This is a genomic window from Citrobacter sp. Cm046 (assembly GCF_030333065.1).
GTDB lineage: Bacteria > Pseudomonadota > Gammaproteobacteria > Enterobacterales > Enterobacteriaceae > Citrobacter > Citrobacter murliniae.
On sequence record NZ_JAOWGP010000040.1, the window covers coordinates 115,343 to 173,013 of the forward strand.

The following is a 57,671-nucleotide window of genomic DNA, read 5'->3' on the forward strand; positions in this document are numbered from 1 at the left end:
ACAACAGTGCGAAAAAGCAAAAGATAAATGCACGCATTGCCAGCACCGTCAGGAAAAATTTCCAGTTACATTTTCAGTGCAATACGACTTTACTCAAAAAAAGCTGGAAATCGTGCGGAGAAGTAACCTAAAATAGACGTCCAGAAGTTAATCCATCTATACCGATTAACACTCAGACTGCCAGTGTCGGTAATATGCAGACTCATGGTAGAATCTTCTGCACATGACTATTCCACGCAACAGTTTGAGCTAACCAAATTCTCCTTAGGTGAAATTAAATATGGCAAAACACCTTTTTACATCCGAGTCCGTATCAGAAGGACATCCTGACAAAATCGCTGACCAAATTTCTGATGCTGTTCTGGATGCAATCCTCGAACAGGATCCGAAAGCACGCGTTGCCTGCGAAACCTACGTCAAAACCGGCATGGTTTTAGTTGGCGGTGAGATCACTACCAGCGCATGGGTAGATATCGAAGAGATCACCCGTAACACCGTTCGCGAAATTGGCTACGTGCATTCCGACATGGGCTTTGATGCTAACTCTTGCGCTGTCCTGAGTGCTATCGGTAAACAGTCCCCGGATATCAATCAGGGTGTTGATCGTGCCGATCCGCTGGAGCAAGGCGCGGGTGACCAGGGTCTGATGTTTGGTTATGCAACCAATGAAACCGACGTGCTGATGCCAGCTCCCATCACCTATGCTCACCGTCTGGTTCAGCGTCAGGCTGAAGTACGTAAAAACGGCACGTTATCCTGGCTGCGCCCGGATGCAAAAAGCCAGGTCACTTTCCAGTATGACGATGGCAAAATTGTCGGTATTGATGCAGTAGTTCTGTCTACTCAGCACTCAGAAGACATCGATCAAAAATCACTGCAAGAAGCGGTGATGGAAGAGATCATCAAGCCAGTACTGCCGACCGAGTGGCTGACTGCTTCGACCAAATTCTTCATCAACCCAACCGGTCGTTTTGTTATCGGCGGCCCGATGGGCGACTGCGGTCTGACAGGTCGTAAAATCATCGTTGATACCTACGGCGGCATGGCTCGTCACGGCGGCGGTGCATTCTCTGGTAAAGATCCTTCTAAAGTTGACCGTTCCGCAGCCTACGCTGCCCGCTATGTAGCGAAAAACATCGTTGCCGCAGGTCTGGCTGACCGTTGTGAGATTCAGGTTTCCTACGCTATCGGCGTAGCTGAACCAACCTCTATCATGGTGGAAACTTTCGGTACTGAAAAAGTACCTTCTGAACAGTTGACCCTGCTGGTTCGTGAGTTCTTCGACCTGCGTCCGTACGGCCTGATTCAGATGCTGGATCTGCTGCACCCGATCTACAAAGAAACCGCCGCTTACGGTCACTTTGGTCGCGAACATTTCCCATGGGAAAAAACTGACAAAGCGCAACTGCTGCGTGATGCTGCCGGTCTGAAGTAATTCACCGCCAACAGACAGCAAATTAGGACCAGCCTGAAGGCTGGTCTTTTTTTTGCCTTCGCCTCGCCCACAACTCAGCCCACTGGCAATGCGTTTTACACGTGACTTTCACTACAAATGAAAGCGATTACATTCAGTTAATATCAACCCACACTGAATTCACATTGCCTTATTTCTATAGTTTCAATACTGTTACATATTTTTTCAGCATCGTCTTAATTCCAGGCAATCACTCACCAAACACCATTATTAAAAATCTTTATTTTCAATAGGATAATACATAATCAATATGAATGTTAGTGTAAGCGATTACACTAATGTGATGAAAATCGCATTTTTTCACTCCGTACTCACCTACCCTTAACATCAACAAAACTAGCTACCCAACCGGAGGGCATCATGCCTGACAATAAAAAACAGGGGCGTTCCAACAAAGCCATGACATTTTTTGTCTGCTTTCTTGCAGCCCTGGCAGGATTACTTTTTGGCCTGGATATCGGTGTTATTGCCGGTGCTTTACCTTTCATTACCGACGAGTTTCAAATTTCCGCACACACTCAGGAATGGGTGGTGAGTTCCATGATGTTTGGTGCAGCCGTAGGGGCTGTCGGCAGTGGCTGGCTCTCCTTCAAGCTGGGACGTAAAAAAAGCCTGATGATCGGCGCCATCCTGTTTGTCGCAGGGTCGCTGTTCTCCGCAGCCGCACCGAATGTTGAAGTGCTGCTCCTCTCCCGCGTACTGCTGGGCCTGGCGGTTGGCGTCGCGTCCTACACCGCACCGTTGTACCTGTCCGAAATTGCGCCGGAAAAGATCCGTGGCAGCATGATCTCCATGTATCAGTTGATGATCACCATCGGGATCCTCGGCGCCTATCTGTCCGATACCGCATTTAGCTATAGCGGTGCATGGCGCTGGATGCTGGGCGTAATTATCATCCCTGCTCTGCTGCTACTGGTTGGCGTGTTCTTCCTGCCGGACAGTCCACGCTGGTTCGCCGCCAAACGTCGCTTTGTTGATGCCGAACGGGTGCTGTTGCGCCTGCGAGATACCAGCGCAGAAGCCAAGCGCGAGCTGGATGAAATTCGTGAAAGCCTGCAGGTGAAACAGAGTGGCTGGGCTCTGTTTAAAGAGAACAGCAACTTCCGTCGCGCGGTATTCCTCGGCGTGCTGTTACAGGTGATGCAGCAATTCACCGGGATGAACGTCATCATGTACTACGCGCCAAAAATCTTTGAACTGGCGGGTTACACCAACACCACTGAGCAGATGTGGGGCACCGTTATCGTTGGCCTGACCAACGTACTGGCTACCTTTATTGCCATTGGCCTGGTTGATCGCTGGGGCCGTAAGCCAACGTTGATCCTCGGCTTTATCGTCATGGCCGTTGGTATGGGCGTGCTGGGTACCATGATGCATGTGGGTATTCATTCTGCTGCTGCCCAGTACTTCGCAGTGTTGATGTTACTAATGTTTATCGTTGGCTTCGCAATGAGTGCCGGTCCGCTGATTTGGGTACTGTGTTCTGAAATTCAGCCGCTGAAAGGCCGCGATTTCGGGATTACCTGTTCTACTGCAACCAACTGGATTGCCAACATGATTGTCGGCGCAACCTTCCTGACGATGCTGAACTCGCTGGGAAGCGCCAATACCTTCTGGGTCTACGGTGGTCTGAACGTCCTGTTCATCTTCCTGACCTTGTGGCTGATTCCGGAAACCAAAAACGTTTCTCTGGAACACATTGAACGTAACCTGATGAAAGGCCGTAAACTGCGCGAAATCGGCGCACACGACTAATCATCTGAGGCTTCCTCCCCCACCGGGGGAAGCCTCCCTCTTGCAGTCCTTTTCCTGTCCCATTATCCTCTGGCGTTATGAAAACCTCCCGTCTACCCATCGCTATCCAGCAAGCCGTAATGCGCAGCCTGCGGGAAAAACTCGCCCAGGCAAACCAAAAGCTGGAACGTAATTACCCGGAACCAAAGCTGGTTTATCAACAACGTGGCACCGCAGCGGGTACGGCGTGGCTGCAAAACTATGAAATCCGCCTCAACCCGGTACTGTTGATGGAAAACGTCGAGGCGTTCGTTGAAGAGGTCGTTCCTCATGAACTGGCGCATTTGCTGGTCTGGAAATACTTTGGCCGCGTACCGCCACACGGTAAAGAGTGGAAATGGATGATGGAGAATGTGCTGGGCGTACCGGCCAGACGCACGCATCAGTTCGAACTTCAGTCAGTACGACGCAATACCTATACCTACCACTGTAAGTGCCAGGAGCACCAGCTCACTGTCCGTCGCCACAATCGCGTTGTTCGCGGTGAAGCGACTTATCGCTGCGTCCACTGCGGTGAACCGTTGGTTGCCGAATAATCCTGCGAATTATCAGGAACTTTTCTGATCCTGCTGATTGCATACAGGAACAACTTTCGCTACGTTGCGCGCTCGATTTGACACGGAGTTCGTGATGTACCGTAATCTCTCTTTTGCCGTGGCGTTGCTGGCCACAGCGCTATCTGGTCCGGTTTTAGCCGAAGGCATCAACAGTTTTTCACAAGCGAAAACGGCAGGAGTAAAAGTTAACGCCGATGCGCCTGGCGATTTCTACTGCGGATGTAAAATTAACTGGCAGGGAAAAAAAGGGGTCGTTGACCTGGCCTCCTGCGGCTATAAAGTGCGAAAAAATGAAAATCGTGCCAGCCGTATTGAATGGGAACATGTCGTGCCAGCCTGGCAATTTGGTCATCAGCGCCAGTGCTGGCAAGACGGCGGACGTAAAAACTGTGCCAAAGATCCGGTCTATCGCAAAATGGAAAGCGATATGCATAACCTGCAACCGGCGGTGGGTGAAGTGAATGGCGATCGAGCTAACTTCATGTACAGCCAGTGGAACGGCGGTGAAGGTCAGTACGGACAGTGCGCCATGAAGGTCGACTTTAAAGAAAAAGTGGCCGAGCCGCCTGCACGCGCTCGTGGTGCCATTGCTCGTACCTATTTTTATATGCGCGACCAGTACAATCTGACGCTTTCCCGCCAGCAAACCCAGCTTTTTAATGCCTGGAATAAGCAATATCCGGTGACGGACTGGGAGTGTGAACGCGACGAACGCATCGCTAAGGTACAGGGTAACCATAACCCATACGTGCAACGCGCTTGCCAGGCGCAAAAGAGCTAACCTACACTAGCGTCAATATTTTTAACCCATGCCCTGACCTTTAAGTTGCTCAGGGCCATGACGCGGATGGTTAACTATGCGCATTCCTCGCATTTATCACCCTGAACCACTCTCTTCCGGCAGCCAAATTTCATTGTGTGAAGATGCCGCCAACCATATCGGCCGCGTGCTGCGTATGGGCGCAGGCCAGGCGCTACAACTGTTTGACGGTAGCAATCAAGTATTTGACGCCGAAATCACCCATGCCAGCAAGAAAAGCGTGGATGTGAAAGTACTTAGCGCTGAGCACGACGATCGTGAATCACCGCTGCATATCCATCTTGGACAAGTTATGTCTCGCGGCGAAAAGATGGAATTTACTATCCAGAAATCGATTGAACTGGGTGTAAGCCTCATTACGCCACTTTTTTCTGAGCGCTGCGGCGTTAAACTGGATAGTGAACGCCTGAACAAGAAGCTCCAGCAGTGGCAGAAAATAGCTATTGCTGCCTGTGAACAGTGCGGTCGTAACCGGGTACCTGAAATTCGCCCGGCGATGGATTTGGAAGCCTGGTGCGCCGAACAGGATGAGGGATTGAAGCTTAACCTTCATCCTCGCGCCAGCGCCAGCATCAACACTCTGCCGCTACCCGTAGAGCGCATCCGGTTGCTGATTGGCCCGGAAGGTGGGTTGTCGGCAGATGAAATTGCCATGACCGCACGTTATCAGTTTACTGATATCCTGTTAGGACCTCGCGTTCTGCGTACTGAGACAACTGCGCTCACCGCCATTACCGCGCTACAGGTGCGTTTTGGTGATCTGGGCTAAGACCGCCCTATTAGGCGTAATTGTCGCAGCTAGTTTGAACATGGACAGCGCACAGCGCACAGCAACCGGAGCGTACACGCAGTACGTGAGGATTGCGAGCACTGCCCAGGTTTAAACTGGCAAGAAAAATAGCCTAAGAGGTTGGGCTTTTAACGGAGAAGAACAATGATCAAGCTCGGCATCGTGATGGATCCCATCGCAAGCATCAACATCAAGAAAGATTCCAGCTTCGCTATGCTGCTGGAAGCACAACGCCGTGGTTACGAACTTCACTATATGGAGATGGCCGATCTTTATCTGATTAACGGTGAAGCCCGCGCCCGTACGCGTACCCTGAGCGTAGAGCAGAACTACGACAAATGGTATGAGTTCAACAGCGAGCAGGATCTGCCGCTGGCAGACCTGGACGTCATTCTGATGCGCAAGGATCCGCCGTTTGATACCGAGTTTATCTACGCGACCTATATTCTGGAACGCGCAGAAGAGAAAGGGACACTGATCGTTAACAAACCGCAGAGTCTGCGCGATTGTAATGAAAAGCTGTTCACCGCCTGGTTTGCCGACCTGACCCCGGAAACGTTGGTCACACGCAACAAAGCACAACTGAAAGCCTTCTGGCAGAAACACAGCGATATCATTCTTAAACCGCTGGACGGCATGGGCGGAGCGTCTATCTTCCGCGTGAAGGAAGGCGATCCGAACCTGGGCGTAATTGCTGAAACGCTGACCGAGCACGGCACCCGCTACTGTATGGCACAGAACTACCTGCCGGCGATTAAAGACGGTGACAAACGCGTGCTGGTGGTTGATGGCGAACCCGTTCCGTATTGCCTCGCACGTATTCCACAAGGTGGAGAAACCCGAGGCAATCTGGCCGCCGGTGGTCGTGGCGAACCTCGTCCGTTAACCGACAGCGACTGGGAAATTGCGCGTCGCATTGGTCCCACCCTGAAAGCCAAAGGCTTGATTTTTGTGGGTCTGGATATCATTGGCGATCGCCTGACGGAAATTAACGTCACCAGCCCGACCTGTATTCGTGAGATTGAAGCAGAATTCCCGGTATCCATTACCGGTATGTTGATGGATGCTATCGAGGCACGTCTGCAGAAATAAAGCGTTTAATGCCGGATGACGACGCTAAAGCGTCTTATCCGGCCTACGTTTTTCGCCTCCTACAAACCGGAAAAGCGCTACTTTCCGGCAAAAGACGCCTTACATGAGTGACAATTAAGGGCTTTCCCCACATACTGCACACTGTTGCTTTTTTGAACCAGGAAACAGAACCTCTGACAATGAATTTACAGCATCACTTTCTTATTGCCATGCCTGCTCTCCAGGATCCGATTTTCCGCCGTTCCGTGGTGTACATTTGTGAGCATAATGAAAACGGCGCGATGGGGATTATTATCAATAAACCCCTGGAAAATTTACAGATTGAAGGGATACTGGAAAAACTGAAGATTACACCAGAGGCGCGTGACCCGGCTATTCGTCTGGATAAAGCCGTGATGCTTGGCGGCCCACTGGCAGAAGATCGTGGGTTTATTCTGCATACCCCGCCTTCGCGCTTCGCATCCAGTATTCTTATTTCAGATAACACCATCATCACGACTTCCCGCGATGTGTTAGAAACCTTAGGTACACAGGAACAACCCTCCGAAGTACTGGTCGCGCTAGGTTATTCGTCCTGGGAAAAAGGTCAGCTGGAGCAAGAATTGCTGGATAACGCCTGGCTCACAGCCCCCGCCGATCTCAACATTTTATTTAAAACACCGATTGCTGATCGCTGGCGCGATGCAGCGAAACTTATCGGGATAGATATTCTGACCATGCCTGGCGTGGCAGGGCATGCATAATGAGCGAAACATTACTCTCCTTTGATTTTGGTACCAAAAGTATTGGCGTGGCTATTGGTCAGCGCATTACCGGTACAGCCAGACCGCTGCCCGCCATCAAAGCGCAGGATGGCACACCGGACTGGAGTTTGATTGAGCGCCTGCTTAAAGAGTGGCAGCCGGATGAGGTCATTGTCGGCCTGCCGCTGAATATGGATGGCACTGAGCAACCCCTTACCGCACGCGCACGCAAGTTCGCCAACCGAATTCACGGTCGTTTTGGCGTAACTGTGACACTTCACGATGAACGCCTCAGCACAGTGGAGGCGCGCTCCGGTCTGTTTGAGCAGGGTGGATACCGTGCGTTGAATAAAGGCAAAGTGGACTCCGCCTCTGCCGTCGTTATTCTCGAAAGTTATTTCGAGCAGGGTTACTAAAAGGTCATCGTTTCATTTTGCTCCAGCATAAACCCTCAGCCCATTACAGCCTGCCCTGCGCCTGACGCTGCTGCAGGCTCTGAGCGAAAGTCTGCATACCTGCCAGTTGCCCGGTTTGTATAACACCGGGGAGCTGGTGGTTTTTCCCCTCGCGGATCAGATTGCCGACAGCCGGAGTATTTACCAGCAACTCAAATAACGCCACTCGCCCTCCCTGCTTATCTTCTTCCAGCTTTTGCGAGAGCACCGCCCGTAAGCTACCCGCCAGTTGATTACGAACCGGATCTTTCTCCTGCGCGGGAAAAGTATCCACCAGCCGCTCCACCGCCTGCGCCGCACCACGCGTATGTAGCGTTGCCAGCACCAGATGCCCGGTTTCTGCGGCGGTTAACGCCAGGCGGATGGTTTCGCTGTCGCGTAGTTCTCCCAATAAAATAACGTCGGGATCTTCACGCAACGCAGCTCTTAATCCTGCGGCAAAAGAGCTGCAATGCGCCCCCATCTCGCGCTGTTGGATCAAACAGCGCTTGCTGGTATAGCGATATTCAATAGGATCCTCCAGCGTCAGAATATGTCCTTCAACGTTCAGATTAAGGTACTCCACCATCGCCGCCAGTGTTGTAGACTTCCCGCTCCCCGTGGCTCCCGTCACCAAAATCAGCCCATTTTCACTATGTAGCAGTTCAGATATAAGGTCAGGTGTCTGCAATGACTCCAGGTTCGGACAGGCGACCGGCAGCAACCTCAGAGCCAGCGAAGTCCCTTGTTGGTGGGCAAATGCACTGGCGCGCAGACGACGAGAGTCCGCCAGCACAATGGCAAAATCAATCTGTCCACTTTCCCGCCACTGTACCTGTTGTTGATCGCTGAGCCAGCCCATCAGCAGTTGTTCCACATCTGGCGCAGTAAACGGCGCAATTTCTATCCTCCCCCGTATGCGCCAGCGCGCAGGCCATGCATTGCACAGGTGTAGATCCGACACGTTATGCTTTACACTAAGGGCCACTATTTCTTCCATATTCATATGAACATCCTCGGAAAATGAACGATATCGCGCATAACCTGGCACATGTCCGGGACAAAATCTTAGCCGCCGCGACGCGTTGCGGGCGGTCTTCAGAAGAAGTTACGTTGCTTGCAGTAAGTAAAACCAAACCTGCGAGCGCCATCGAAGAAGCCATTGCCGCAGGGCAGCGTGCCTTTGGCGAAAACTATGTTCAGGAAGGTGTGGACAAGATCCGCTACTTCAAAGAAAGCGGCGTAGAGGGTCTGCAATGGCACTTTATCGGCCCGTTGCAGTCCAACAAAAGTCGTCTGGTGGCTGAGCATTTTGACTGGTGCCATACGATAGATCGTCTGCGTATCGCTACCCGTCTAAGTGAACAGCGCCCGACAGACTTACCACCGCTGAATGTTCTGATTCAGATTAATATCAGCGATGAGAACAGTAAGTCAGGCATTCAACTTGCTGAACTTGATACCCTGGCCGCTGAGATCGCCGCACTGCCACGCATTACCCTGCGTGGTCTGATGGCGATCCCGGCGCCAGAGTCAGATTATGTAAGGCAGTTTGAAGTTGCACAGCAAATGGCTGTAGCATTTGCCGGGCTGAAAACGCGCTACCCAAATATCGACACGCTCTCACTGGGAATGTCTGATGATATGGATGCTGCCATCGCGGCGGGTAGCACGATGGTACGCATTGGCACTGCTATTTTTGGTGCTCGTGATTACACAAAAAATTAAGGAAAACTAAGGAACACCATGAATACGTTGACCTTCCTGCTCTCAACGGTAATTGAGCTGTATACCATGGCGCTGCTATTGCGCGTATGGATGCAGTGGTCCCGCTGTGATTTTTACAACCCGTTCTCGCAGTTCATTGTGAAAATCACGCAGCCCATTATTGGGCCGTTACGCCGCATTATCCCTCCGATGGGACCAATCGACAGCGCCTCGTTAGTAATCGCGTTAATTCTCAGTTTTATCAAGGCAATAGTGCTATTCAAAGTGGTCACATTCCAGCCGATTATCTGGATCGCCGCCGTACTTATTGTTCTGAAAACCATTGGGCTGCTGATTTTCTGGGTGCTGTTGGTCATGGCCATCATGAGCTGGGTCAGTCAGGGTCGTAGCCCCGTGGAGTACGTGCTGATTCAACTGGCGGACCCACTGTTGCGTCCTATCCGTCGCATACTGCCAGGCATGGGCGGAATCGACTTTTCCCCGATGATCCTGGTACTGCTGCTCTATGTCATCAACATGGGGATAGCAGAGGTATTACAGGCGACAGGTAATATGCTGCTGCCGGGGCTGTGGATGGCGCTATGAGTGCCGTAACACCCTGCGATGACGGTCTGGTTTTACGGCTCTATATTCAGCCTAAAGCCAGCCGGGACAGTATTGTGGGTTTACATGGCGACGAAGTAAAAGTCGCCATTACCGCCCCGCCGGTCGATGGCCAGGCAAACAGTCATCTGGTTAAATTTCTCGGTAAACAATTCCGCGTGGCGAAAAGCCAGGTTGTTATTGAGAAGGGCGAGCTTGGCCGTCACAAACAGGTTAAAATCATTCATCCGCAACAAATCCCGCCAGAAATTGCGGCACTAACTGATTAGGTATCCCATGCAAAAAGTTGTCCTCGCAACCGGCAATGCCGGTAAAGTGCGTGAGCTCGCCTCTCTCCTGAGCGATTTCGGGCTTGATGTTGTCGCCCAAACAGATCTGGGCGTTGACTCCGCTGAAGAGACCGGCCTGACTTTTATTGAAAACGCCATTCTGAAGGCGCGTCATGCTGCGCAAATCACCGGACTGCCGGCAATTGCCGATGACTCGGGTCTGGCTGTCAACGCTCTGGGCGGCGCACCAGGCATCTATTCCGCTCGCTATTCAGGAGAAGATGCTACCGACCAACAGAATCTGGAAAAGCTGCTGCACACCCTGCGGGATATCCCTGAAGAGAAACGTCAGGCACAGTTCCATTGCGTGCTGGTGTATATGCGCCATGCGGACGATCCAACGCCAATTGTTTGTCACGGAACCTGGCCGGGCGTGATTACCCGCGAGCCTATCGGAAACGGCGGTTTTGGCTACGACCCGATCTTCTTTGTACCGTCTGAAGGTAAAACCGCGGCAGAACTGACTCGTGAAGAGAAAAGTGCCATCTCCCACCGCGGACAAGCGCTGAAGCTGCTGCTGGATGCCCTGCGTAATGGTTAAGCTTCCACCACTGAGTCTTTATATTCACATCCCGTGGTGTGTGCAGAAATGCCCCTACTGCGATTTCAATTCGCATGCGCTGAAGGGTGAAGTTCCCCATGATGACTATGTTCAGCATCTGCTGAGCGATCTGGATGCCGACGTTGCGTACGCACAAGGTCGTGAAGTAAAGACGATTTTTATTGGTGGTGGCACGCCAAGCCTGCTCTCAGGGCCGGCAATGCAAACGCTGCTGGATGGTGTGCGCGCACGCCTGAATCTGGCGGCTGATGCAGAAATCACGATGGAGGCGAATCCCGGTACAGTAGAAGCCGATCGCTTCGTCGATTATCAACACGCCGGGGTGAACCGTATCTCCATAGGTGTGCAGAGTTTCAGCGCAACTAAACTTGAGCGCCTGGGACGTATACACGGGCCGGAAGAAGCCAAACGCGCCGCCAATCTGGCGAACGGTCTGGGGCTTCGCAGCTTTAATCTTGATCTGATGCACGGCTTGCCGGATCAGACCCTGGAAGAGGCCCTGGGCGATTTGCAGCAGGCGATCGCGCTCAACCCGCCTCATCTATCATGGTATCAGCTCACCATTGAACCCAATACTCTCTTTGGCTCACGCCCTCCGGTATTACCGGACGATGACGCGCTGTGGGATATTTTTGAGCAGGGCCATCGGTTGCTGACCGCCGCCGGGTATCAGCAGTATGAGACATCAGCCTATGCTAAGCCGGGTTATCAGTGTCAGCACAATCTGAACTACTGGCGTTTTGGCGACTATCTTGGTATTGGCTGCGGAGCTCACGGCAAAGTCACTTTTCCAGATGGACGCATCCTGCGCACCACCAAAACGCGACACCCGCGCGGATATATGCAGGGGCGCTACCAGGAAAGCCAGCGTGATGTGGCGCAGACCGACAAACCATTCGAGTTCTTTATGAACCGTTTTCGTTTACTTGAAGCCGCGCCGCGTGCTGAATTTACCCAATATACCGGGCTTACCGAAGACGTTATTCGTAAAGAGATTGATGAGGCTATCACGCAGGGGTATCTGACAGAGAACGAAGAGTTCTGGCAGATTACCCGACACGGTAAGCTGTTTTTAAACTCTCTGCTGGAATTGTTTTTAGCGGAATAACACTGAAAATAGCCAGGCCTGATGGCGCTGCGCTTATCAGGCCTGGGGGCTTAGAGACGATAAGCGCAGCTATCTTTATAGATTAATACTGATTAAACATCGTCTGGATCTGTTGCGGATCTTTGGTTTGCGTCAACGCCAGTTGCAACAGCACACGTGCTTTTTGCGGGTTCAGCGAACCTGAAGCGACAAATCCGTATTTCGCATCATCGATTTCAGCATCCTGCGTGGTGGCACCTGTCGGTACACGGGAAGAACGCACAACCACGGTACCTTTATGCGCGGCAGTCGCCAGGGTATCGAAAATCGTTTTATACAGGTTACCGTTACCTACACCCGCACTGACGATCCCTGCATAACCTGCGTCTACCAGCGCTTTTGCCGGCAGATCAGAAGCATTAGCGTAGTTGTAGATAATCCCCACTTTCGGCAGTTCTGTCAGCTTAGACACATCGAACGGCGTAGAAGTAGTGTGCTTACGGGCAGGCGTACGCTGGTAGTCAATTTTGCCGTTATGGATGTATCCCAGCGGGCCGTAGTTAACGGATTTGAAGGTAGCAACATCAGTGGTATTGGTTTTGGTCACATCACGACCATCCAGTACGGTGTCGTTCATCACCACCAGCACGCCACGGTTTGCAGAGGCTTTATCTGCCGCCGTTACCACCGCGTTATACAGGTTAAACGGACCATCGGCGCTCATTGAAGTAGATGGACGCATTGCACCTACCAGTACCACCGGTTTGTTGCATTTGACTGTCAGGTCGAGGAAATATGCGGTTTCTTCCATGGTGTCCGTACCATGCGTGACTACGAAACCGTCGGTTTTATCACATTCGGCATTGATCTTCTTCGCCAGCGTTAACCAGACTTCGTCGTTCATATCCTGGGAACCGATATTCACAACCTGCTCGCCTTTGACCACAGCGATATCTTTCAGTTGCGGCACCGCATCTACCAGATTTTCTACACCGACTTTGCCTGCCGTGTAGTTGGATTTTGTTGCGGAATCACCACCGCCAGCAATCGTTCCGCCAGTGGCTAAAATGGTGATGTTAGGTAATGCCAGCGCCGCGCCGCTGAATCCCATAACCAGTGCAGCAAGTGCCGTTTTCCTGAAAAACTCCATGTTATTTCTCCAGTTACTTGAATTTGCCGCATTATGTCTATCTCACAGATGAATAATGTGACATTGTCCAATTAACCAGATTTATATTTCCATGAAATTGTCGTTCTTAGAGGTGGATATCAAAATAACAGGAAAATACAAAATAAAACGGCACAGAATGTTTCTGTACCGTTAAAGAGAAGTGAATGTTATTTCAGACCGTTAACTAATGCCTTACGGTCATCTTCCAGCGTTACGACGCGCGCGCAAACATCTTTGCCAAACTGCTGGAAATCTTGTTCCTGATTCTTCCATTCGTTCTGGATTGACGTTTGCAAGCCGCCGAGGCTACCGAGCACGCCCTGCAACGGGTTACCGCCGCCTTTGAGCACGGCTTTCGCTCCCATTTCGTTAATGCTGTCTTGCAAAATGCCGCCCATCGCCTGGTTCACCAGCTGTTGCCCGTCAGCGCGGACCTGATCTATCGCCTTATAATGGAAGGTCAGACCGTCGGAGCGATGCTCGATTATCCGGTTCATCTGCTCTTTCAACTGAGCATCAAGCTTGGTTAAACGACCGCGCATATTACTGCTTTCGCCCACTTCTTTGGCGATGATTTTATCCAGTGCCACGCGACCTTTCTCAACGCGCGCTCTGGCACCTTCGTCAATCCACGGCAGACTGCTACGCAACGCCGCCTGATAATCTTTCGCCTGCTCACGCTGCGCAGCGCTCAGGGTGTATTGTTTACCGTTGAAGGTGACATTGCCGGTCGGCGTAATAACCAGATCGCCGTTTTCACCTTTCACCTGCACCGTTTGCGGACTTAAAATCACATCGTCTCGTGGAGTGACGCTGCACTTGTAATCAGCATGTGCGGCCATCGCCGTGAACGTTAGGAGTGCCGCCAGCAGCGTTTTGCGCATCATATCTATCCCTCAATACAAATCGGGCCGGCATTTGCCGACCCTTTGCTACTTAGTCCCACCAAACATCGAAAAGTTCGCTGGTACGCACGTCTTCAAGTTTATGCTCTTCCAGCCACTTACGGACAATCGCCTGATGTTCTTCAGTACATTTGCCAATTTCCTGCAGGCAGATCAGACCTTCCCAGGCCAGATAGCCGCTGCCGTCAAAGGCCAGTTTGTTCGGCTCGATAACTTCATTGATAAGGTCATCAACGATTTTATCAACCTGCTCTTCAGATGTGCCTTCCGGGAAACGCCATGCAACCGAAAATCCTAATTCCTGGAATTCGTCGATATGCATTTTTTTACGCAGACGACGGCTACGGTTCTTTGCCATTATTTCACCCTCTCGAACATTAAGTCCCATACGCCATGGCCAAGACGATGACCACGTTGTTCAAATTTGGTTACCGGGCGCGATTCCGGGCGCGGTACATAATCGTTACTCTCTGACTGGTTTTTATATCCGTCAATGGAGGACATCACTTCAAGCATGTGTTCCGCATAGGCTTCCCAGTCGGTAGCCATGTGGAAAACGCCGCCCAGTTTCAGCTTGCTTTTAACAAGCTCAGCAAATGGTACCTGAACGATACGGCGTTTATTATGACGTGCTTTATGCCACGGGTCAGGGAAAAAGAGCTGAACCATTGATAAAGAATTGTCAGGAATCATTTTGTGCAGTACTTCAACGGCATCATGGCACATCACGCGCAGGTTCTCGACACCCTCTTCATGAGCGGAAGCCAGACACGCGCCGACGCCCGGAGAGTGCACTTCAATGCCGAGGAAATTCTGTTCCGGACGAGCTTTAGCCATAGCCACCAGCGAAGCGCCCATACCAAAACCAATCTCAAGTGTCACTGGCGCTTCACGGCCAAACAGCGCGGCAAAATCCACAGGCTCTTCGCTAAACTCAACGCCCATCACCGGCCAGTAGTTTTCCAGCGCGTGTTCCTGCCCTTTGGTCAGTCGCCCCTGGCGACGAACAAAACTACGAATCCGGCGCAGAGGGCGGCCGTTTTCATCAAATTCCGGTGAAATGACGTCGTTCTTCATAAAAGTTTAGTCTGCTGTGTTTGAGTTCTGAAAACGGGCATTATCCAAAGTTAGTTGCCGGATGCAAGTAAAGGAAGAAAGTGAGCAGCGGAAAGTTCCGGTTTACACCCCGTTGCCGCTGTGCTGCAATCTTGCCCCCAGTCATTATGAAACGGTAACCATGCAAGCGTCTCAATTTTCAGCTCAGGTGTTGGGCTGGTACGACAAATACGGACGGAAAACGCTGCCCTGGCAAATTGACAAGACGCCTTACAAAGTATGGCTCTCTGAGGTCATGCTGCAACAAACGCAGGTTGCGACAGTTATTCCTTATTTTGATCGCTTTATGGCGCGCTTCCCGACGGTTACTGACTTAGCACAGGCACCGCTGGATGAGGTCCTTCATTTATGGACCGGTCTGGGTTATTACGCCCGTGCTCGTAATCTCCATAAAGCCGCTCAGCAGGTAGTGACGCTACACGGCGGAACGTTTCCGCAAACCTTTGATGAAGTAGCAGCCCTGCCAGGCGTCGGGCGTTCTACCGCTGGCGCGATCCTTTCGCTTTCTCTGGGTCAGCATTTTCCGATTCTCGACGGCAACGTTAAACGCGTGCTGGCTCGATGTTATGCTGTCAGCGGTTGGCCAGGTAAAAAAGAGGTCGAGAAAAAGCTCTGGGATTTGAGCGAACAGGTTACGCCAGCTAAAGGCGTTGAGCGGTTTAATCAGGCAATGATGGATTTAGGAGCGATGGTCTGTACGCGTTCGAAGCCCAAATGTTCCCTGTGCCCGCTAGAAAATGGCTGTGTGGCTAGTGCCAACACAAGCTGGTCACTTTACCCCGGTAAAAAACCCAGACAGACATTACCAGAACGTACAGGCTATTTTTTACTGGTGCAGCATAATGATCAGGTATTGCTTGCGCAGCGCCCACCAAGCGGTTTATGGGGCGGATTGTACTGTTTTCCGCAGTTTGAAGATGAAGATGGGCTACGTCAGTGGCTGGCGCAACGGCACATTAACGCAGATAATCTGACTCAACTTAATGCGTTTCGCCACACCTTTAGCCATTTCCATTTAGATATTGTGCCTATGTGGCTTCCCGTGTCTTCATTCACCTCATGCATGGATGAAGGCAATGCGCTCTGGTATAACTTAGCGCAACCGCCGTCGGTAGGACTGGCGGCTCCCGTGGAGCGTTTGTTACAGCAATTACGTACCGGTACGCATGTTTAACGTGTCGGTTAATAGAGAGGATTTTTTATGAGCAGAACGATTTTTTGTACTTTCCTGCAACGCGGTGCAGAAGGTCAGGATTTTCAGCTGTACCCAGGCGATCTGGGAAAACGCATTTACAACGAGATTTCGAAAGAAGCGTGGGCACAGTGGCAGCATAAGCAAACCATGCTGATTAACGAAAAGAAACTGAATATGATGAACGTCGAACACCGTAAGCTGCTGGAACAGGAAATGATTAACTTCCTGTTTGAAGGTAAGGACGTGCATATTGAAGGCTATACGCCGGAAGATAAAAAATAAGCATCTCTTGCTGACAATCTCGTAGGCCGGATAAGGTGCTCACACCACCCTCCGGCAAAACGATACAACAACAAACACAACACGCACTCCCGGAATGATGAAAAAATTTCTCGCGCTTGCCGTTATTGCGCCGTTGCTCATCTCCTGTTCCAGTTCGACCAAAAAAGGCGATACCTATAACGAAGCCTGGGTCAAGGATACCAACGGTTTTGATATTCTGATGGGGCAATTTGCTCATAACATTGAGAATTTGTGGGGATTCAAGGAAGTACTGATTGCGGGTCCGAAAGACTACGTAAAGTATACCGATCAGTATCAAACCCGCAGCCACATCAACTTTGATGACGGTACGATAACCGTTGAGACCATCGCCGGGACAGATCCCGCCGGACACCTGCGTCGGGCGATCATCAAGACATTGCTAATGGGCGATGATCCCGGATCTATCGATCTCTATTCCGATGTCGATGATATCAAGATTTCCAAAGAGCCGTTCCTGTATGGGCAGGTGGTTGATAATACCGGTCAGCCCATTCGCTGGGAGGGGCGTGCAACAAACTTCGCGAATTACCTGCTACAAACGCGACTTAAGAGCCGCAGCAACGGCCTGCGCATCATCTATAGCGTGACGATCAATCTGGTGCCAAACCACCTTGATAAGCGAGCACATAAATATATCGGCATGGTACGGCAGGCATCGCGGAAGTACGGTGTCGACGAATCGCTGATTCTGGCAATCATGCAGACCGAATCGTCCTTTAACCCGTATGCTGTCAGCCATGCCGATGCGTTGGGGTTAATGCAGGTGGTACAACACAGCGCCGGGAAAGATGTATTCCGCTCTCAGGGGCGTTCGGGTACGCCAAGCCGCAGCTTCCTGTTTGATCCGGCCAGTAACATCGACACAGGTACAGCCTATCTGGCGATGCTCAACAATGTCTATTTGGGCGGTATTGATAATCCGACCTCGCGCCGCTATGCGGTGATCACCGCCTATAACGGCGGGGCGGGTAGCGTGCTGCGCGTTTTCTCCAGCGATAAGATTCAGGCCGCAAATATTATCAACAGCATGTCCCCGGGGGATGTTTATCAAACCCTGACCACGCGACATCCATCCGCAGAATCACGTCGTTATCTTTACAAGGTTAATTCCGCACAGAAAACCTATCGTCGACGTTAACATCGTCCTCTCCTGACACCTCCGCTAACGGATGTCAGGAGAGCAAAAGTGTTAACTCCGTCACTCTTTTACCTTGCAATTAGAAATTGTTTGCAAATATTTGTCACAGCTAACAAAAAAAGAGTGTCTCTCATTGATAGAATCACATCATATTGCAACGGCAAATGTGCCTTTTAAAACATTCATCCGCATTACGGTGTGAGGAAATTAACATGAATCTTAAGCTGCAGCTGAAAGTCCTCTCCTTTCTGCAGTTCTGCCTGTGGGGTAGTTGGCTCACGACCCTCGGCTCTTATATGTTTGTCACCCTTAAATTCGATGGTGCATCCATTGGCGCAGTGTATAGCTCCCTGGGGATTGCCGCCGTATTTATGCCAACGCTGTTAGGGATCGTGGCTGACAAATGGATCAGTGCAAAATGGGTTTATGCACTTTGCCACCTGGTCGGCGCAGGAACACTGTTCGCCGCCGCCGAGGTCACCACGCCAGGGGCTATGTTCTTTGTAATCTTGCTTAACTCACTGGCCTATATGCCAACGTTAGGGCTAATCAACACTATCTCTTACTATCGCCTGCAATCTGCCGGGATGGATATTGTCACCGACTTCCCGCCAATTCGTATCTGGGGCACCATCGGCTTTATTCTGGCCATGTGGGCGGTAAGCTTCTCTGGCTTTGAACTGAGTCATATGCAGCTTTACATCGGCGCGACATTATCCGTGGTACTGGTACTGTTTACCCTGACGCTGCCGCATATTCCGGTTGCCAATCAGCAAAAAAACCAGAGCTGGACGTCAATGCTCGGCCTGGATGCATTCGCGTTGTTTAAAAACAAGCGTATGGCTATTTTCTTCATCTTCTCAATGATGCTGGGTGCAGAGCTGCAAATTACCAATATGTTCGGCAATACCTTCCTGCACAGCTTCGATAACAACCCACTGTTCTCCGGTAGCTTTATCGTTGAACACGCCTCGGTGATGATGTCGATTTCGCAGATTTCTGAAACCCTGTTTATCCTGACCATCCCGTTCTTCTTAAGCCGTTACGGTATCAAGAACGTCATGCTTATCAGTATCGTCGCGTGGATGCTACGCTTCGGTCTGTTTGCTTACGGCGATCCGACTCCGTTCGGTACCGTGCTGCTGGTTCTGTCGATGATTGTTTACGGTTGTGCTTTCGACTTCTTCAACATCTCGGGTTCCGTATTTGTGGAAAAAGAAGTGCGACCTGAAATTCGCGCCAGCGCACAGGGTATGTTCCTGATGATGACCAACGGCTTCGGCTGTATTCTGGGCGGTCTGGTGAGCGGTAAAGTGGTTGAGTACTATACACTGAATGGTATTACTGACTGGCAGACCGTGTGGCTGATCTTCGCAGGTTATTCACTGGTTCTGGCGTTCGCTTTCGTGGCACTGTTTAAATACAAACACGTTCGCGTACCGGCTGGCTCCCAACCCGTCGCGCATTAATCTTCATTTATTGGAAAAGGTCACCTGTCGGTGACCTTTTTTTTGCCGGATGGCGCTTACTTCAAGACGTAGCCAAACAGACGCTTAATTCCGTCAGCATCGGTCTCGCTGTAGACCCCTTGCAGCTCCGGCGAGAATCCTGGGAGCAGGTTAACGCCCTCTTCCAGCGCCAGAAAATAACGCTGAACCGCCCCACCCCATACTTCTCCCGGTACCACGCACAGTACACCAGGAGGATAAGGCAGCGCACCTTCTGCCGCAATGCGACCCGCGGCATCACAAATACGCACCAGCTCAACGTCACCACGGATAAAGGCACTGTGGGCGTCCTGCGGATTCATCGCCACGACCGGCAAACTCTCCTGACGGAACATCGCCTTTTGTAGATCCTTCACATCAAAGCTGACGTACAGATCGTGCATCTCCTGGCACAGCTCACGCAGCGTGTAATCCCGATAGCGTACCGGGTATTTGTTGGTGATGGTAGGCAGCACATCAGCTAACGGCGTGTCGTCCTCAATATGCTGTTCAAACTGCGCCAGCATAGCCACCAGTTGCGCCATTTTCTCTGCGCTTTCTGCAGGCGTCAGCAGGAACAGAATTGAGTTGAGGTCGCATTTCTCCGGCACGATGCCATTTTCACGCAGGTAATGCGCCAGAATCGTCGCCGGGATGCCGAACTCGGTATATTGCCCGGTCTGCGCATCAATGCCAGGAGTGGTCAGCAACAGTTTGCAGGGATCGACAAAATACTGGTCGCACGCGTAACCGGAAAAACCATGCCATTTCGCGCCCGGTTCAAAGCTAAAGAAGCGACGCTCGCTGGCGATGGTTTTCGTCGGATAGGTTTCCCACGGTTTGCCATCGATCACGGGGGGAATAAAGGGCTGGAGCAGCTTACAGTGGGCAATGATAGCTTTACGTGCCTCAATCCCCATCTCCACGCATTCTGCCCACAAACGACGCCCGCTCCCTCCTTCATGGATTTTAGCGTTAACATCCAGCGCGGCAAATAACGGATAAAACGGGCTTGTAGAGGCATGCAGCATAAACGCGTTGTTCAGACGTTTGTGCGGGCAGAAACGCGCCTGACCACGAATATGGTTATCTTTTTTGTGGATCTGCGAGGTTTGCGAGAACCCGGCCTGCTGCTTATGCACCGACTGGGTAACAAAAATCCCCGGATCGTTAGCATTAAGCTCCAGCAACAACGGCGATCCATCGGCCATCATCGGAATAAACTGCTCGTATCCGACCCAGGCAGAATCAAACAGGATGTAATCACACAGACTGCCAATCTTGTCGATCACCTGCCGGGCGTTGTAGATCGTCCCGTCATACGTGCCAAGCTGAATAATTGCCAGACGGAACGGGCGCGGCTGTTCGGCCTTTTGCGGTGCAACCTCCCGGATCTGCTGGCGCAAATATTCCTCATCAAAACAGTGCTCATCAATACCACCAATAAAGCCAAACGGATTGCGTGCCGCCTCCAGATAAACCGGCGTGGCTCCAGCCTGAATCAGAGCACCATGATGGTTCGACTTGTGGTTATTACGGTCAAATAGCACCAGATCGCCACGCGTCAGTAACGCATTAGTCACCACTTTATTTGCAGCCGATGTGCCATTCAGAACAAAGTAGGTTTTATCCGCATGGAAAACTTTAGCGGCAAATTTTTGCGCATGTTTGGCCGACCCTTCATGGATGAGCAGATCGCCCAGTTTGACGTCAGCATTGCACATATCCGCACGAAACAGATTTTCGCCAAAAAACTCGTAGAAATGACGACCCGCTGGATGCTTCTTGAAAAACTCGCCATGCTGATGTCCCGGGCAGGCAAAGGTGCTGTTCCCCATTTCAACATACTGAGTCAACGTGTCATAAAACGGCGGCAACAGCTCTTCCTCATAACGACAGGCTGCGGACTCAAGCTCCAGCCAGTCCTGTGCATTACCGCGAATAATTGCCTCAACGCCTGCAGGTACACCCACATCAGTCTCTGAAAAAATAAACACGGGCAAATGAAAACCTGTGCGTTTAAGCAACGAAAGGATCCCACTGCGGCTGTCCGCAACAGTAATGACGACTGCCGCAACATCAGTAAAATCGGTACTGTCCAGCGACACCACCTGACGATGGGTAGACAGGCGAGAGACCAGTTCACCACTGGCGGCAATATTCATTGATTTCATAAGCGCAAAAACCCGTTTCGGGAAAGTCAAAAGCCCCGGGCAAAGCTGCATTGCTTCGCCCTACGAAATGACAGGTCAAACTGGTAACCAGCCCCGACCGCCAGACATCAGTAAAAGCAGATAGCCTCTGATTTTACTGTTATCCTGCAGTGAGCGTGCGTTGCCGTCACCGCATAGTGGGAGAGTGAAAAAATATCGCAGGAAGGGGCAATCTTCGCGCATAAAGGCGATGTTGAAGGCGATGTAGGGGGAATATATTCATCCCAGGCAGCCCCGTCAGACAGGAGAAAATTCGCGCAATTTTGGCACCTTTAACTATCAGGCGCAAGACAAAATCCTATGCATATATCTTGCAGATAAACACCCATTTTTCCGATCGATAGCGTCATAATAATGCAATCTGAAAACATAAACACACCCGGGCCATTGCCTTTAGCATCAAGACGATAACGGGTAATCAGGAGCGAATGTGGTAATCGGACCTTTTATTAATGCCAGCGCCATTTTATGTGGCGGTGTTCTCGGCACACTACTCAGCCAGCATTTACCAGAACGTATTCGAGTCTCAATGACCTCTATTTTCGGGCTGGCCTCTCTGGGTATTGGGATTTTACTGGTAATTAAGTGCGCCAATCTGCCAGTCATGGTTCTGGCAACGCTGGTCGGCGCGTTAATCGGCGAGATTTGTTATCTGGAAAAAGGGATTAACGCTGCTGTAGCTAAAGCACAACAGGTTTTCACCAGATCAGATGTAAATGCAACGCATGAGTCTTTTATCCAAAGCTATGTAGCAATCATTGTGCTTTTTTGCGCCAGCGGTACCGGGATCTTTGGGGCGATGCATGAAGGGATGACTGGCGACCCTAATATTTTAATCGCTAAGTCTTTTCTCGATTTCTTCACCGCCGCCATCTTCGCCTGCTCGCTGGGTATTGCGGTATCAGCCATTTGCGTGCCGGTGCTGGCAATCCAGTTAACTCTGGTCACCTGTGCTGCGTTGATTTTGCCACTGACAACGCCTGCAATGATGGCCGATTTTAGCGCTGTAGGCGGATTATTGCTGCTGGCAACCGGCTTACGCATTTGTGGAATCAAAATGTTCGCGGTCGTTAATATGCTTCCCGCTCTGCTACTGGCAATGCCGCTTTCCGCTGCATGGACTGCATTTTTTGCCTGAGAATGCGTGCAATACCAGCAATCTGGTGATAGATTGTGCAGTCTGCATTGAATTGAAGAAATTTCGTTGACGAAACGAAGCGAATCGGTTTTAATGCGCCTCGTTGCCCGGATAGCTCAGTCGGTAGAGCAGGGGATTGAAAATCCCCGTGTCCTTGGTTCGATTCCGAGTCCGGGCACCAAATTCATATCAACGGACCTCCACGGAGGTCCGTTTTTGCATTCTAAGCCCGCCAAAAGCAACACTTCTACAATCCCTTAACTCCACCCAGCTCAATCAACTTCAACCCGCATCAAGTCCCTTGCGAGGGTATAACTGAGGGTATAGTCTGATTCGATAAAATTTATACCCTTTTTACTATCAGGAGATACCGCCAATGGCGCTCACTGACGCTAAAATCCGTGCAGCTAAACCGGATGATAAACCTTATAAACTTGCCGACAGCGGCAACATGTTTTTGCTTGTTCACCCTAACGGCTCGCGCTACTGGCGGCTCCGATACCGATTTCTGGGCAAAGAGAAAACACTTGCTCTGGGCGTCTATCCTGAAGTCTCGTTATCAGAAGCAAGGGAAAAACGCGATACTGCGAGGAAGCTGATAGCTGAGGGAACTGACCCTTGCGAACAGAAACGGATCAAAAAATCTGTACCCGAAACAGCTCAGACATTTGAAGGCATCGCAAGACAGTGGCATAAGAGCAATAAAAAATGGTCGGATTCTCATAGCGAGAAAATACTGAAAAGCCTGGAGACACATGTGTTTCCCTTTATTGGCTCACGTGACATTACCACCCTCAGGACTCCCGATTTACTTGTTCCCGTTAAAGCAGCCGAAGCTAAAGAGATTTATGAGATTGCAGCCCGCCTTCAGCAGCGTATCACTGCAATCATGCGCTATGCTGCTCAGTCAGGCATTATCAGTTATAACCCTGCCGTAGATATGGCTGGTGCTTTAACGACGGTGAAACGCCAGCATCGCCCTGCCCTCGCCTTAAATCGTATTTCAGAGCTACTTGAACGGCTGGATGCCTACAGAGGACAACCTCTCACCCGACTGGCAACTAAACTTACCCTGCTTATCTTCATCCGTTCCAGTGAGCTTCGCTTTGCCAGGTGGTCTGAGATCGACTTCAGGAAAGCCATGTGGACCATTCCTCCAGAGCGGAAACCGATTGAAGGGGTGAAGTATTCCTATCGTGGCTCAAAAATGCGGACAGAGCATTTGGTGCCACTCTCGACTCAGGCGCTGGAGATTCTGAAAGAGATCCACACCATCAGCGGGGAATATGAGCTGATTTTCACTGGCGATCACAATCCGTGGAAACCCATGAGTGAAAATACGGTGAATAACGCGTTACGCCTGATGGGGTACGATACAAAGGTCGATGTCTGTGGCCACGGCTTCCGGGCAATGGCCTGTAGTTCGTTGATTGAGTCAGGGTTATGGTCGAGAGATGCTGTTGAACGCCAGATGAGCCATCAGGAACGTAATGGCGTACGTGCAGCTTACATTCATAAAGCGGAGTTTCTGGATGAACGCAGGCTCATGCTGCAGTGGTGGGGGGATTTTCTGGATGCAAACCATGAAAAGCCGGTCTCACCTTTCGATTACGCCAGACAATAATTATAATCTTTTCTCCCGGCAGAAATGCCGGGAGAATGTTTCCTTATTTTATTTTTTTCCCTGTATACCTTTATTCACAGAGGTATTGGAGGCTCACTAACACCTGACCCTGAGCTGAAATATTTTACGCAGGGACAGTGGATTACCTATACTACCCAGGTTAAAGCCTGCCACAGCAATTAATGATAAAATAAGACACGAAATAACGGGATGCCACTATGAGCTTTTTAACGGATGAAGAAATTAATGCACTGACAATAAAACGAATGATTTTCCATGTCGTTGGCGGGGAACTGGAGATCCCCGTGCTGCTCAGTGAAATATCACCGCCTGAACACGTCGATTTTTTTCTGGAGCGGATTAAATCTGCATTAAGCGGTAACATGTTCCGGTTTACGGAATTGTCCAATACAGAGCGTATTCTGCGCCTCATCAGGAACCATGCCGATACCAACACCAGTAGTTTCACCGAACAGTCCACCTTTCTTGCAAACGATTTTCAGTCTCACCATCACACCAAGAATGCCAGTATGGGGGTATTCTTTCTTTTTGAGCTTCGCACCCTCAACGATGAAAAACTGTTTGCTCTCATTAAATATGATAATGAAGATGTGGTGCGTTACGTGCTGGATGAAGAAGGAAACGAGTTTCAGGTCCCCAGACTCGAACGTTTCCGCGAAAGTTTCGTCAAGAAAGCGGAAGCCATGCAGAAAATTGCTCTGGTCCGCCTGACGGCAGATGCTCAGGGTGGACAGGTTGTCGTACGGGATCGCAGCAAACGAACCAATATCTCCGTTTATTTTGAGCGTTTTTTGCAGGTACAACGAGTCAACAGTACAACCGACCTCAGCAACAAACTGGTTGCCGCGCTTAAGGATGTCTTCAAAAAGCACCGCGACCTGCTGCCGGACGACATCAGACGCAGTGGTGTTAACAAGATTTATGAAACGTTACATCACGGGGCACAGGATTTTAATACCGATGAGCCGCTTTCCCTGCTGAACCAGATTTTTGGACCAATGGAAGAAGATCATCCACTGGTCAAATCCTTCACCCGAAAAATAAAAGACCTGGGCATTTCAGGTGAATCTTTCCGGATCGTCCCTGAGAACATCCCTAAGCCACGGAAAAGAAAACTGGAAACACTGGAAGATGTTATCGTTATCTACGATGAGGATAATGCCCCGGATATCGAAACGATGGAAGACGGGCGAAAACGTATAGTGATTGTGACTGCTGGGCTGGTGACAGATGACATCGATACTGGAAAAAATCGGTAAGGCAATTGACTGCTCACGCCGCGCATCTGATCTGGTGATCACGGAAGATCAGCAAACAACCACCCGGAAACTGTTCATTTCCGGAACCATGGATAATGACACCCTTCAGTTATGGGGAGATGTGATAGATACTGATGCTGAAAACCTTAGGATCACCTTTGTTGATGAAAGTCGGGATGATATCCACCCTGCGCAGGGTGTCCCCGGTCAGAAACACTTTATCACCATAATCAGCGATGAGATCCCCGGGATCCTGCGACTCTTCACCCTGGAAGGGTGGCGCACGTTTTTACTCCAGGATCCCAGGCTTCGTCAGTATCACCGTATCTACGCCCTGTTTGTCAATGAATCGTTTGAAACACAACAGTGGAAGGTTGTGCCATGGAAACAGATGCAGCCGGAAGAGAGCGAAACCAACGCCCCCACCCGGACAGTCTCCGCCACAAAAAGTATTATCAGGTGTTTTTCAACCGACTTTCTTCCTCCGGATACCATCACCCCCTGGATCCTGATATCCGGCGATAAAATGACCGACGAACCCATGAAGCTCTGGGCGTCGCTCGCCTGCCGGGAGTTGTTGAAGTGTTTCGCCAATGAGCTTTTTTCCGCTGAAATAAAAAAAGTCGGATTGTCCGGAAAACCGCCACGGAAAATCTCTTTCGGGGAAGAACATGAGACTCTGTCCGCCTTTGACGTCATTCAGGAAACGGCAAAATGGATTTTTCTGGAAGGGGACGAAATTGAGCTTAAACATACCTTTCTGTCCAGCGAACTGGCCAGAGAATGGCCGGAGGGTGTCACATTCTGTGAAGGCATTGTGTACCGGCTCCCCCCTGCGCTGGAGTCAGCCAGGCTGCTCTACAAGGCCCATATCCGGACGGGGGGAAAAGACACCCTGAAATCGCTGGGCGATTTGCGAAAAAACCTGACAGAGGATACCCAAAAAATTCTGCAGCAGTCGCGAGACCTGTCTTCCGCGTTGTGGAAAGATATGGCCCTGGTTATCAGCACGCTGGTTCTTCGCTACAGTCTGGAGGCTCTGAAGGCAAGTGGTCCGCAAAAAGTGTATGCCCTGGCATTTTGTGCACTGGCCCTGTATATCGCCATCTCATACGGGGTGTCGGTCTATATCAACAGGCATTCCCTTTTACTGCTGGGAAAAAACAGAACCACCTGGAGAAATAAGTTATATGGTTTTCTGGATGAACAGGATTACCAGGAGCTGGCAGGTCTTCCTGTTAATGCCGCAATGCAGTCATATCACCGGGTTGAGCGACTAACGTCGATCATAGTACTTATTCTGGTCACACTATTACTCACGGCAGCAGCGAGTGAATTCTGGTCGATCAGTATGCTCTTTCAGTCTGGCTACACCTGGGTTATGAGTGGGCTACAGTTTCTGACTCCTTCGTGGGTCCAATGCGGACCGAACGGGGTTCTTGTGTATCCTTCAGGGCTGAAATGAAGCAATCAGAGATCATACTCAGCCCTGATATCGAAGGATCAGACTGGCATGCCGTAACGAGGGGGTATTACTTAACGGTAAAACTGTCAGAAAATTAATGAAAGAGCTGGGGATTAGCAGTCTGATCCGCATAAAAAAATACCGATCATACAGAGGGTCAGAAGGTAGAACCTGCGATAACATCCTGAAGCGACAGTTTGATGCAGAGCGACCAAACGAGAAGTGGGTAACAGATGTCACTGAATTTAAAGTAAATGGTCGGAAGCTTTATTTATCACCGATAATGGATCTTTATAATGGTGAAATTATCGCTTACAACCTTGCTGCCCATCCATTGCCATCGATGGTGAATACTATGCTCACCGACGCTATGAAACTGTTGGCTAAAGCTGAACGACCACTCCTGCATAGCGATCAAGGTTGGCAATATCAGATGCCGCGATGGCAGCAATGGCTAATGAGCAATGGTATAACCCAGAGCATGTCACGTAAGGGAAATTGCCTTGATAATGCCGCAATAGAGAGCTTCTTCGGGACGTTGAAAGCTGAATGCTATTACCTTAATGAGTACAAAAGCGTGGAAGAGTTAAAACGAGACATCACCAGCTATATTGATTATTACAACAATCTGAGAATAAAAGAAAAACTTGGAGGCCTTAGTACGGTAGAATACCGACTAAGGCAAGCTGCATAGGGTTGTCCAAGATCTGGGGCGCAGACCAATAAGTAGTGGGAACCAAAGTGTCAGATATGCAGAAAAATGTAACTCCCGGCAGACGTAAAGGCTGCCCTAATTATTCTCCGGAGTTTAAGCAGCAGCTCGTTGCCGCCTCCTGCTAACCCGGGATATCCATCTCAAAACTGGCGCTTGAAAATGGCATTAACGCTAATCTGTTGTTCAAATGGCACCAGCAGTGGCGAGAGGGAAAGCTGCTATTACCTTCCTCAGAGCGTCCTCAGCTACTTCCTGTGGCTCTCGATGCCACCGCCGTACAGCCAGAACAGCCCGCTGAGAACTCAGAGCTCAGCATCAGCTGTGAAGTGAGCTTCCGGCACGGGACGCTCCGCCTCAATGGCTCTGTCAGCGCAAAACTTCTGACTCTGCTGATACAGGAACTGAAGCGATGATCCCGTTACCTTCCGGGACCAAAATCTGGCTGCTTGCCGGTATCATCGATATGCGTAATAGCTTCAACGGCCTCACCGCAAAGGTGCAGACAGCGCTCAAAGATGATCCGATGTCCGGCCACGTATTCATCTTCCGGGGCCTTAGCGGCAGTCAGGTCAAACTGCTGTGGTCAACCGGCGACGGGCTGTGCCTGCTGACCAAACGGCTGGAGCGCGGCCGCTTCGCCTGGCCGTCGGCCCGCGATGGCAAAGTGTTCCTGACGCCGGCACAACTGGCGATGCTCCTCGAGGGCATCGACTGGCGACAGCCTAAAAGGCTGCTGACATCCCTGACCATGCTGTAGTCCTCTTTATCCTGGTTGTTGCTGTATAAGCCTGGTAAAATACGGGCTTATGAACGACACCTCTTCTGACGACATCCTTCAGCTGAAACAGCGCCTTGCCGAACAGGAAGCGCTGAACCAGGCCCTGCTGGAAAAACTGGCCTCCCGTGAACGCGAAATAGACTATCTGCAGGCGCAACTGGACAAGCTCCGCCGGATGAACTTCGGCAGTCGTTCCGAAAAGGTCTCCCGCCGTATCGCGCAGATGGAAGCTGACCTGAACAAAGTAATAATGCTGCTCAGATTCAACGTGGTAATCGATATTCACTTTCGCTTTTTTAATATGCAGGTAGCGCCATGGATGTACCGGCAGAGGGCGAAGCGCGGCCTGATCCAATCTTGCGAAGGCTTCCCTGCGATTGCCGGGAATCTTTTTGAAGGGGTGCGCATTGAGGCTGGCAACCAGCGTACGGATACAGTGGTTCAGCTCCGACAGCGAGAAGAAGACCTGGTGACGTAACCGGGCCAGGAACCAGCGTTCGACGATTTGCACGCCTACCTCCGCTTTGGGTTTGTCTCTGGGCTTTCGGGGACGGGCGGGTATCACTGCAACCTGATAATGCTCAGCCAGTTGCTGGTAGGATGGATTCAGCTCGGGATCGTAACGGCAGGCCTTGTTTACCGCGCTTTTCAGATTATCCGGTACCAGTATTTCGGGTACTCCACCAAAGAACTCCAGCATCCTGACATGGCTGAGAAGCCAGTCCTGCAGTGACTGCGTCCAGGTGGCTTCAGCGAAGGTATAATTTGAGGCCCCCAGAACGGCTACGAAGATCTGTGCCTGGCGGCATTCGCCAGTTTCCGGCGAGATGACAGTAATCGTTGGCCCGCAGTAGTCGATAAAGCATTTTTCCCCGGCGATATGCTGCTGGCGCATGGAGCGCTTCTGCAACTGGCACCATGCCTGATAGCAGTAGCAGAACTGTGAGTAGCTGTATGCCCTGACAGGTACCCGCTGACAGTATTCCTCCCATAACAGATGACGGGTGACGCCTTTTTTACGCAGCTCCATGTGGATTTCAGCCCAGTCAGGATCCCCCAGTTCGCCAGGACGGCTGTCGGACTCCGGATACAGCAGACTGGCAAGCCTGCCGATTGGGTCAGGGAGTTACTGTGTAAGAAAAGTAACTTTGTCGTGACCTGCGCTCTCGCAAACAAGCTGGCTAGAATAGCCTTGGCACTTACGGCACGACAGCAAACTTACGAAACATAACGAGAATAACACTTTTAAACAATCACTTATCTGGTTTTGCGAATACTGATTATTGATGATACAAACGGCCCACCGGCCTGTAAAACGGAAAGGCTCGCTGAAGCCGTATAATTTCTGGAGGTTCATCAGGCGCGGAACTCATCGAGGCGTGGAAAAAAAATTCCACTCTGATGCCGAATAGATTCAAGCAAACCAACTTATTGTCAAAATCGGTGTTGCAAAAACGGGAGTGACCATAGATTCGTTTTCCAGACGTCCTCCTTGATTACGCCCAACTGGTCGATGTTGGTGATGCAGAAAACCACGATAAGAGGTGTCAGAAATCGACTCTAATACATTCGGTCTCAAGATGATCGAATAAGACTCTATATTTCAGACTGTTAGTCTCTAAAAGAGGTTTTCCACACGGTTGACCTTCAAACAACATCAAGTACTGATTCAATCCTTTTTTTTGCCTGACTAGTCAGGCGTTTAATGCCAAGCGAGCGGGTCATTTCCTGTATCTTATTGTCACCTTCAATACTCAGCGCCAGTGCGCGTAATTCCTCACTGGGGATCGCGTCAACCTGACGAATGTCGTTATCCGTGGCTGGCAAACGAAACACATTCCAGTCAGCACGTTGCGCTGCGGACAGCCAGACGAAGTCTTCACCTGAGTGATCGGTTGCAAGGTGATAGTGTTGATCCACAATTTCCATTACGCGTTCACGTATCAGTCTGCCGGCGCGAGTGAAGCCGTGTATACGTGCGATGCGTTGCACAAGCGTTGTATCCAGGACTGGTGATTCACTTGTCACCACCGCTTCAATGAGGGTTTTAAGTGTCTCATCATATTCAGCGATATAGAATTGTTCTGCATCTGTCCTGTCGCACCATTCCTGAAGATCGTTAACGACATACTTACCGACATTCACTGGCTTGTCGTTATTCTGAGAAGCTAAAGATGCATACTTCAGCCCAGTGTTACCATCATCTTCGCTTACTTTGGCAGTAAGCGGGATGACAGGGGTTACTGACGCGGATATTTCCGCATCATTAGCGACAGGTGTAGTTTCAGAAACCAGTATGTCATCACTGACATCATTGGTTACGGGAGCGATGACTGGCGTAATCTGCTTTTGTTTTTCTGCTTCAGCAATCAGTGCGGCTTCCGCTGCTCTGGAGTCCTCCAGCAGGCGACTTATTGCTGCATCCAGCCTGTCGAGTGCGCCTTCTTTATCAATCCACCATTCTGTTGACCAGAGGCGCAGTAATTTCCAGCCCAGGCCCTGCAGGATGGAGCTCCGGACTTTATCGCGATCGCGTGCTGTTGCTGCGCTATGGTAAGTGGCGCCGTCACATTCAACACCGACAAGATAGTCGCCAGGCTTATCCGGATGAACGATCCCCAAATCAATACGGAAACGGGATACGCCAATTTGCGGGACAACATGCCAGCCTTTTCTTCTCAGGCCATTTGCCACTGCCTCTTCAAACGGTGAGTCATAACCGCCTACAGACCCACGTACTGCCTGGGCAAGAGCTACAGGGCCGCGCTGGGCAAACTCAATAAAGTGTTTGAGGTCAGCAACCGCGCGGGCGTTGGTCCGATTAAGGTCGATAAAGGAAGGATCGAACGAGCTGAAGACCATCATTTCCTGCCGCGCACGTGTGACGGCAACATTCAGTCGGCGCCAGCCTCCCTCGCGATTAAGCGGTCCAAAATTCATCGACATTGTATTTGCGCCCGGTTCAGTCGGGCCGTACCCGATGCAGAGTATGATCAAATCGCGTTCATCCCCCTGAACCGTTTCGAGGTTTTTAACCACAACAGGTTCTTCCAGTTCAGACTGGAAGAAGGGTTCAATTTCAGGGTGTTGCTGTCTGGCACGGTCCAGCAGATCGCTGACTAGCTTTTGCTGTTCGGTATTCAGCGTGATAATGCCTATCGATCTGCCTGATGCAACGAACTCTTTATCAGTCAGTCGCTTCACCGTTTCAGCGACGATCGCTTCTGCCTCGGCCTGATTATGACGTCCTTTCCCTTTAGAGTAGACGCCTGCAACCTTGCACCACTGGACAGCACTTTGCTTTGTTTCCGAAGCGGGGAACGTAATCAGGCTACTGTCATAGTAGCGATGGTTGGAGAAGGTAATCAGGCTTTCATGACGGCTCCGGTAATGCCAGCTCAGGCTGTGGTTATACAGGCCGGCAGCAAGACACTCATCCAGAATGCTTTCCATATCTTCTTCAGTATCATCGTCAGTGTCATTGGCTGCACGATTAAAAAAGCTGGTAGGCGGCATTTGGCGGGGATCGCCAGCGATTACCACCTGTTTGCCACGCGCCATGGTGCCGATAGCATCCCACGGGGCAATCTGCGATGCTTCATCGAAAATCACAAGGTCAAACAAGTCCTGGTCCGAGGGCAGGAACTGGGCGACTGAAAGCGGACTCATAAGCATGCAGGGGGCAAGTTTGGCCATGGCATCTCCCATTTCTGCTGCCATCTGACGTACCGGTTTATGACGACGGGATTTCTGTAGTTCATGTTTAAGCAGAGCAAAACCACCCTGCTTGCTGACCTCATTTTTTGCAGGAATGACGCCACATAAACGGGCACGGATGTAGCGTACTGCCAGTTTGGACAGACGATCGGTTTGCGTACGGTAAGCCTCAATATCACTCATGTGCTCAGCCGGCACAAAATTGTGCAGCAGCGGCTCTGAATCGATCATCCACGATGCAAACCAGCGGCAATAGGCAGTTTCAAAAATCTCTGCCGCGCTGATGTCTCCTGAGTCAAGATGGACCAGCGCGTTGATCACTGGTTGCAGGCCATGTGAAATCGCTTCCTCACGCACACGGCTCCAGTCACTCCAGGCTTTAAGAGCGGACTGATGTTGCAGGATATTGAGTGCGCAGTCACGCAGTGCCGGGAGCGATGGTTTATCCTCAGATGGTTTTATCAGATTGCAGAAGCTAACCTGTGCATCATTGAAATCGGCGATCGCTGTGCGCAGTTTCCGGGTTAGTGCGGAGATAACGCCCTGCGAACCGAGAAGGTCATTGGCATCAACAATCAGGTTTTTTACCGCAGTGCGGATCTCGGCCAACTGCTGTGGCGAAGAAGCGAAACCACCAAGCGAATTGCGGATAGATTCGGCAAGTTGCAGGGTGGTCTGCAACTGTGCAACGTTGGTATCCAGTCCAACCCATCCCGGCAGAGATACAGTAGCAGAGTTAAGCTCGGTCAGACGTTGCAGCAATGTCTGCAGAGTTTCAGCAATGGGGAGATCAACGGATAAGTCGGGGGCTGACGTTAGCGAGTGTTGTCGGATAACTTCACCAATGACTTTCTTGCGGGCACTGGTCGCAAAGAACCAGAATTTTTTGTCAGCGACGTCAAGTGCGTTTCTGATCTGTGGGACATTAACGTGCTGCCAACTGTTACAAGGGTAGGTAACTGACAGATTAGCCTTTGTCGCTTCAATCTCTTTCAGGAGGTGAACGGCTTTATTCGCTGACTCTATACGGCTTGCGGCATCCGGTGCGAACATGAAACTCAGATCAATGCCGTAAGCTTCCGACAATAATTCACAGAATGAAGTTAACTGCGACAGTCTCTCCGGCTCGGTAGAGAGCAGAGTAACTCCCGTCGCCTTCAGTAACGCCTCGGTCGCGTCTTCAAGGTGATCGATGGTTGCAGGCAATGAGTTTGCTGCAGCAATGAGAGAGGACTGCCATCCATTGGTCCAGTCAGCCTGCGCGATGAGTTCAAAATGATCGCCGTGCTGTTTCCATGCATCACGGTTCAGCTCCAGACGTTTTACTATCTCTCTGAACTGTGTCATCTCTGCAGAAGAATGCAAAGTCGATGCAGGCCAGCTAAAGTGCGGCGTGGCGCTACTTGCATCCCTGATAACTGTGCCCATTGCCTGATGGAGTGTTAAGCCATTGGGCCAGCGCCGATGGAGCAAACGGACAACCTCATTGAGTTTGTCACGCAGGTGCTGCACCTTGGCCGCTTCTTCCTTCCACTCCTCGGTGGTTAGTAGATCACGCGCATCCCATGCCCGCTCGAGCTGTTTCAGAAAATCCATCTTGGACGTTTTGCTCGAGTGCAGTTCCAGACAAAATTCACCGAGTCCCTGGGCCTCAAGCCTACGATAGACCACATCCAGCGCCGCTTTCTTTTCAGCGACAAAAAGTACGCGCCTGCCTAGCGCAAGGTTATGCGCGATCATATTGGCTATGGTTTGCGACTTACCGGTACCGGGTGGGCCATCCAGAACAAAATCCCTGCCTTTTGCAGAGGCTACAACAGCGGCGATTTGCGAGGAATCTGCAGGCAACGGCAAGAAAAGATCCTGCGTATTGATGTTGTCATCGAGTTCATGAGCGTTGATGACTTCTCCGCTCTTATCCAGAACGGCATTTTCCTGGCCGCGTTCGATAAGATACTTTACCAGCGCACTTTGCATCAGCTGAGGTGCCCGGTCGATGAGATCTTTCCACATCAGATATTTGGCAAAAGAGAATGTGCCAATCACGACATCGCGGGTGACTTCGAAACCGGGTATGTCGCGTACAGCACGCCGTACCATATTCCAGATACCATCCACATCAACACCACTTTCATCGGTGGGTAGATCACCATCGAGGCCGTTGATTGTCAGAGCAAAGTCATTATGCAGCAGCTCAAGCAGTGTAAGGTTGAAGCGGGGCTCTTCTTCCAGCAAACGCATGGTCACGCCCGAAAGTGCACTTTTACGGTCAAGTTGAATCGGCAGCAGTATCAGTGGAGCAGAGTAACTTTTGGGGTCATCAGCAGATTTTTTCCATTTAAGGAAGCCAACAGCGAGGAAAAGAGTGTTGGCACCACCTTCCTCGAGATCACTTTTCGATTTTCGATAGAGGTCGATCAGGGATGACTCGAGGCGGTATTTTTCCATTGAGGAGACGACTTCACCGCGTTCCAGCGCAATCTGAGCGTATTCTTCCTGCAGGTTCTCATTTGTGAGCTGCTGATAAAGTTCGGCATCGCGGCCGCCGCTTTCGAGATCAGGGAGCGGGACAATGCGAATGCGTTTGCCTTCAGCCAGTTTATCTTCAAGATGGCCCGGATTCGCACAGATCAAACGAATGCCTTTAGCGCTTTCAGACAGGTGTAACAGGCGGTTACGGGTGGTTAAGTCCAGAAGTTTTCGTTGCCACTGTACCAGCCGCCCCCCGGCTTCTTTTTCGCCAGTTGTCTCGATATCAATATCAACATCAGGGATATAGGGGGCTTCCTCAAACCCATGCAAAATAACCTCGCAAGCATCCGACTGGTCTTCAAGGCGAGTGCCCCCCAGAGCCAGTGGCCGAATTTTCTGCATACGCGCGCGACGGGAATCAATGGCTGCGTGAAAAACATCCTCGTTAAGATGCTTTAACGCTTCATCAGATGCCTGAGTAAATGAAGGCGGGTGAGCTCTGGTCGCGAGAGTTGTCTCAAATACGACCATTTCTTTCAGGTCGACACGTTTGCGCACCGCAGAGACGTCATCTGTCACTAGCTGCGAAAATTCCTGCGGTTGTAACCAGACACCAGCAAACGCATGACCTTCACTGAGCATTAGCAGTGAATTCAGACCAATCTGTTCCAGTGCTGAAGCAAATAATAATGTTGTATCCAGACAGGTCGCGACTTTTCCTTCCAGAATGGCTCCTGGAGTGCGAATTTTCTGGCCATTGCGTTCAAAACTGGCTGGGGGAAGGGCATAACTGATATTGAGGTTGCAAACAGCAGTCCAGAGAGCTGAGGCAATTTCCCAGACACGAGTTCTCGACTTGCTTTCATAACCATTAAGAGCGTCATCCTTGCCTGCACGGCGAAGGACATCAGAGGTTGCCTTGAGTACACGATCCACAGCCGGATCATTAGGAATAATAAATGAAGGGAGCAATTCAATCATTGCACTGCCACCCCATTCATTTTTCGCCAGTGCCTCAAGCGGGTAATGGGTAATGAAGAGTTCTTCCTCACCCTGGCGCAAACTTAGCGTGACTTCGCAGAGTACGCTTTCAGTCAGTTCGGCTAGCCATTCAGCATTAAGTTTGATATCCCGATCTCTGATATCAAGTGAAGTACCGGGAAGCAGGCGATCGATATTCCATTTTTTTTCTTCGAGCACAGCTGGCACGGTCCTCAGATGCAGTGTCAGATCCTGAAATGTCTCTTCGGACTCATTATGCAAGATAAGCTCACGTAACAGCGGAACTGCATTTTGGTGTGATGTGAACCCCAGCTTGTGCGCGATACTCACCTGCGCTTTAATACCCATGAAACTAATTCTCCTTAAGAGGAAATCAATCAAATATGCACAGTATTGCTGACGACAGGAGATGCCTTGAACAGGCAGAAAGCATCAGCAATTTGATTGCTCTGACGACGAGTATAAGAACTGGCGCGCAAGTTCAGGATGCATCATTCGCGGATTAGGTTAGGGGGCGAAAGGCAGTGATTGTAAAATCTATGCACGCGTCCTCTACCGTCAAGAGGTCTCACTAAGAAGCATCTTAGTATTTCGCTAACATAAAGTATAAAGAGAACCTGATCTATAGATTAGGTCAGCCCAGTAATCTGAGGTAGGATAGCAATTTCATAAAATTTTATCTCAATGATAAATATAAGTTTTTACCCCCTCCCCCTCGATTCAACTGTAATAATGAACAACAAAAAAATCAAGAAAAGGTGATATTCGATATAATATTTTAAAAAATGGATTGATAACAATTGAATATATCCCTTTATTTGTTCCCTGTTATTTAACAAGCCACGATTTTAGTCATGTCTTTGTCAAACAGTGAACTCACAGCTCTTAGCAGACCACACGCCTCTTCAAGCGGTCCGCTACGTGCCATAAACGGACATTCAATCCTTCAATGTAATAACTTAGGATTAAATATCCTTTAGATTGATGTAGCACGACGGGACAAACTAAAGTGAAATTTGACTTAAATGGCGCATCCGATCAACTATTTTTAGCCACTATTACAATACGCGCAGAACGTGCGTCGTTTCATGAAAAAGGGGGCTGGCAATGTGTTGCCATTTGACAGTGCCAGCGCAAACAGTACTGGCACATACAGGTGAAAGCCTTTGAAAGGCTCGGCTAAGACGTTATGAAATTAGAGTCCTGCTAACCCTTCTCATCCCTGGACCCAGGAAATAAAAGCCAAACGGGAGAGAGCCTATAACGGTGAACAGAAGACTATAGATGGCAACTCATGCTCCCTGAATAATGAACAAGGATATGTCCCGGGTTTCCATTGGCAGATTGTACTGGTCTTCAACGCCCTGAAAGTGATCCGCACGGTCAGAGTGAAAAAAGCCTGCGTCAGATGCAACTGTATCGTTGAAGCCCCTGCGCCATCACGTCCCATCGACCGGGGTATCGCCGGACCGGGTCTGCTGGCCCGCGTGTTAACGAGCAAGTACTGTGAACATACGCCACTGTATCGCCAGACTGAAATCCTGGTCCGTCAGGGTGTGGATCTCAGCCGGGCGCTGCTCTCCAACTGGGTGGGTGCCTGCTGCCGGTTAATGGCCCCGCTGGATGAAGCCCTTTACCACTACGTGATGGACTGCCGCAAACTACACACTGACGACACACCTGTTCCGGTGCTGGCATCGGGCAGAAAGAAGACGAAAACCGGGCGGTTCTGGACGTATGTTCGCGATGACCGGAGCGCTGGCTCGTCAGATCCGCCAGCGGCGTGGTTCGCCTTCTCGCCAGACAGGCAGGGGAAACATCCTCAGCAGCATCTTCGCCACTATCATGGTGTGCTGCAGGCGGACGCCTTCGCAGGTTATGATCGGTTGTTCAGTCCGGAACGTGAAGGAGGGCCGCTGACAGAAGCCGCATGCTGGGCCCACGCGCGCAGAAAAATCCATGACGTCTATATAAATAAGCACGCAAACAGCGACAGCAGAAGAGGCCCTGAAACGTATCGGTGAGCTGTACGCGATAGAAGAAGAAATACGCGGCCTCACGGCATCTCAGCGGCTGGCAGCCAGGCGGTCCCGAAGTAAGCCGCTGCTGACATCGCTGCATGACTGGTTGGTGGAAAAAAGCACGACACTGTCAAAAAAATCCCGGCTGGGCGAGGCGTTCGTTTATGCCCTGAACCAGTGGGATGCGCTGTGCTACTACTGCGATGACGGCCTTGCAGAACCTGATAACAATGCAGCGCAGCGGGCGTTACGGGCAGTATGTCTGGGTAAAAAGAACTATATCTTCTTCGGCAGCGATCATGGTGGTGAACGTGGAGCCCTGCTATATGGGCTGATCGGAACATGTCGGCTCAATGGTATCGATCCGGAAACCTACCTTCGCTACATCCTGAGTGTACTGCCGGAGTGGCCGTCGAACAAAGTGGCTGAACTTCTGCCCTGGAACGTAGATCTCACCAATAAATAGCCGTCAATACGGCGCTCGCTGAACGCTTACATATTAAAAGATTATTCATTCCAAATACCAATAAAGAAAGTTCGACAGTGTCAACCATCAATCAATAGAATTACCCTATTTTTTTACATTAAACAATAGGCTGTAATGGCGTTTTTTTTAAGAAAAATACGATTCAAACATGGGATAATAAATTAAAATTCTGGCTATTTTTGGATTAGGGAGTCAATATGTCTGAAGGAGTTTCTAAAAATTCCAGATATGAAATCATTGCAATTCTGAGAGATGAACTCAGGATTCAATCTAAATTGTACTTCTATTGTAATAATATAAAACACCAGTCGACACTAAAAAAAATAGAAGGAAATTTTTTCTATATAAAACCATCCACCTCTCATCCTGGCCTTCCTAAAGAGAGCATTTTTTATTTTATCATCCACAGCCCATTAGGAAAAATAGAATTCACAACCAACAATCGAATCACTGCCAAAAACAATTCAAACAATCTTCTATGCTTCATTATCCCTGAATCATTATCAATACTACAACGAAGGACATCACCAAGAATTAACGTTAGGTACGAAAGCCAGTTTTATTGCTCTGGAAGATACAGAAGTGGCACTATTTATAAATATCACTTGAATGATATATCTGAAGGTGGTTGCTCGTTTATATCCCTGGAACCTTTGCATAGTTTTATTAGGAATGGAAATAAACTTGAAAATTCAGAGTTAAATCTTGGGGAGTACGGACAAATCCTTGTTAATTTAAAGATAAAGCATATATCCGAGAAAAATAATCACAAACAATGTGATACAACAAGCTTCAGAGTATCTTGCATGTTTTATTACGAAAGTGAAGAAAAAAAAGAGGAGATAGAAAAAATAATTGTCAAATTGATAATTGATAGAAAAATAAAAAACAGGCGAACCCTAGTTTAATTTACCTGATGAAATACAATTTCAATAAAAAACAACCACTTTAACCTAAAACACTATTAATTCAATAGCACACAAGACATTTTTTATGATAACGATAGTCAACAGGAAAATTTAACACATTGAAAAACACATTACTTTATACTGACGACAATATCATCGGACACTCGATCCATGATTATATGATTGATAACAAAAAAAACATCACCACTCTTAACTTCCAGGATATTGTTAAGGGGACCAGCGCGCCATCAACCACTACCATTATTGTCAACACTATCCATAAGGATATCTCTGCAGCCACAACGGTCGCATTGCTTAACACCCTGCGCAAGCGTCTTACGCACTGTGCTTTGCTGGTTTTAATTGTAAAAAGTGACCTCTCCAGACTGTTCAGGGAGCTGCTTGATATCGATCATTTATTGATTTTGACTGAAAAATCTTCTTTATCAGATTTCTCAGCCATCATCAACAGACCTTTGACCGCCGATGGCTGTCAGGGATTATGTACCCGGCGTAAGCTAACCGCCAGGGAACTTCAGGTTCTGGAGCTAATCATTGCCTGTAACAACAATAAAAGAATCGCATTACTCCTCGATATTGATCACAAAACGGTACACAGCCATAAAGTACATATTATGAAGAAACTGGGGATGAATAACTCACGGATAATGAATAAAAGGATAGTCAATATGTATCGGTGCTAAAGCCAAAAATATGTGGGTGACCAATCAAAAGCCGATAATTCATTGGTAATCTGCCTTTAATAATCATTCCCATCGACATAAACCTCACCTATAATAAAGTTATCTTCTCTTTACCTCCGACCTGATTTTTGACGAGAGATAATGAACGCGACTCTGTTTTCCAATCATAATTTATCACGTAGCGATATATCCGTTCGTTATGTCTTTCAAAAGATGTTTTCCCCAAAAAATACGCTCGTCGCCGTAGAGTGCCTGAGTCGTTTCGATAGCCTGTCTATCTCTCCAGAAAACTTCTTCCGCTATGCCAATACGGGATTGCGCGAGAGCATATTCATGGAGCAGCTGGCGCTTATTGAAAAACATAAACAGTGGTTTAATAAAAACGGCATCTCTGCAACAATCAATATTGATGACCATATACTCAACATATTGCTAAGACCAGAGATTAAAAACCTCGTTGATCACATTGGCTGCGTTCACTTTGAGGTAACAGAAAACTCGAATAAATTATTGAACAATGCTCTTGCAACCTGGAGCGATCCGCAAAGTACGACGCTCTGGCTCGATGATTTTGGCTCAGGTAATGCGGGTATTAGCGCGATTCGAGGCTACCATTTTGATTATGTCAAAATCGATAAAGACTTCTTCTGGCATTTAATGCAAAAAGATTCTGGCCGACCATTGATGGACGCGCTGATCACCTTTCTTTCCCGTAACCACCATAATGTGATTATTGAAGGCGTAGAAAGTGAAGCGCACAAGAAATGGTTACAGGGCATGGAATGGTTTGCTATTCAGGGACACTACTGGAAGGAAGTCAGTATTGAACAACTGGTCAAAGAAGATATCAAGGTTTAAAAAAATGCCGGAGCATTCCGGCATCAATATTAACATTCGCGCAATAAAGTCAATCAATCACTCAATTATAAACTAACTCCCAGGTCGCCCAGCTGGTCAACGGACCGCTGGTCGCTTTTTCCGGCGCTGGCGTAACGTAGCCAATGTAATAAGTAAATATCCCGCCATCCACCGCCTTTTCGACCAGAGGCACCCGGTTTTGCTGCGGGTCAGCCGGGACAATTTTATTGCTCTTGTCCAGCGTATTATTGTCGTTAGTCGACAGGGCCAGGAAAATATGGCTGGCCCCGTCCGCGCGCGTATTAGCCAGATAACCGGCGTTTTCATTACTGACGGAATTGACCATAAACCCATCAATCCAGCGTACGCTCACCATCCGAACTTCATCTTTATCCGCCGCGCCGCCATCATGGCGAAGCTGGCAGTTTGAGAGTTCCAGCGTGAAAGGCTGTGGTTTCATAAATGCCCCCGCCCCGCGATCGTGTACTTCTGCCAGGCTGACCGGCGCCAGCCAGACGCTTCCACTCCCTGCATTATTGCCGCCGTTAAGCGCCACGCTACAGGAGATGTCGGTCACTCGTCCGGCAAAATCAACCCGCCCACGATCGTAATTCGTCTCGAATCCCCACGCCGAGGAGGCAATAAGCGTCCCGCTCATCAAGGCCAACTGAATGAGTCGTGTGCTATTTTTATACTTTGCTGAATCACTCATACCCGCCTCCCGCATTAATCGTACGTCAGGTTAAAGATCATGTGCGACTCCACTTCACCGGTACTGGTAGTCGGCGCATATTGATAGAAGCGCGCATGGAGAGGCAGGGTGATAAAGCGGGTTTCCTGCGTGCGCAAGCTCCCGATGCTGTATTTTTTGTTAAATTCCAGCGGCGTGCCTTCTCTCAAAACCTGAATACCAATGCCTTTCGCCAGCGAGGTTCCTGCTTTTTCGTTCAGCAACGCCCCGCGAGTCAAGGCCGTCCCCGTCGCCAACGTGCCGGAGAAAGAAGTCTGAATATTGGCGTACCCCGACTCGCTTAACCCGCCGCTGCACTGTAGCTCAATATTAAAATCCTTACCCCCGGCGGTGGTTCCCACGCCGTTGAGATCGCTGCGCTTGATGGTACCGACATCAACGTTCATATTTTTGCCGCTCAGGATGGTACACGAGGGTGAAACCACGGTTATCGCATTGGCGCTCAGGAGCGTCACCAGGATCGGGTTATTACCGTTCTCCCAGTCATAAGAGGTATATTTACCCGCCGCCAGGGTGCCGCTGCCGGTTACCGCTGCGGTCTTTATGATTTCCAGCGTAAAACGCGACCCTTCAAGCGAAAAATTACCGCCTCCTGTCGTAAACGACCCCGGATAGATAATATTGACCGTTGAACCGCCGCGGCTAAAACGCATACCAATACCCGGCACATTGGTAGAATAAACTTTATTTCCCAGGTCGGTGACGCCTGAAGCCACAATGCTAGCTTTAAAAACGGTGGTACCGGTGCATCGATAGTTAATGCCGGAACCTGCGGGCATGGTCCAGTTTTGTGTGGCAATGACCGCTCCTACGGGTAAGTCGGGGTTTACAACCACCCTGCCCATTGCCATATCCAATTGCACGGTTGGTGCGGGGCCGCGCGTACAGGCAGCCCATGCCGACGTTGTCCCCAGCGCCATTAAGCCAATAAAAAGCGTCAGTTTTTTACTTAGCGACATAGCGTTTCCTTTGTTTTTGCCTGACTTAAATCCACCGAACACTGTCCGCCGCTCCACTTAACCGTCGCCTTCGGCACGCTGGCATCGCTGATAAACATCATGCTGCCCTGGCCCACCACGCCTATCTCTTTCCCGGACGGGTCGAATATCGTGGCGGCAAACGGTAACGGTAGGCCGTTAGTCTGGCGCGCCTGTACCGTGATGTTGTTCTGCACCGTGGTATCGAAGGAAACCTTAACCACGCTGCCTTCCCACGGCACCACCTGCGCCACGGTACGATCAAAGGCGACATCGTCGTTGCTGCCCTTCGGGTCAATTTCAACGGAGTTAATCCGGTAAGGCCGCAGATACGGCAGGATGGCGTAGCCATTGCTGTCAATACGGGTTCCCGGCGAGCCGGGCAACATCGCGCCAGCGGCGTCTTTCGCTTCGATCAACGCCATGGTAGTGCCGGTTTCCGGCGAGAACACCACGCCGTGGCGATGGGCAATCAGCGTTCCGCTGGCACCGATACCGCTCTGGCGATATCCTTCGCCTTGGCTATAGCTGCCGTTCAGCGTGGTCCACGGAGTACGGTAGCTGCCGTTCAGCGCCACATCATGCTGACCACCGGTAGACGTGGTTGTCGACACGCCGTAGTTGAGGTTGTTTTCGCTATCCAGCGAACCGTTGACGCCAATTTGTGAACTAGCGAAGCGTGAATTATTAAACGAGGTATTTGACGTCAGGTTAGCGGTACGGTTTTCACCGAACCACAGCGGGTAGCTGAAGTTGAGCGAAACCCGATCGTCGCGACGGTGGCCAGAACTATCCGGGGTATAGACACGCTGAGCGCTCACTGACCACGAGAGCCGGCCGTACATATTGTTGTAACTAAACTGGTACTGCTTCTCGGTTCCGGAACGGTTCCAGTAATCCGCCACCCGGCCGCTCAGATAAAAACCGCCCCAGCCGTCCGGCAGATTTTGGTTAACGGTAAAGGTCATACCGTTTTTTTGCCGCCAGACGGTGTAATTACTGTTGTGGTTTTTTTCCTGATCAACCGCATACAGCGCGTCGTTCAGATTGTAATAGCCTTTGGTGGAGTAACGATACGCCGCCAGCACGATACTGGTCTGGGTTTCGGTAAACATGCGGTTAAAGGTGGCGCGGTAGCTTTGACCATGCTCGTCAAGGGTATCGCTCTTCAACCGTGAATGAGTAACGTCGAATGACAGCGCGCCGATGCCGGTGTTCATCCCGGTTCCCAGCAGGAACGCCTGGTAGTCATCAAAACCAGTGACGCCGGTATAGCCGGTAAACAGGTTATTTAAACCGTGCTGCCAGGTTCCCTGGTAGAGCATCGGCTTATTACGCAGCGAACTGTCGTCGACTTTACCGGCAGAGAGCGCATAGCGGGTCATCCCTGGACGCAGTAATTGCGCCACCGAGGCGTAAGGCACGCTAAACACTTCAACTGTACCATCGGCTTCTTTAACCGAAACTTCCAGGTCGCTACCGTAGCCGGAAGGGTAAACATCCTGCAGGGTAAACGGCCCCGGCGGCACCGTGGTCTGATAGATAATATTGCTGCCCTGACGAACCGTTACCAGGGCGTTGCTTTGCGCTACGCCACGAATTTCCGGGGCGTAGGAGCGCATGCCGTCCGGGAACATATTGTCATCGGTCGCCAGGTTTACCCCGCGCAGGCCAATGGTGTCGAAGAATTCGCCGTTGGTAAAAATCTGCCCGCCGCTGACTATCGAGTTAATCTGCGGAATGGGCCGCTGCAGGTAAGTTTGGTTGCTGTTCCAGTGGGCTTTTCCCTGCTGCTGCTGCCAGTTCAGGTTACCGATATGCCTGAGCAGCCAGCCGTCCCACGACAGGCCCGCGTTAATACCCAGATAAGCACTGCTGTTATCAGAACCGTTGGACGACGAGCTGTGGCTGTTCCAGGCGTTTGCCATCCAGCCTAAATTCAGCGCCGCAACGCCTTTATCCCAGAACTCCGGGCTGACAAAGTTTTTAAGACGCTGATCTTCGTAGATTTGTGGTACGGATATATCCAGTCGCAGGGAGGACTGGATCAGAGTGTCTTTAACATTTTCTTCGTTGCGCCACTCTTGCAGGCGTCCGCAGAAGCCCTCTTTCTCGCTGAGCTGCGGGTTGAATTTTTCAGGCGAGATCCCGTATTGCATCAGCATCGCTTTGGTATAGCAGACGCCCATTTTGCCATCTTTACCGGCGGTGATTTTCAGGTCGTAGCGCCCTTTCCATTCGCCGTTGGTATACACATCAAGTGAATAGACGCCCTCGCTGATAGCGCTGGTAGAAAAGCGCGACAGATCGACCTTTTCGCGACTGCCGACGATAAACCCATCGTTAAACTGATAGACCGTTCCCGGGTTTTCCTCTCCGCTGGAAAATGGCGGAAAGCAGCACAGCGCAACCGCAATGGCCGTGCTTAATCTTCCCGGGCAGATTGACCTCTGCTTCATGATCGTTTCCCTTATTTGACGGCAACTTTCACTGCGACATCTGCGCCATAGTCATTAATGTTGTTAACGGTCAGGGTCTCGCCTTTGCTCACTGCGGAAGAAAGGGCGATGGTCTGGCTGGACTGCGGGGCAAACATCACCGTTTTGCTGTTCAGCGCTTTGCCGCCGTCGCGGGAGATACGGCTGACGGTGACATAAAATGGCGTCGGATTACTGACGGACAAATTGTTGCCGTTTGCAGAAAGGACTAATTTTTCTGCCGCCGCATCGCGGTTGCCTAATCCATTGGGACGATAGATAAATTTAAAGCGCGAACGGATCGCCAGTTGCAGAATATTCTGCCCTTCGTTTTTCTGACTGGCTTCAACCGGCGGTATTTCCAGAAGGTTTAGCCACCAGAGCGTCTCTTTATCTTTAGCGAGTCCCGCATTACTGCCGAGCTTAATACGCAGGGTCTGGCCGCTTTTCGCGTCTACGCGGGAAATAGGTGGGGTAATAATAAATGGAGTCGTAATAGTATCCGGCGTTGCGTCAGCATTACCGTTATCCAGCCAGGCTTGCGCCAGCGCCGGACGGTCGGCGGTGTTGGAGAGCTGCACCGTTATTTCTTTTTCATTTCCTGGATAAATAAAGCGGGTGCCGTTAACAATAATATTATTGGCATGGGCCACAAAACTAAAAATGAAACAGAAAAAAAGGGCAATACGCTTCATGCTGACCTCAGAATAAAAAATAAGCGGCAGCAGCGGCCGCTTTATTATTGTTTTATGCCGCCCCGGCGCGAGGCGGCTTTATCTCTCAGTCGATATTACTGGTAGGTAATTTCGTAAGTCGCGTAGCTATTAACCACACCGGCGGTAACAGTTTCCGGTTTGCTGGTTACATAACCAACGTAGTAAGTGAAGCGAGCGCCATTTGCTACGGCATTCGTATCAACTTTGGCTTTAGGTTGCGCGGAGCTGCCGTTCGGGATGATTTTATTGGTCAGTGCGGTGTCGGTGTCGGTGGACAGAACCAGCTGGATATCCTGCGCGCCAGCTGCTTCGGTGTTCGCCAGGTAGCCCTGTTGTTTGCTGGTTGCGCCAGCCAGCAGGTTACCACCGGTCCAGTTCACACCCAGTTTGCTCACATCATCCTGTGCAGTTTTATCAGCAGCCTGGCAGTCAGAAACGTCGATAGTGAACGATTTTGGTTTCAGGTAGGTATCTGCAGCAGCCGCTTTAACTTCCGTTAAAGTCACCGGAGCCAGATAAACGTCAGCATTGCTGCCCTGGCCGTTTACGGAAACAGTACAAGAGACATCGGTAACTTTACCGAAGAAATTAACCTGACCGCCGCCTACATTGGTATCAGCAGCATTTGCCGCAGCCATACCAAAAAACGCAGTCGCTATTGCAGCAGAGAGAAGAACCTTTTTCATTGCCATTTCCTTGTCAGAGTGAATTAAGTATCAATGAGCAAACAGTTAATTCGCACAAAAATCAGAAGCGATATGCGATGCCAACTTGTACGACTGTTAATAGAAACCTCGACTGACCGGAAGCCGCAATATTTAAAGCGTCAGGAACGGATTCTATAAAAGAATTCGTCGATGCTGTCGGCGTCAAAGAATGCTATTTCGGGATTAAATATACATTCTTTTACAACTTGATTGAGACTGTTTCATGGATTAGCACCTATTAATAAACAAAAAAACAATCAGCAATTCCAATCAAAGACATGTTGACTTTTGTCAAACACAACATGAAACAAAGTAATCCATTGATCTTTAGAGGTTATAATTACAATGCGCCAATGGCTATAATTTTAATGATGTTTAAAATCACAATGGCATGGGTAAGTCAGTTTATTCAAAGCGTACTGGTCGAAAAGAATTACTTCAGGCGGTGGCAAATATTCCTGCATGTCTGATTGGGATCGAAGCGTCCACCGGGGCATTTTACTAGCAGCGTGAGTTTGAAAAACTGGGTCATAACGTAAAAGTCATCAGCCCCCAATATGTAAAACCTTTTGTCCGTGGGCAAAAAAATGACGGTAACGATGCGCAGGCGATAGCTGTGGCTCTGATGCAACCTACGATGCAGTTTGTTTCACCGAAAAGCCCTGAACAGCAGGATATTCAGGCTCTGCACCGTGCAAGACAGCGTATTGTCAATCATCGTACTGCGACAGTCTGTCAAATCCGGGGACTGCTGCTTGATCGGGGAATAACAATCGGCGCGGCAGTCTCAAGAGTTCGTCGTGCTGTTCCGCTTATCCTTGAAGATGCTGAAAATGGTCTTAGCGTTAGAATGCGCAGGACGATTGCCGAACTCTATGATCTCTTTAACGATCTCGAGCGTCGGATCCATTTTTTTGATAAGGAAATTGAAACAGTATTCAGGCAATCAGAAGCTTGTCAGCGTATCGCCAAAGTTAAAGGCATTGGCCCTAAAACGGCCACGGCCGTTGTTGCTGCTACTGGCAAAGGAACTGAATTTAAGAATGGCCGCCACTTTGCTGCATGGCTGGGTCTGGTTCCACGCCAGCATTCGAGTGGCGACAGGCAGGTGCTGATGAATATGACGAAAAAAGGCGACAAGCATCTGCGAACACTTTTTATTCATGGTGCCCGCTCTGTCGTCAGGGTTGCCACGAATAACAATGATAGTCATATGAATCAGTGGGTTAACCAGTTAAAGGAACGGCGCGGATTTAATAAAACGACCGTGGCGGTCGCTAACAAAAACGCGAGAATAATCTGGTCGATGCTGAGAAATGAGACCGAGTATCAGGTAGTGTGAAATTAATCCCCTACCAGCAAAAGTTGCAGCGTACTGAGAAATGGTGACAGGTTGCACCTGCACAATCGGAACCTGACTATTATATTGGCCTCAGAGACCGTCCAGTTGTCGAGGCGATTGTGTGCGGATTACCCATTTGGGCACAGATTTTCCTGATGCCGGATAGATGTAAGCAACAACTCAAAACCAGATTCAGTACTTGCAAAACGGAGGTAGTCCATAGATGTAGTAGGTGGCTTCAGAGATACCGGCCTCCCGGCAGACATCTTTAACGGTTCGTCCGGCTTCAACCGATTTAATTACAGCAATGATCTGATGCTCAGTAAAACGGGCTTTACGCATAGCGATCTCCTTTGTTGTCAGCGTGATATCCACCGGAGCGTGAACGGCGTATTTAAAGGCGATGAAACGCACTGGACCAATCAGATGATTGATCCAGCTGCCTTGCTGCTGCCGCGCATACCGCGTAGCAGGCCATCATCCGCTCGGGCACTTGTTCACCTGATGCACTTTCTGCGCATTGGCCTCAGTGTGATGCATCTTCTCCGCTGCGACATGCCCACAGGCAGTGGCATCAACGCCATCCTTTATGACATTACCCACTCTACGGAGACTGAAACCTTGCGCGAGCGCATCGCAGAGATAACCGTTCAATGCTTGCCCGCCACTGATAAACCATCACGCCAGTTAGTCGACAAACTGGTTGATTTGCACTGCGCGTTACGAACGCAGGACGAGGAATCCACAAATGATAAATGACATCAGTATCGGGGGTGTTTTTTTCCCCGGTCTGCTAATGACTGTGCACATCGCGCTGATCTGTACGTTATCACTCTTATTAATTTTCTCTTACAGCAGGTTTTACCGACGTTTGCCCTTTCTCCCGTTGATTGATTTTTCGACTTTTATCATTAGTTGTTTCCTGCTTTTGCAGGGCCTGACCACTCTGGAGTTATTTGCATGAAATCTTTACTCTCTTTATTGGGTCGCTATGCGCTGACATTAAGTGCCGTTGCGGTGGCGACACTCGTGGCATTTATTTTCTGGAAACAGTATGCGCAAACACCCTAGACACGCGACGGGCGGGTTCGTGCGGATGTGGTGCAGATTGCACCGGATGTCTCCGGGCCGGTGAGTCGCGTGGCGGTCCGCGATAACCAGTGGGTTCACCGTGGCGATATTCTCTATGCCATCGATCCCCATTGGCTGAAGCTGGCTGTGCTCAGTTCACAGGCTGACGTTGAGGCAAAACGTCATGAGATGCTGATGCGGCAGGATGCGGCAAGGCGACGGGCGCTGATCAAAGGGGTGATATCTAGTGAGGACATCCAGCAAACAGGCAGTGCGGCAAGCATCGCGGGGGCCAATTATCAGGGCGCACTGACCGCGCTGCAACTGGCGCAGCTTAATTTAGCGCATGCCACCGTGAGATCACCGGTGGATGGCTATGTCACACATCTCCGTCTTCAGCCCGGTGACTATGCCACCGCAGGAGAGACAAAAGTCGCCATTGTCGATGCGCACAGTTTCTGGGTGGTGGGCTATTTTGAAGAGACTAAACTGCGTCATATCCGCGTCGGGAAAACCGCGCAGATTTCGCTGATGGGATTTGATCCGCTCATCACGGGGCGTGTGGAGAGTATCGGGCGGGGGATCGGTGACAGCAATGACGAAACGGGCAGACTTGGGCTGCCGGAGGTCAATCCCACGTTTAACTGGGTGCGACTTGCGCAGCGCGTACCTGTCCGTATCCAGTTAGATGAGTTACCTGAGGGGATTGTGTTAGTGGCAGGATTATCCGCAAGCGTTTCCATCATGCCTTAAAGGATATCCCCCCTGACACAGGACGTCCCAGAAGACCCGCTTGAGTGACTAACGCATCGATGAAGGAGAAATCAAGTTAGCCACAGCTCTTAAAGATAAGCCGCTACTTAGTGCTATTGCTCGCCACATGCCTAACGTTGCAAGTACATCATGGGATGTCCTTCCCGCAGTTGAAGCAGGAACATGTAAAGCGGCGTCAGATAAAATCTGGATATTGCACCGTACAGTTACCCACACCTGATTAGTGGTTTAATTGGTAAGGTATTCTTATAATACCCTCCCTTTTCAAGTCTTAAGTTTAAGCTGGAGGATACATGGAGCTCAGCCGGAGGCAGTTCTTTCGAATCTGCGCGGGCGGTATGGCAGGAACAACTGTTGCATCTCTCGGATTCTTATCATCTTTTTCCGTTCACGCGGAAACCCGTCAATACAAACTCTTAAAAGCAAAAGAGACACGTAATAACTGTACGTACTGCTCAGTAGGCTGCGGCATGCTGATGTACAGCCTTGGCGATTCAGCCAAAAACGTCAAAGAAAGTATCTACCATATTGAGGGCGATCCGGATCATCCGGTGAGCCGTGGTTCGCTGTGCCCTAAAGGCGCTGGCGTGCTGGATTATATTCATAGTGAAACCCGTCTGCAGTATCCCGAATATCGTGCACCGGGTTCGGATAAATGGCAGCGTATTAGCTGGGAGGATGCGATTAATCGTATTGCCCGACTCATGAAGGATGATCGCGATGCCAACTTTATTGAGAAAAATGCCCTGGGCGTTACCGTCAACCGGTGGTCCACCACGGGCATGCTCTGCTCCTCAGCGGCAAGTAATGAAACCGGGATCCTCGACGGTAAATTTGCTCGCGGACTAGGTATGGTCGCTATCGACTGTCAAGCACGGTTATGTCATGGCCCCACTGTTGCTGCTCTTGCACCAACGTTTGGACGTGGTGCGATGACCAACAACTGGGTCGATATTAAAAATGCCAACGTAGTGCTTATTATGGGCGGCAATGCCGCTGAGGCACATCCGGTAGGCTTTAAATGGGTAGTCGAAGCGCAAACTAAAAACGACGCCACCGTGGTGGTAGTCGACCCGCGCTTTAACCGTAGCGCCGCCGTCGCCGATCTGTATGCGCCAATACGCGCTGGTTCCGACACCGCATTCCTGCTCGGTGTAATCCGTTATCTGCTGGAAAACAACCAGGTGCAGCACGACTATGTGCGCCATTACACCAACGCCAGCCTGATTATCCGTGATGACTATCAGTTCGACGACGGCTTGTTCAGTGGCTATGACGACAACAAACGCCAGTACGATAAATCGAGCTGGTTCTATCAGCTTGACGAACAGGGTAATGCCCTGCGTGATGAAACATTGTCTCACCCACGCTGCGTGTGGAATTTGCTGAAAGCCCACGTCGACCGCTATACGCCAGAAATGGTTAACCGGTTGTGTGGGACCTCCGTGGCAGATTTCAATCGTATCTGCAAAATTCTCGCCAGCACCAGCGTGCCTGACCGCACCGCCACTATTCTGTATGCGCTGGGTTGGACACACCACTCCGCCGGGGCACAGATTATTCGCGCCGCCGCTATGCTCCAGTTGCTACTGGGCAATATAGGCATGGCGGGCGGTGGCGTTAACGCCTTACGTGGCCACTCCAATATTCAGGGCTATACCGATCTTGGCTTGTTGTCGACGAACCTGCCGGGCTATATGCCGCTGCCGTCGGAAAAACAGCCAGACTACCAGACCTATATTTCGCAAATCACGCCGCCTGCGCTAGGCGTGAATGAGGTCAATTACTGGCAAAATACGCCGAAGTTCTTTGTTAGCATGATGAAAAGTTTCTGGGGCGACAATGCAACTGTGGAAAATAACTGGGGCTACGACTGGCTACCTAAATGGGAGCGCCTGTATGACGTAATGACCCAGGCTGAATTGATGCTCGAAGGGAAGATTAATGGTTACATCGTTCAGGGCTTCAATCCGCTGGCGGCGTTTCCGGATAAAAACAAATCAACTCGCGCGCTTTCAAAACTGAAATATATGGTGGTTATCGATCCGCTGGTCACTGAGTCGTCCAATTTTTGGCAAAATCATGGCGAGATGAACGATGTAAACCCGGCAGATATTCAGACCGAAGTTTTCCGTCTGCCCTCTTCCTGCTTTGCTGAAGAAAATGGTTCAATCGCTAACTCCGGACGTTGGTTGCAGTGGCACTGGGCTGCGGCAGAACCACCAGGTGAAGCCTTACATGACGGGAAGATCCTTGGTCGCCTGTTTATGCGGCTGCGCGAGCTGTATCAACAGGAAGGTGGAGCGAATCCGCAACCCTTGTTGAATATTGCCTGGAATTATAAAGATCCATACGACCCACACCCAGAAGAGATTGCGCGTGAAGCAAATGGCCAGGCGCTTGAAGACCTTTATGATGACAAAGGCCAGCTTATAGCCAAAAAAGGCCAGCAGCTCAGCAGCTTTGCACAGTTGCGCGATGACGGCTCGACCAGCAGTTTCTGCTGGGTCTACTGCGGAAGCTGGACAGAACAAGGCAACCAGATGGCCAATCGCGACAACAGCGATCCATATGGTCTGGGCTGCACACCGGGCTGGGCGTGGTCATGGCCTGCCAACCGCCGTATTCTCTACAATCGCGCTTCGGCCGATCCATCAGGAAAACCGTGGGATCCCAAACGAACCCTGCTGCATTGGAATGGCAAAAAATGGGCCGGTATGGACGTAGCCGACTACGGCCAGGCCGCACCGGGCAGCAACGTTGGTCCGTTTATCATGAACCCGGAAGGCGTAGCGCGTCTGTTTTCCATCGACAAAATGAACGACGGGCCATTCCCGGAACATTACGAACCCATTGAGTCGCCTATTGGTACCAACCCGCTGCACCCGGATGTTGTATCCAGCCCGGTTGCACGTATCTACCATGACGATATCGCCAATATGGGTAAAGCGGATGCCTTCCCGTACGTCGCCACAACTTACTCCATTACCGAGCTGTTCCGCCACTGGACCAAACATGCGCTGCTCAACGCCATTGCTCAACCCGATCAATTCATCGAAATCGGTGAGGCGCTGGCGAGCAAAAAAGGCATTGCGGCAGGTGATACGGTGAAAGTGATGTCGAAACGCGGCTTTATCAAAGCGAAGGCGGTGGTCACCAAACGTCTGCAAACGCTGACGATCGATGGTAAGCAGGTCGATACTATCGGTATCCCTTGTCACTGGGGCTTTGAAGGCGCCACACGCAAAGGGTTCCTCGCCAATACGTTAACGCCATCGGTGGGTGACGCGAACTCGCAAACACCGGAGTATAAAGCGTTTCTGGTCAACATCGAGCGAGCGTAAGGAAGGGAACTCATGGCTATGCAATCACAAGATATTATTAAACGCTCGGCGACGAACAGCATTACGCCGCCGCCCCAGGCGCGGGATTACCGTGCAGAAGTGGCGAAATTAATTGATGTCACTACCTGTATTGGCTGTAAAGGCTGTCAGGTCGCCTGCTCAGAGTGGAACGATATTCGCGATGAAGTGGGCTACTGCAACGGAGTCTACGACAACCCGACCGATCTCAGCGCTAAGTCCTGGACGGTGATGCGCTTTAGCGAAACCACCCAGAATGACAAGCTGGAATGGCTGATCCGCAAAGACGGCTGCATGCACTGCGCCGATCCCGGCTGTTTGAATGCCTGTCCATCCGCTGGAGCAATCATTCAGTATGCCAACGGGATTGTCGACTTTCAGTCCGAGCACTGCATTGGCTGTGGCTACTGTATTGCTGGCTGCCCGTTCAATATTCCCCGGCTTAATCCCGAAGATAACCGGGTCTACAAATGTACGCTGTGCGTTGACCGGGTCAGCGTGGGCCAGGAACCGGCCTGCGTGAAAACTTGTCCGACCGGCGCTATCCAGTTTGGCACCAAAAAAGAGATGCTCAATGTAGCGGAAACTCGCGTGGCGCAGTTGAAAAAACGCGACTATGCCAATGCGGGCATCTACAACCCGCAAGGGGTCGGCGGCACCCACGTGATGTATGTACTTCATCACGCGGATCAACCATCGCTGTACCACAATCTGCCGGATGAGCCAAAAATCGCCGCACCAGTAAACCTCTGGAAGGGGATTTTAAAACCACTCTCCGCCGCCGGATTTATCGCCACCTTTGCCGGGCTGATTTACCACTACGTGGGAGTCGGCCCAAACAAAGAGACGGATGATGATGAAGAGGAGAACGGTCATGAGTAAAAGCAAAATGATTCTGCGCACCAAATTCATCGACCGGGCCTGTCACTGGACGGTGGTAATAAGCTTCTTCCTGGTGTCGCTTTCCGGTATTGCGCTGTTCTTCCCGACGTTGCAATGGCTCACCGAAACTTTCGGTACACCGCAAATGGGGCGAATTCTACATCCGTTTTTCGGGGTGATGATTTTCATCGTGCTGATGTTTATGTTCGTCCGTTTTGTACACCACAACATTCCCGATAAACAGGACCTCCCCTGGATTAAAGGGATCGTTGAGGTACTTAAAGGCAATGAGCATAAAGTCGCTGATGTTGGGAAATACAACGCAGGGCAGAAAATGATGTTCTGGAGCATCATGAGTCTAATTCTGGTATTACTGATTACCGGCATTATTATCTAGAGGCCCTACTTTGCCCATTATTTCTCAATTAACATTGTTCGTTGGAGTTTGTTAATCCACGCGACAGCAGCCATTGTGCTGATCCACGCCATTCTGATCCATATGTACATGGCGTTTTGGGTAAAAGGTTCAATTAAAGGTATGATCGAAGGGAAAGTGAGTCGACGCTGGGCGAAGAAACACCATCCTCGCTGGTGTCGTGAAATAGATACCACAAGTAAAGACGCTCAACGTTCTCGGTTCAAATAACAATAATAGTGTGGCCAATGTTATAACTGACATTGGTCATACACATCATCCCATTAGCACTAGACTACATTTATCAGATGATGGGTTGTGGAATGCACAGAGAAGATTGATTGTGCCGGATGATCTCTAAATATGAATGGCACAATTGTTCTGCTCCCCGTTAATTGACACAGAGCACGGTAAACAACACCCGTTCCTCGCAGTGAGTTCAACGGGTCGATGCTACACTATCCTTGATCAAGGGGGAGAGACTGGCATGGCCCCCTCTGATTATCGAAAAGTCGTGACCCCGGGGGATTATACGGCGATAGCGTGATTTTGCGCTGGCCCGATAATGAAAACAAAATAGTCCAACACGCCCGCAAGATAGTTTACGCCCACTTGTCTGGTTCCCCCCTAAGATAGGAATAAACCCTCCAGACAAGTGGCCTCGCTTTGAACGATTACCTGTTTACCTCCGAATCCGTTGCCGAAGGGCATCCCGATAAAATGGCGGACCAAATTTCCGATGCCATTCTGGATGCCTACTCCTACAAGACCCGTGGGGTAAGGTTGCCTGTGAATGCCTAGTGAAAACCGGTATCGCTATTGTCGCAGGAGAAATATCTACCCATGCCGCCGTGGATATCGAGCAGATTGTCCGCAACACCATAAAAGAGATTGGCTACAACCATTCTCGATTGGGGTTTGATGGTAATACCTGCGGCGTATTGAACATTCTCGGCAAACAGTCCGCAAATATTGCTGACGGTATTCGCGGCCACTCGATGGAAGAGCTGGGCGCGGGTGATCAGGGTATCACCTTCGGTTACGCCTGTGACGAAACGCCGGAACTAATGCCCGCCACGCTGGTTTACGCCCATCGTCTGATGGAGCGCCAGGCGCAGTTGCGCAAATCCCAACGGCTGCAGTTTTTACTTCCCGATGCCAAAAGCCAGGTTACCTTGCGCTATCAGGATAACCACGTTCATTCGGTAGATACCGTTGTGGTTTCTACCCAACACAGCTCAGACGTTTCGCTGGACGCGCTACGTGAAGCGGTCATCGAAGAGATTATCAAACCGGTGATACCTTCACGTTGGCTTACGCCGCAAACCCGCTTTCTGGTGAATCCGGCAGGCAGTTTTGTGATTGGCGGGCCGGTGGGCGACTGCGGCCTAACGGGCCGTAAAATTATTGTCGATACCTACGGCGGTGCAGCCTGCCACGGCGGCGGCGCGTTTTCCGGTAAAGACCCGTCGAAGGTTGATCGTTCCGCAGCCTACGCTGCTCGCTATGTGGCGAAAAACATCGTTGCCGCCGGGCTTGCCTCACGCTGTAAAGTCCAGTTGGGATGGGCCATCGGCCTGCCCCGCCCGGTTTCCGTCAGATCTTCCCATGTGTGTTCAAACCACGGACGGTTGGAACCCCATTCCGGATGGAATATCAGAGCGCTGCCGCAGAGGTGACAGGAGTAGTGATCGTAAGGGGAAAGCTGTGCAGTGGTCGAACCAGTGAGACGTCGATTGCCATCGAGAGCAATAAACGATTTTGCGTACATAGTATTGGTCCTTTGCTGGATTACGCGCAGGGCTAAACCATCCCAGAAAGGGCAGCAGTGCAGGTCATACGATTAAATCAGGTGGGAGATGTGGTTGCGTTTAATCACTCACTGGCGGGACTTTGCAATGCGTTGCTGTAGCCAGGCTTCCACTTCGCTTTCAAGCCAGCGAGAGCTTCTGCCCAGCTTAATGGGTTTAGGAAATTCACCGTCTTGTATCAATTTGTAGAACCATTTATCCGTCAAGCCCGTGAGCTGGGTGATAAACGCCATATCGACAAACTTATCGTTAAGCAGGCTGGTGGGTGTGGTCATCGTTTGTTCTCCGTTGGTGGTAAGGGAGAAGAAGTCAGGTATGGTGAACGCAGACTTCTTCAAACAATGACGCACTGACGTAATTTTTAACCGATACTTCTGATTCGGGGCCTTCCTCCCCGTCCTCTGAGCTTTATCTCACTCAGCCAGAATACAGGGTCTTCACAGTCTTCTTTTTGCTCTTGCTTAGCCAGATAGCTAAGAATAAACGCCAGGTCCTGATAGCCTTCACTGTCTGAGTGGTGCAGGCATCTGGCACCGTTAACTTTGTGGTAAACCTTCTTCTGGCAGTTCTCAAATATCCCCTCACCATCCGTAATGCTTCGCCACTCTTCAGCAATCACCCGCGCAGAGCAGTAACAGTTCCGCTTACGTTGTCCATCAAGATAAAACATGGCGTGAAAGTGCAGGCCATGCCGATAAGTGAACTCCATCACCCACACATAACCAATAACAACACCCGCACTCATAACTCTTTCTGCCAGCCGGTACATGTCCATATCCCAGCGATCCCGATAACGATCAGCATAACGGCGACTGGTCGTCTTATAAGCGAAATCCATACGTAGAGGAATAATGTCAGAGTAACGGTCGCGCATACGTTCCATATGATCCGTCAGATCATGAAACAATTCATCGTTAAGGGTATAAGTCTCATTAATTCGATAAGTCATGTTATTTCTCTCCTGTGGTTAACACTGGATAAGAGAGATATATCAAATTGTAATGACTCAAATGCTCAGTTCAAAAAATATGTACCCGCGTTTACTGAATGACGAGTAACGAGAGATGATTAAGAATGATGCGATACTGAAAACACTGTCATGATATAATTCAGTTGTGAAAGGAACTTATTCTGAGAGAATATTAAGTGCATCACCGGGCAGGGTGTATTACTTGATGGAGGAGAATAATTTGTTGTTTAATGTTATGGAGAGTTATCGTACTGACTTAAAATAGTGTATTTCTTTCAAATATATCTGAGATGGATTGTTTTATCAAACGTAAATAATTGACTTCCTTAAGTAACAATAATAATACCTAAATTAGTACAAAAATGTGACAACCAACAATACTCAAAACACACGTTCTAAATAACATATTAAACTTTCCATTACCATCATCAACTCTCGTAACGAACCAGTGCGAAGAAGATAGTATCCCGGAAGGAAAAGCATCCTGACAAAAATACTCCTTATGAAAAAAGGCTAAAAACAACATACAAACCAGCAGGCAATAAATAACCAAGTTATCATTTTTCAGAACACTCGAAAAACGTAAATATATTTACGAATATTTTTTCAGACCTACAACCGAAATGCACATACCGGACAATCAGACACACTCCCCTCTAACCGGATTCATTCACTACTCAGGGGG

At 50.1% G+C, this 57,671-nt stretch carries 43 protein-coding genes, 1 tRNA gene and 12 pseudogenes; 38 read left to right on the forward strand and 18 right to left on the reverse strand.

The window, feature by feature from the left end; all coding sequences use genetic code 11:
• The first annotated feature begins 280 nt into the window (after nt 1–280).
• The 8 genes from metK (OGX98_RS12605) (at nt 281) to ruvX (ending at nt 7,686) form a co-directional block, all read left to right on the forward strand.
• Nucleotides 281–1,435, forward strand: coding sequence for a methionine adenosyltransferase (metK, locus tag OGX98_RS12605; RefSeq protein ID WP_020996311.1), 1,155 nt, complete (start codon nt 281–283; stop codon nt 1,433–1,435).
• 399 nt (nt 1,436–1,834) lie between these two features.
• Nucleotides 1,835–3,229, forward strand: coding sequence for a galactose/proton symporter (gene galP, locus OGX98_RS12610; protein WP_045447364.1), 1,395 nt, complete (start codon nt 1,835–1,837; stop codon nt 3,227–3,229).
• A 77-nt stretch (nt 3,230–3,306) separates the two neighbouring features.
• Nucleotides 3,307–3,804: a SprT family zinc-dependent metalloprotease gene (locus OGX98_RS12615; protein WP_045447367.1), complete on the forward strand. Its 498-nt coding sequence runs from the start codon at nt 3,307–3,309 to the stop codon at nt 3,802–3,804.
• Nucleotides 3,805–3,898: 94 nt separating this feature from the next.
• Nucleotides 3,899–4,606, forward strand: coding sequence for a deoxyribonuclease I (endA, locus tag OGX98_RS12620; protein ID WP_225761466.1), 708 nt, complete (start codon nt 3,899–3,901; stop codon nt 4,604–4,606).
• Nucleotides 4,607–4,682: 76 nt separating this feature from the next.
• On the forward strand, nt 4,683–5,414 hold the full coding sequence (rsmE, locus tag OGX98_RS12625; protein WP_045447373.1) for a 16S rRNA (uracil(1498)-N(3))-methyltransferase: 732 nt from the start codon (nt 4,683–4,685) through the stop codon (nt 5,412–5,414).
• A 165-nt stretch (nt 5,415–5,579) separates the two neighbouring features.
• Nucleotides 5,580–6,527 carry a glutathione synthase gene (gshB, locus tag OGX98_RS12630; protein ID WP_045447375.1) on the forward strand — a complete coding sequence of 316 codons (948 nt, stop codon included), beginning with the start codon at nt 5,580–5,582 and terminating at the stop codon, nt 6,525–6,527.
• Nucleotides 6,528–6,706: 179 nt separating this feature from the next.
• The gene (locus OGX98_RS12635; protein WP_045447378.1) at nt 6,707–7,270 is read left to right on the forward strand and encodes a YqgE/AlgH family protein; all 564 of its coding nucleotides are present in this window, start codon (nt 6,707–6,709) and stop codon (nt 7,268–7,270) included.
• Nucleotides 7,270–7,686 (forward strand): Holliday junction resolvase RuvX, encoded by a 417-nt coding sequence (ruvX, locus tag OGX98_RS12640; RefSeq protein ID WP_045447381.1) that lies wholly within the window; start codon nt 7,270–7,272, stop codon nt 7,684–7,686. The genes OGX98_RS12635 and ruvX overlap by 1 nt, the downstream gene beginning before the upstream one ends.
• A 43-nt stretch (nt 7,687–7,729) precedes the next feature.
• Here the strand turns inward: ruvX and OGX98_RS12645 are convergent, their stop codons facing one another.
• Nucleotides 7,730–8,710, reverse strand: a complete 981-nt coding sequence (locus OGX98_RS12645) for a type IV pilus twitching motility protein PilT (RefSeq protein WP_048220575.1) — start codon at nt 8,708–8,710, stop codon at nt 7,730–7,732.
• A gap of 17 nt (nt 8,711–8,727) precedes the next feature.
• Between OGX98_RS12645 and OGX98_RS12650 the strand changes: the two genes are divergently transcribed.
• From OGX98_RS12650 to hemW, 5 genes are read left to right on the forward strand one after another with little or no spacing between them, the layout of a single operon-like run.
• The gene (locus tag OGX98_RS12650; protein ID WP_045447388.1) at nt 8,728–9,432 is read left to right on the forward strand and encodes a YggS family pyridoxal phosphate-dependent enzyme; all 705 of its coding nucleotides are present in this window, start codon (nt 8,728–8,730) and stop codon (nt 9,430–9,432) included.
• Between the two features lie 18 nt (nt 9,433–9,450).
• Nucleotides 9,451–10,017, forward strand: a complete 567-nt coding sequence (locus tag OGX98_RS12655) for a YggT family protein (protein WP_045447391.1) — start codon at nt 9,451–9,453, stop codon at nt 10,015–10,017.
• Nucleotides 10,014–10,304 (forward strand): DUF167 family protein YggU, encoded by a 291-nt coding sequence (yggU, locus tag OGX98_RS12660; RefSeq protein WP_003027101.1) that lies wholly within the window; start codon nt 10,014–10,016, stop codon nt 10,302–10,304. Before OGX98_RS12655 ends, yggU begins: the two co-directional genes overlap by 4 nt.
• 7 nt (nt 10,305–10,311) lie before the next feature.
• A complete protein-coding gene (locus OGX98_RS12665) occupies nt 10,312–10,905 on the forward strand; it encodes an XTP/dITP diphosphatase (protein WP_286595356.1) in 594 nt (197 codons plus the stop codon).
• The gene (gene hemW / locus OGX98_RS12670; RefSeq protein ID WP_045447397.1) at nt 10,898–12,034 is read left to right on the forward strand and encodes a radical SAM family heme chaperone HemW; all 1,137 of its coding nucleotides are present in this window, start codon (nt 10,898–10,900) and stop codon (nt 12,032–12,034) included. The genes OGX98_RS12665 and hemW overlap by 8 nt, the downstream gene beginning before the upstream one ends.
• A gap of 82 nt (nt 12,035–12,116) precedes the next feature.
• On the opposite strand, the gene ansB is transcribed toward hemW, so the two are convergent.
• From ansB to trmB, 4 genes are all read right to left on the reverse strand, one after another.
• Entirely contained in the window at nt 12,117–13,163 is a 1,047-nt protein-coding gene (gene ansB, locus OGX98_RS12675; RefSeq protein WP_045447400.1) for an L-asparaginase 2, read from the reverse strand.
• A gap of 188 nt (nt 13,164–13,351) precedes the next feature.
• Complete coding sequence (locus OGX98_RS12680) at nt 13,352–14,071, reverse strand: YggN family protein (protein ID WP_045447403.1); 720 nt, start codon at nt 14,069–14,071, stop codon at nt 13,352–13,354.
• 49 nt (nt 14,072–14,120) lie between these two features.
• Nucleotides 14,121–14,447, reverse strand: coding sequence for a YggL family protein (locus OGX98_RS12685; protein WP_045447406.1), 327 nt, complete (start codon nt 14,445–14,447; stop codon nt 14,121–14,123).
• Nucleotides 14,447–15,166 carry a tRNA (guanosine(46)-N7)-methyltransferase TrmB gene (gene trmB, locus OGX98_RS12690; protein WP_045447409.1) on the reverse strand — a complete coding sequence of 240 codons (720 nt, stop codon included), beginning with the start codon at nt 15,164–15,166 and terminating at the stop codon, nt 14,447–14,449. Before trmB ends, OGX98_RS12685 begins: the two co-directional genes overlap by 1 nt.
• Nucleotides 15,167–15,326: 160 nt before the next feature.
• On the opposite strand from trmB, the gene mutY reads away from it, so the two are divergent.
• The 4 genes from mutY (at nt 15,327) to OGX98_RS12710 (ending at nt 19,331) form a co-directional block, all read left to right on the forward strand.
• On the forward strand, nt 15,327–16,379 hold the full coding sequence (gene mutY / locus OGX98_RS12695; protein WP_286595357.1) for an A/G-specific adenine glycosylase: 1,053 nt from the start codon (nt 15,327–15,329) through the stop codon (nt 16,377–16,379).
• A 27-nt stretch (nt 16,380–16,406) separates the two neighbouring features.
• Entirely contained in the window at nt 16,407–16,682 is a 276-nt protein-coding gene (locus OGX98_RS12700; protein ID WP_286595358.1) for an oxidative damage protection protein, read from the forward strand.
• Nucleotides 16,683–16,776: 94 nt separating this feature from the next.
• On the forward strand, nt 16,777–17,862 hold the full coding sequence (mltC, locus tag OGX98_RS12705; protein ID WP_136345243.1) for a membrane-bound lytic murein transglycosylase MltC: 1,086 nt from the start codon (nt 16,777–16,779) through the stop codon (nt 17,860–17,862).
• A 212-nt stretch (nt 17,863–18,074) separates the two neighbouring features.
• Entirely contained in the window at nt 18,075–19,331 is a 1,257-nt protein-coding gene (locus tag OGX98_RS12710) for a nucleoside permease (protein WP_045447421.1), read from the forward strand.
• 56 nt (nt 19,332–19,387) lie between these two features.
• On the opposite strand, the gene OGX98_RS12715 is transcribed toward OGX98_RS12710, so the two are convergent.
• Nucleotides 19,388–21,523 carry an ornithine decarboxylase gene (locus tag OGX98_RS12715; protein ID WP_286595359.1) on the reverse strand — a complete coding sequence of 712 codons (2,136 nt, stop codon included), beginning with the start codon at nt 21,521–21,523 and terminating at the stop codon, nt 19,388–19,390.
• A gap of 469 nt (nt 21,524–21,992) precedes the next feature.
• Between OGX98_RS12715 and OGX98_RS12720 the strand changes: the two genes are divergently transcribed.
• From OGX98_RS12720 to OGX98_RS12755, 8 genes and pseudogenes are all read left to right on the forward strand, one after another.
• Nucleotides 21,993–22,700, forward strand: a complete 708-nt coding sequence (locus OGX98_RS12720; RefSeq protein ID WP_045447429.1) for a DUF554 domain-containing protein — start codon at nt 21,993–21,995, stop codon at nt 22,698–22,700.
• Nucleotides 22,701–22,805: 105 nt separating this feature from the next.
• A tRNA-Phe gene (locus OGX98_RS12725) sits at nt 22,806–22,881 on the forward strand.
• A gap of 195 nt (nt 22,882–23,076) precedes the next feature.
• Nucleotides 23,077–24,324 carry a tyrosine-type recombinase/integrase gene (locus tag OGX98_RS12730; RefSeq protein ID WP_047357843.1) on the forward strand — a complete coding sequence of 416 codons (1,248 nt, stop codon included), beginning with the start codon at nt 23,077–23,079 and terminating at the stop codon, nt 24,322–24,324.
• A 218-nt stretch (nt 24,325–24,542) separates the two neighbouring features.
• On the forward strand, nt 24,543–25,604 hold the full coding sequence (locus OGX98_RS12735) for a nucleoid-associated protein (protein ID WP_047357844.1): 1,062 nt from the start codon (nt 24,543–24,545) through the stop codon (nt 25,602–25,604).
• Nucleotides 25,576–27,069, forward strand: a complete 1,494-nt coding sequence (locus tag OGX98_RS12740) for a hypothetical protein (protein ID WP_048999018.1) — start codon at nt 25,576–25,578, stop codon at nt 27,067–27,069. Before OGX98_RS12735 ends, OGX98_RS12740 begins: the two co-directional genes overlap by 29 nt.
• Nucleotides 27,070–27,097: 28 nt before the next feature.
• Nucleotides 27,098–27,763: pseudogene (locus OGX98_RS12745) on the forward strand (IS3 family transposase); the annotation flags it as partial.
• Nucleotides 27,764–28,193: 430 nt separating this feature from the next.
• Entirely contained in the window at nt 28,194–28,541 is a 348-nt protein-coding gene (gene tnpB / locus OGX98_RS12750; RefSeq protein WP_047357846.1) for an IS66 family insertion sequence element accessory protein TnpB, read from the forward strand.
• A 49-nt stretch (nt 28,542–28,590) separates the two neighbouring features.
• Nucleotides 28,591–28,809: pseudogene (locus OGX98_RS12755) on the forward strand (IS66 family transposase); the annotation flags it as partial.
• Here OGX98_RS12755 and istA read toward each other — a convergent pair.
• Nucleotides 28,801–29,643, reverse strand: a pseudogene (istA, locus tag OGX98_RS12760) (IS21 family transposase); the annotation flags it as partial. The pseudogenes OGX98_RS12755 and istA sit on opposite strands and share 9 nt — an antisense overlap.
• A gap of 12 nt (nt 29,644–29,655) precedes the next feature.
• Here istA and OGX98_RS12765 point away from each other — a divergent pair.
• Nucleotides 29,656–29,793: pseudogene (locus tag OGX98_RS12765) on the forward strand (hypothetical protein); the annotation flags it as partial.
• Between the two features lie 416 nt (nt 29,794–30,209).
• Here OGX98_RS12765 and proA read toward each other — a convergent pair.
• Together proA and OGX98_RS12775 are read right to left on the reverse strand one after the other, a co-directional pair.
• Nucleotides 30,210–36,101: an anti-phage protein ProA gene (gene proA / locus OGX98_RS12770; RefSeq protein WP_047357848.1), complete on the reverse strand. Its 5,892-nt coding sequence runs from the start codon at nt 36,099–36,101 to the stop codon at nt 30,210–30,212.
• 839 nt (nt 36,102–36,940) lie between these two features.
• Nucleotides 36,941–37,123 (reverse strand): annotated as a pseudogene (locus OGX98_RS12775) (DUF2534 family protein); the annotation flags it as partial.
• Here OGX98_RS12775 and tnpC point away from each other — a divergent pair.
• The 4 genes and pseudogenes from tnpC to mrkJ form a co-directional block, all read left to right on the forward strand.
• Nucleotides 37,094–38,240 (forward strand): annotated as a pseudogene (gene tnpC / locus OGX98_RS12780) (IS66 family transposase); the annotation flags it as partial. The pseudogenes OGX98_RS12775 and tnpC overlap by 30 nt on opposite strands.
• Before the next feature lie 218 nt (nt 38,241–38,458).
• Nucleotides 38,459–39,169, forward strand: a complete 711-nt coding sequence (locus OGX98_RS12785; protein WP_048998667.1) for a flagellar brake protein — start codon at nt 38,459–38,461, stop codon at nt 39,167–39,169.
• 119 nt (nt 39,170–39,288) lie between these two features.
• Nucleotides 39,289–39,873 carry a helix-turn-helix transcriptional regulator gene (locus tag OGX98_RS12790; RefSeq protein ID WP_048998666.1) on the forward strand — a complete coding sequence of 195 codons (585 nt, stop codon included), beginning with the start codon at nt 39,289–39,291 and terminating at the stop codon, nt 39,871–39,873.
• Between the two features lie 141 nt (nt 39,874–40,014).
• On the forward strand, nt 40,015–40,731 hold the full coding sequence (gene mrkJ / locus OGX98_RS12795; RefSeq protein WP_048998665.1) for a cyclic-di-GMP phosphodiesterase MrkJ: 717 nt from the start codon (nt 40,015–40,017) through the stop codon (nt 40,729–40,731).
• Nucleotides 40,732–40,792: 61 nt separating this feature from the next.
• Here mrkJ and OGX98_RS12800 read toward each other — a convergent pair whose 3' ends face one another.
• From OGX98_RS12800 to OGX98_RS12820, 5 genes are all read right to left on the reverse strand, one after another.
• The gene (locus OGX98_RS12800; RefSeq protein WP_048998670.1) at nt 40,793–41,443 is read right to left on the reverse strand and encodes a fimbrial protein; all 651 of its coding nucleotides are present in this window, start codon (nt 41,441–41,443) and stop codon (nt 40,793–40,795) included.
• A gap of 14 nt (nt 41,444–41,457) precedes the next feature.
• A complete protein-coding gene (locus OGX98_RS12805) occupies nt 41,458–42,441 on the reverse strand; it encodes a fimbrial protein (RefSeq protein ID WP_047358721.1) in 984 nt (327 codons plus the stop codon).
• Entirely contained in the window at nt 42,432–44,918 is a 2,487-nt protein-coding gene (locus OGX98_RS12810) for a fimbria/pilus outer membrane usher protein (RefSeq protein ID WP_047358720.1), read from the reverse strand. The genes OGX98_RS12805 and OGX98_RS12810 overlap by 10 nt, the downstream gene beginning before the upstream one ends.
• Before the next feature lie 11 nt (nt 44,919–44,929).
• Entirely contained in the window at nt 44,930–45,631 is a 702-nt protein-coding gene (locus OGX98_RS12815) for a fimbrial biogenesis chaperone (RefSeq protein ID WP_047358719.1), read from the reverse strand.
• Nucleotides 45,632–45,726: 95 nt separating this feature from the next.
• Nucleotides 45,727–46,338 (reverse strand): fimbrial protein, encoded by a 612-nt coding sequence (locus tag OGX98_RS12820; RefSeq protein ID WP_047358718.1) that lies wholly within the window; start codon nt 46,336–46,338, stop codon nt 45,727–45,729.
• 406 nt (nt 46,339–46,744) lie between these two features.
• Between OGX98_RS12820 and OGX98_RS12825 the strand changes: the two are divergent.
• Nucleotides 46,745–47,701 (forward strand): annotated as a pseudogene (locus tag OGX98_RS12825) (IS110 family RNA-guided transposase); the annotation flags it as partial.
• 225 nt (nt 47,702–47,926) lie between these two features.
• Here the strand turns inward: OGX98_RS12825 and OGX98_RS12830 are convergent.
• A pseudogene (locus OGX98_RS12830) lies at nt 47,927–48,043 on the reverse strand (transposase); the annotation flags it as partial.
• Between OGX98_RS12830 and OGX98_RS12835 the strand changes: the two are divergent.
• The 7 genes and pseudogenes from OGX98_RS12835 to metK (OGX98_RS12865) form a co-directional block, all read left to right on the forward strand.
• Nucleotides 48,017–48,460 carry a hypothetical protein gene (locus OGX98_RS12835; RefSeq protein WP_286595399.1) on the forward strand — a complete coding sequence of 148 codons (444 nt, stop codon included), beginning with the start codon at nt 48,017–48,019 and terminating at the stop codon, nt 48,458–48,460. The pseudogene OGX98_RS12830 and the gene OGX98_RS12835 sit on opposite strands and share 27 nt — an antisense overlap.
• Complete coding sequence (locus tag OGX98_RS12840) at nt 48,450–48,665, forward strand: DUF1656 domain-containing protein (RefSeq protein ID WP_048998660.1); 216 nt, start codon at nt 48,450–48,452, stop codon at nt 48,663–48,665. Before OGX98_RS12835 ends, OGX98_RS12840 begins: the two co-directional genes overlap by 11 nt.
• Nucleotides 48,662–49,525, forward strand: a pseudogene (locus tag OGX98_RS12845) (HlyD family secretion protein). The gene OGX98_RS12840 and the pseudogene OGX98_RS12845 overlap by 4 nt, the downstream one beginning before the upstream one ends.
• Nucleotides 49,526–49,839: 314 nt before the next feature.
• The gene (gene fdnG / locus OGX98_RS12850) at nt 49,840–52,890 is read left to right on the forward strand and encodes a formate dehydrogenase-N subunit alpha (protein WP_075206749.1); all 3,051 of its coding nucleotides are present in this window, start codon (nt 49,840–49,842) and stop codon (nt 52,888–52,890) included.
• A gap of 12 nt (nt 52,891–52,902) precedes the next feature.
• Nucleotides 52,903–53,790 (forward strand): formate dehydrogenase subunit beta, encoded by an 888-nt coding sequence (fdxH, locus tag OGX98_RS12855; protein ID WP_048999123.1) that lies wholly within the window; start codon nt 52,903–52,905, stop codon nt 53,788–53,790.
• A pseudogene (fdnI, locus tag OGX98_RS12860) lies at nt 53,783–54,436 on the forward strand (formate dehydrogenase-N subunit gamma). Before fdxH ends, fdnI begins: the two are co-directional and overlap by 8 nt.
• Nucleotides 54,437–54,871: 435 nt before the next feature.
• Nucleotides 54,872–55,803: pseudogene (gene metK / locus OGX98_RS12865) on the forward strand (methionine adenosyltransferase); the annotation flags it as partial.
• On the opposite strand, the pseudogene OGX98_RS12870 reads toward metK (OGX98_RS12865), so the two are convergent.
• The 3 genes and pseudogenes from OGX98_RS12870 to OGX98_RS12880 form a co-directional block, all read right to left on the reverse strand.
• A pseudogene (locus tag OGX98_RS12870) lies at nt 55,767–55,976 on the reverse strand (DUF7828 domain-containing protein); the annotation flags it as partial. The pseudogenes metK (OGX98_RS12865) and OGX98_RS12870 sit on opposite strands and share 37 nt — an antisense overlap.
• Nucleotides 55,977–56,084: 108 nt before the next feature.
• On the reverse strand, nt 56,085–56,291 hold the full coding sequence (locus tag OGX98_RS12875; protein WP_047358716.1) for a helix-turn-helix transcriptional regulator: 207 nt from the start codon (nt 56,289–56,291) through the stop codon (nt 56,085–56,087).
• Between the two features lie 86 nt (nt 56,292–56,377).
• Entirely contained in the window at nt 56,378–56,965 is a 588-nt protein-coding gene (locus tag OGX98_RS12880; RefSeq protein ID WP_048998124.1) for a YagK/YfjJ domain-containing protein, read from the reverse strand.
• Nucleotides 56,966–57,671 lie beyond the last annotated feature (706 nt).

Bases quoted from the DNA above. Each gene is read 5' to 3' on its own strand.
- metK (WP_020996311.1), top strand. From the start codon at position 281: ATGGCAAAACACCTTTTTACATCCGAGTCCGTATCAGAAGGACATCCT.
- OGX98_RS12815 (WP_047358719.1), bottom strand. From the start codon at position 45,631: ATGAAGCGTATTGCCCTTTTTTTCTGTTTCATTTTTAGTTTTGTGGCC.
- OGX98_RS12810 (WP_047358720.1), bottom strand. From the start codon at position 44,918: ATGAAGCAGAGGTCAATCTGCCCGGGAAGATTAAGCACGGCCATTGCG.
- OGX98_RS12665 (WP_286595356.1), top strand. From the start codon at position 10,312: ATGCAAAAAGTTGTCCTCGCAACCGGCAATGCCGGTAAAGTGCGTGAG.
- gshB (WP_045447375.1), top strand. From the start codon at position 5,580: ATGATCAAGCTCGGCATCGTGATGGATCCCATCGCAAGCATCAACATC.
- OGX98_RS12650 (WP_045447388.1), top strand. From the start codon at position 8,728: ATGAACGATATCGCGCATAACCTGGCACATGTCCGGGACAAAATCTTA.
- proA (WP_047357848.1), bottom strand. From the start codon at position 36,101: ATGGGTATTAAAGCGCAGGTGAGTATCGCGCACAAGCTGGGGTTCACA.
- mltC (WP_136345243.1), top strand. From the start codon at position 16,777: ATGATGAAAAAATTTCTCGCGCTTGCCGTTATTGCGCCGTTGCTCATC.
- mrkJ (WP_048998665.1), top strand. From the start codon at position 40,015: ATGAACGCGACTCTGTTTTCCAATCATAATTTATCACGTAGCGATATA.
- OGX98_RS12645 (WP_048220575.1), bottom strand. From the start codon at position 8,710: ATGAATATGGAAGAAATAGTGGCCCTTAGTGTAAAGCATAACGTGTCG.
- OGX98_RS12635 (WP_045447378.1), top strand. From the start codon at position 6,707: ATGAATTTACAGCATCACTTTCTTATTGCCATGCCTGCTCTCCAGGAT.
- rsmE (WP_045447373.1), top strand. From the start codon at position 4,683: ATGCGCATTCCTCGCATTTATCACCCTGAACCACTCTCTTCCGGCAGC.
- galP (WP_045447364.1), top strand. From the start codon at position 1,835: ATGCCTGACAATAAAAAACAGGGGCGTTCCAACAAAGCCATGACATTT.
- OGX98_RS12615 (WP_045447367.1), top strand. From the start codon at position 3,307: ATGAAAACCTCCCGTCTACCCATCGCTATCCAGCAAGCCGTAATGCGC.
- ruvX (WP_045447381.1), top strand. From the start codon at position 7,270: ATGAGCGAAACATTACTCTCCTTTGATTTTGGTACCAAAAGTATTGGC.
- OGX98_RS12785 (WP_048998667.1), top strand. From the start codon at position 38,459: ATGTCTGAAGGAGTTTCTAAAAATTCCAGATATGAAATCATTGCAATT.
- OGX98_RS12800 (WP_048998670.1), bottom strand. From the start codon at position 41,443: ATGAGTGATTCAGCAAAGTATAAAAATAGCACACGACTCATTCAGTTG.
- OGX98_RS12735 (WP_047357844.1), top strand. From the start codon at position 24,543: ATGAGCTTTTTAACGGATGAAGAAATTAATGCACTGACAATAAAACGA.
- OGX98_RS12875 (WP_047358716.1), bottom strand. From the start codon at position 56,291: ATGACCACACCCACCAGCCTGCTTAACGATAAGTTTGTCGATATGGCG.
- OGX98_RS12880 (WP_048998124.1), bottom strand. From the start codon at position 56,965: ATGACTTATCGAATTAATGAGACTTATACCCTTAACGATGAATTGTTT.
- OGX98_RS12700 (WP_286595358.1), top strand. From the start codon at position 16,407: ATGAGCAGAACGATTTTTTGTACTTTCCTGCAACGCGGTGCAGAAGGT.
- OGX98_RS12715 (WP_286595359.1), bottom strand. From the start codon at position 21,523: ATGAAATCAATGAATATTGCCGCCAGTGGTGAACTGGTCTCTCGCCTG.
- endA (WP_225761466.1), top strand. From the start codon at position 3,899: ATGTACCGTAATCTCTCTTTTGCCGTGGCGTTGCTGGCCACAGCGCTA.
- OGX98_RS12655 (WP_045447391.1), top strand. From the start codon at position 9,451: ATGAATACGTTGACCTTCCTGCTCTCAACGGTAATTGAGCTGTATACC.
- OGX98_RS12840 (WP_048998660.1), top strand. From the start codon at position 48,450: ATGATAAATGACATCAGTATCGGGGGTGTTTTTTTCCCCGGTCTGCTA.
- hemW (WP_045447397.1), top strand. From the start codon at position 10,898: ATGGTTAAGCTTCCACCACTGAGTCTTTATATTCACATCCCGTGGTGT.
- fdnG (WP_075206749.1), top strand. From the start codon at position 49,840: ATGGAGCTCAGCCGGAGGCAGTTCTTTCGAATCTGCGCGGGCGGTATG.
- OGX98_RS12685 (WP_045447406.1), bottom strand. From the start codon at position 14,447: ATGGCAAAGAACCGTAGCCGTCGTCTGCGTAAAAAAATGCATATCGAC.
- OGX98_RS12835 (WP_286595399.1), top strand. From the start codon at position 48,017: ATGCTCAGTAAAACGGGCTTTACGCATAGCGATCTCCTTTGTTGTCAG.
- OGX98_RS12730 (WP_047357843.1), top strand. From the start codon at position 23,077: ATGGCGCTCACTGACGCTAAAATCCGTGCAGCTAAACCGGATGATAAA.
- ansB (WP_045447400.1), bottom strand. From the start codon at position 13,163: ATGGAGTTTTTCAGGAAAACGGCACTTGCTGCACTGGTTATGGGATTC.
- OGX98_RS12740 (WP_048999018.1), top strand. From the start codon at position 25,576: ATGACATCGATACTGGAAAAAATCGGTAAGGCAATTGACTGCTCACGC.
- yggU (WP_003027101.1), top strand. From the start codon at position 10,014: ATGAGTGCCGTAACACCCTGCGATGACGGTCTGGTTTTACGGCTCTAT.
- trmB (WP_045447409.1), bottom strand. From the start codon at position 15,166: ATGAAGAACGACGTCATTTCACCGGAATTTGATGAAAACGGCCGCCCT.
- OGX98_RS12680 (WP_045447403.1), bottom strand. From the start codon at position 14,071: ATGATGCGCAAAACGCTGCTGGCGGCACTCCTAACGTTCACGGCGATG.
- OGX98_RS12805 (WP_047358721.1), bottom strand. From the start codon at position 42,441: ATGTCGCTAAGTAAAAAACTGACGCTTTTTATTGGCTTAATGGCGCTG.
- mutY (WP_286595357.1), top strand. From the start codon at position 15,327: ATGCAAGCGTCTCAATTTTCAGCTCAGGTGTTGGGCTGGTACGACAAA.
- tnpB (WP_047357846.1), top strand. From the start codon at position 28,194: ATGATCCCGTTACCTTCCGGGACCAAAATCTGGCTGCTTGCCGGTATC.
- fdxH (WP_048999123.1), top strand. From the start codon at position 52,903: ATGGCTATGCAATCACAAGATATTATTAAACGCTCGGCGACGAACAGC.
- OGX98_RS12820 (WP_047358718.1), bottom strand. From the start codon at position 46,338: ATGAAAAAGGTTCTTCTCTCTGCTGCAATAGCGACTGCGTTTTTTGGT.
- OGX98_RS12710 (WP_045447421.1), top strand. From the start codon at position 18,075: ATGAATCTTAAGCTGCAGCTGAAAGTCCTCTCCTTTCTGCAGTTCTGC.